This window comes from Chryseobacterium sp. (assembly GCF_008014695.1).
Taxonomy (GTDB): Bacteria; Bacteroidota; Bacteroidia; order Flavobacteriales; family Weeksellaceae; genus Kaistella.
The window spans coordinates 403,701-461,371 of the sequence record NZ_VOXE01000002.1 but is presented as its reverse complement, the minus strand read 5'-3'; the positions used below and the strand labels follow the sequence as shown (position 1 = coordinate 461,371).

Annotated in this window: 55 protein-coding genes (2 of these 55 cut by a window edge); 17 read left to right on the top strand and 38 right to left on the bottom strand. The window is 42.6% G+C overall.

Annotation, left to right across the window (positions count from 1 at the left end; all coding sequences use genetic code 11):
* The 3 genes from FUA25_RS06605 to FUA25_RS06595 form a co-directional block, all read left to right on the top strand.
* Positions 1–149, top strand: the end of a protein-coding gene (locus tag FUA25_RS06605; protein ID WP_147756111.1) for a hypothetical protein. Its footprint begins 313 nt before the window's first position; the window shows 149 of its 462 coding nt (coding positions 314–462); its start codon lies beyond the left edge, outside the window; its stop codon occupies positions 147–149.
* 78 nt (positions 150–227) lie between these two features.
* A complete protein-coding gene (gene fahA, locus FUA25_RS06600) occupies positions 228–1,475 on the top strand; it encodes a fumarylacetoacetase (protein ID WP_147756110.1) in 1,248 nt (415 codons plus the stop codon).
* A 5-nt stretch (positions 1,476–1,480) separates the two neighbouring features.
* The gene (locus tag FUA25_RS06595; RefSeq protein WP_147756109.1) at positions 1,481–2,302 is read left to right on the top strand and encodes a flavin reductase family protein; all 822 of its coding nucleotides are present in this window, start codon (positions 1,481–1,483) and stop codon (positions 2,300–2,302) included.
* A 40-nt stretch (positions 2,303–2,342) separates the two neighbouring features.
* Here the strand turns inward: FUA25_RS06595 and FUA25_RS06590 are convergent, their stop codons facing one another.
* The 7 genes from FUA25_RS06590 to FUA25_RS06560 form a co-directional block, all read right to left on the bottom strand.
* Positions 2,343–3,164, bottom strand: a complete 822-nt coding sequence (locus tag FUA25_RS06590) for a TerC family protein (RefSeq protein WP_147756108.1) — start codon at positions 3,162–3,164, stop codon at positions 2,343–2,345.
* A 24-nt stretch (positions 3,165–3,188) separates the two neighbouring features.
* Positions 3,189–4,052 (bottom strand): alpha/beta hydrolase family protein, encoded by an 864-nt coding sequence (locus tag FUA25_RS06585; protein WP_147756107.1) that lies wholly within the window; start codon positions 4,050–4,052, stop codon positions 3,189–3,191.
* A complete protein-coding gene (locus FUA25_RS06580; RefSeq protein WP_147756106.1) occupies positions 4,049–4,333 on the bottom strand; it encodes a helix-hairpin-helix domain-containing protein in 285 nt (94 codons plus the stop codon). The genes FUA25_RS06585 and FUA25_RS06580 overlap by 4 nt, the downstream gene beginning before the upstream one ends.
* A 148-nt stretch (positions 4,334–4,481) precedes the next feature.
* Entirely contained in the window at positions 4,482–6,569 is a 2,088-nt protein-coding gene (locus FUA25_RS06575; RefSeq protein WP_147756105.1) for a M13 family metallopeptidase, read from the bottom strand.
* Between the two features lie 184 nt (positions 6,570–6,753).
* Positions 6,754–8,844 (bottom strand): M13 family metallopeptidase, encoded by a 2,091-nt coding sequence (locus FUA25_RS06570; protein WP_147756104.1) that lies wholly within the window; start codon positions 8,842–8,844, stop codon positions 6,754–6,756.
* Between the two features lie 101 nt (positions 8,845–8,945).
* Entirely contained in the window at positions 8,946–10,196 is a 1,251-nt protein-coding gene (locus FUA25_RS06565) for a CinA family nicotinamide mononucleotide deamidase-related protein (protein ID WP_147756103.1), read from the bottom strand.
* Between the two features lie 29 nt (positions 10,197–10,225).
* On the bottom strand, positions 10,226–10,888 hold the full coding sequence (locus FUA25_RS06560) for an HAD family hydrolase (protein ID WP_147756102.1): 663 nt from the start codon (positions 10,886–10,888) through the stop codon (positions 10,226–10,228).
* Between the two features lie 131 nt (positions 10,889–11,019).
* On the opposite strand from FUA25_RS06560, the gene speB reads away from it, so the two are divergent.
* From speB to FUA25_RS06540, 4 genes are all read left to right on the top strand, one after another.
* Positions 11,020–11,874, top strand: a complete 855-nt coding sequence (gene speB / locus FUA25_RS06555; protein WP_147756101.1) for an agmatinase — start codon at positions 11,020–11,022, stop codon at positions 11,872–11,874.
* A 78-nt stretch (positions 11,875–11,952) separates the two neighbouring features.
* On the top strand, positions 11,953–12,564 hold the full coding sequence (locus FUA25_RS06550) for an alpha-ketoglutarate-dependent dioxygenase AlkB family protein (RefSeq protein ID WP_147756100.1): 612 nt from the start codon (positions 11,953–11,955) through the stop codon (positions 12,562–12,564).
* A 70-nt stretch (positions 12,565–12,634) separates the two neighbouring features.
* Positions 12,635–13,546: an ABC transporter ATP-binding protein gene (locus FUA25_RS06545; protein ID WP_147756099.1), complete on the top strand. Its 912-nt coding sequence runs from the start codon at positions 12,635–12,637 to the stop codon at positions 13,544–13,546.
* 7 nt (positions 13,547–13,553) lie between these two features.
* Complete coding sequence (locus tag FUA25_RS06540; RefSeq protein ID WP_147756098.1) at positions 13,554–14,870, top strand: ABC transporter permease; 1,317 nt, start codon at positions 13,554–13,556, stop codon at positions 14,868–14,870.
* A 77-nt stretch (positions 14,871–14,947) separates the two neighbouring features.
* On the opposite strand, the gene sucD is transcribed toward FUA25_RS06540, so the two are convergent.
* From sucD to FUA25_RS06505, 7 genes are all read right to left on the bottom strand, one after another.
* Positions 14,948–15,820 (bottom strand): succinate--CoA ligase subunit alpha, encoded by an 873-nt coding sequence (sucD, locus tag FUA25_RS06535; protein ID WP_147756097.1) that lies wholly within the window; start codon positions 15,818–15,820, stop codon positions 14,948–14,950.
* Positions 15,821–15,900: 80 nt separating this feature from the next.
* Entirely contained in the window at positions 15,901–16,803 is a 903-nt protein-coding gene (locus FUA25_RS06530; RefSeq protein ID WP_147756096.1) for an LpxD N-terminal domain-containing protein, read from the bottom strand.
* A 67-nt stretch (positions 16,804–16,870) separates the two neighbouring features.
* Positions 16,871–17,434 (bottom strand): elongation factor P, encoded by a 564-nt coding sequence (gene efp / locus FUA25_RS06525; protein ID WP_147756095.1) that lies wholly within the window; start codon positions 17,432–17,434, stop codon positions 16,871–16,873.
* 65 nt (positions 17,435–17,499) lie between these two features.
* Complete coding sequence (gene lpxA, locus FUA25_RS06520; protein ID WP_147756094.1) at positions 17,500–18,288, bottom strand: acyl-ACP--UDP-N-acetylglucosamine O-acyltransferase; 789 nt, start codon at positions 18,286–18,288, stop codon at positions 17,500–17,502.
* Positions 18,289–19,686 carry a bifunctional UDP-3-O-[3-hydroxymyristoyl] N-acetylglucosamine deacetylase/3-hydroxyacyl-ACP dehydratase gene (locus FUA25_RS06515; protein WP_147756093.1) on the bottom strand — a complete coding sequence of 466 codons (1,398 nt, stop codon included), beginning with the start codon at positions 19,684–19,686 and terminating at the stop codon, positions 18,289–18,291. It abuts the gene before it with no gap.
* Entirely contained in the window at positions 19,679–20,713 is a 1,035-nt protein-coding gene (lpxD, locus tag FUA25_RS06510) for a UDP-3-O-(3-hydroxymyristoyl)glucosamine N-acyltransferase (protein WP_147756092.1), read from the bottom strand. Before lpxD ends, FUA25_RS06515 begins: the two co-directional genes overlap by 8 nt.
* Before the next feature lie 57 nt (positions 20,714–20,770).
* Positions 20,771–21,982, bottom strand: coding sequence for an HD domain-containing protein (locus FUA25_RS06505; RefSeq protein WP_147756091.1), 1,212 nt, complete (start codon positions 21,980–21,982; stop codon positions 20,771–20,773).
* A gap of 204 nt (positions 21,983–22,186) precedes the next feature.
* Between FUA25_RS06505 and FUA25_RS06500 the strand changes: the two genes are divergently transcribed.
* From FUA25_RS06500 to FUA25_RS06470, 7 genes are all read left to right on the top strand, one after another.
* Positions 22,187–23,731, top strand: coding sequence for a bifunctional response regulator/alkaline phosphatase family protein (locus FUA25_RS06500; protein WP_147756090.1), 1,545 nt, complete (start codon positions 22,187–22,189; stop codon positions 23,729–23,731).
* Positions 23,732–23,870: 139 nt separating this feature from the next.
* Positions 23,871–24,632 carry an exodeoxyribonuclease III gene (locus FUA25_RS06495; protein ID WP_147756089.1) on the top strand — a complete coding sequence of 254 codons (762 nt, stop codon included), beginning with the start codon at positions 23,871–23,873 and terminating at the stop codon, positions 24,630–24,632.
* Positions 24,633–24,991: 359 nt separating this feature from the next.
* A complete protein-coding gene (locus FUA25_RS06490) occupies positions 24,992–26,083 on the top strand; it encodes a glycosyltransferase (RefSeq protein ID WP_147756088.1) in 1,092 nt (363 codons plus the stop codon).
* A complete protein-coding gene (glf, locus tag FUA25_RS06485) occupies positions 26,080–27,207 on the top strand; it encodes a UDP-galactopyranose mutase (protein ID WP_147756087.1) in 1,128 nt (375 codons plus the stop codon). Before FUA25_RS06490 ends, glf begins: the two co-directional genes overlap by 4 nt.
* A complete protein-coding gene (locus FUA25_RS06480; protein WP_147756086.1) occupies positions 27,204–28,328 on the top strand; it encodes a hypothetical protein in 1,125 nt (374 codons plus the stop codon). The genes glf and FUA25_RS06480 overlap by 4 nt, the downstream gene beginning before the upstream one ends.
* A 25-nt stretch (positions 28,329–28,353) precedes the next feature.
* Positions 28,354–28,836, top strand: a complete 483-nt coding sequence (locus FUA25_RS06475) for an adenylyltransferase/cytidyltransferase family protein (protein WP_147756085.1) — start codon at positions 28,354–28,356, stop codon at positions 28,834–28,836.
* 19 nt (positions 28,837–28,855) lie between these two features.
* On the top strand, positions 28,856–29,509 hold the full coding sequence (locus FUA25_RS06470; protein WP_147756084.1) for a DUF6766 family protein: 654 nt from the start codon (positions 28,856–28,858) through the stop codon (positions 29,507–29,509).
* A gap of 146 nt (positions 29,510–29,655) precedes the next feature.
* Here FUA25_RS06470 and FUA25_RS06465 read toward each other — a convergent pair whose 3' ends face one another.
* From FUA25_RS06465 to FUA25_RS06365, 21 genes are all read right to left on the bottom strand, one after another.
* Entirely contained in the window at positions 29,656–30,027 is a 372-nt protein-coding gene (locus FUA25_RS06465) for a septal ring lytic transglycosylase RlpA family protein (RefSeq protein ID WP_147756083.1), read from the bottom strand.
* 335 nt (positions 30,028–30,362) lie between these two features.
* A complete protein-coding gene (gene rimO / locus FUA25_RS06460; protein WP_147756082.1) occupies positions 30,363–31,667 on the bottom strand; it encodes a 30S ribosomal protein S12 methylthiotransferase RimO in 1,305 nt (434 codons plus the stop codon).
* 220 nt (positions 31,668–31,887) lie between these two features.
* Positions 31,888–32,433, bottom strand: a complete 546-nt coding sequence (gene rfbC, locus FUA25_RS06455; RefSeq protein ID WP_147756081.1) for a dTDP-4-dehydrorhamnose 3,5-epimerase — start codon at positions 32,431–32,433, stop codon at positions 31,888–31,890.
* The gene (locus FUA25_RS06450) at positions 32,408–33,415 is read right to left on the bottom strand and encodes an MraY family glycosyltransferase (protein ID WP_147756080.1); all 1,008 of its coding nucleotides are present in this window, start codon (positions 33,413–33,415) and stop codon (positions 32,408–32,410) included. Before FUA25_RS06450 ends, rfbC begins: the two co-directional genes overlap by 26 nt.
* 12 nt (positions 33,416–33,427) lie before the next feature.
* The gene (locus tag FUA25_RS06445; protein ID WP_147756079.1) at positions 33,428–33,862 is read right to left on the bottom strand and encodes a WxcM-like domain-containing protein; all 435 of its coding nucleotides are present in this window, start codon (positions 33,860–33,862) and stop codon (positions 33,428–33,430) included.
* 63 nt (positions 33,863–33,925) lie between these two features.
* The gene (locus FUA25_RS06440; protein WP_147756078.1) at positions 33,926–34,831 is read right to left on the bottom strand and encodes an NAD-dependent epimerase/dehydratase family protein; all 906 of its coding nucleotides are present in this window, start codon (positions 34,829–34,831) and stop codon (positions 33,926–33,928) included.
* Positions 34,828–35,931 (bottom strand): glycosyltransferase family 4 protein, encoded by a 1,104-nt coding sequence (locus FUA25_RS06435; RefSeq protein ID WP_147756077.1) that lies wholly within the window; start codon positions 35,929–35,931, stop codon positions 34,828–34,830. Before FUA25_RS06435 ends, FUA25_RS06440 begins: the two co-directional genes overlap by 4 nt.
* On the bottom strand, positions 35,918–36,790 hold the full coding sequence (locus tag FUA25_RS06430; RefSeq protein ID WP_147756076.1) for a glycosyltransferase family 2 protein: 873 nt from the start codon (positions 36,788–36,790) through the stop codon (positions 35,918–35,920). The genes FUA25_RS06435 and FUA25_RS06430 overlap by 14 nt, the downstream gene beginning before the upstream one ends.
* A 13-nt stretch (positions 36,791–36,803) precedes the next feature.
* Entirely contained in the window at positions 36,804–37,928 is a 1,125-nt protein-coding gene (locus tag FUA25_RS06425) for a right-handed parallel beta-helix repeat-containing protein (RefSeq protein ID WP_147756075.1), read from the bottom strand.
* Between the two features lie 58 nt (positions 37,929–37,986).
* On the bottom strand, positions 37,987–39,072 hold the full coding sequence (locus FUA25_RS06420; protein WP_147756074.1) for an EpsG family protein: 1,086 nt from the start codon (positions 39,070–39,072) through the stop codon (positions 37,987–37,989).
* 70 nt (positions 39,073–39,142) lie between these two features.
* A complete protein-coding gene (locus FUA25_RS06415; RefSeq protein WP_147756073.1) occupies positions 39,143–40,261 on the bottom strand; it encodes a glycosyltransferase in 1,119 nt (372 codons plus the stop codon).
* A 191-nt stretch (positions 40,262–40,452) separates the two neighbouring features.
* Positions 40,453–41,937, bottom strand: a complete 1,485-nt coding sequence (locus FUA25_RS06410; protein WP_147756072.1) for an O-antigen translocase — start codon at positions 41,935–41,937, stop codon at positions 40,453–40,455.
* Complete coding sequence (locus FUA25_RS06405) at positions 41,937–42,524, bottom strand: acyltransferase (protein ID WP_147756071.1); 588 nt, start codon at positions 42,522–42,524, stop codon at positions 41,937–41,939. Before FUA25_RS06405 ends, FUA25_RS06410 begins: the two co-directional genes overlap by 1 nt.
* Positions 42,517–43,620 carry a DegT/DnrJ/EryC1/StrS family aminotransferase gene (locus tag FUA25_RS06400; protein ID WP_147756070.1) on the bottom strand — a complete coding sequence of 368 codons (1,104 nt, stop codon included), beginning with the start codon at positions 43,618–43,620 and terminating at the stop codon, positions 42,517–42,519. Before FUA25_RS06400 ends, FUA25_RS06405 begins: the two co-directional genes overlap by 8 nt.
* A gap of 66 nt (positions 43,621–43,686) precedes the next feature.
* On the bottom strand, positions 43,687–44,175 hold the full coding sequence (locus FUA25_RS06395) for an acyltransferase (protein ID WP_147756069.1): 489 nt from the start codon (positions 44,173–44,175) through the stop codon (positions 43,687–43,689).
* Positions 44,168–44,590 carry a sugar 3,4-ketoisomerase gene (locus tag FUA25_RS06390; RefSeq protein ID WP_147756068.1) on the bottom strand — a complete coding sequence of 141 codons (423 nt, stop codon included), beginning with the start codon at positions 44,588–44,590 and terminating at the stop codon, positions 44,168–44,170. Before FUA25_RS06390 ends, FUA25_RS06395 begins: the two co-directional genes overlap by 8 nt.
* Entirely contained in the window at positions 44,580–44,996 is a 417-nt protein-coding gene (locus FUA25_RS06385; protein ID WP_317130269.1) for an FdtA/QdtA family cupin domain-containing protein, read from the bottom strand. Before FUA25_RS06385 ends, FUA25_RS06390 begins: the two co-directional genes overlap by 11 nt.
* Before the next feature lie 27 nt (positions 44,997–45,023).
* A complete protein-coding gene (locus FUA25_RS06380; protein WP_147756067.1) occupies positions 45,024–47,387 on the bottom strand; it encodes a GumC family protein in 2,364 nt (787 codons plus the stop codon).
* Between the two features lie 18 nt (positions 47,388–47,405).
* Entirely contained in the window at positions 47,406–48,200 is a 795-nt protein-coding gene (locus FUA25_RS06375; RefSeq protein ID WP_228411662.1) for a polysaccharide biosynthesis/export family protein, read from the bottom strand.
* Between the two features lie 43 nt (positions 48,201–48,243).
* On the bottom strand, positions 48,244–50,172 hold the full coding sequence (locus FUA25_RS06370; RefSeq protein ID WP_147756065.1) for a polysaccharide biosynthesis protein: 1,929 nt from the start codon (positions 50,170–50,172) through the stop codon (positions 48,244–48,246).
* An 88-nt stretch (positions 50,173–50,260) separates the two neighbouring features.
* Positions 50,261–51,400 carry a DegT/DnrJ/EryC1/StrS family aminotransferase gene (locus FUA25_RS06365; RefSeq protein ID WP_147756064.1) on the bottom strand — a complete coding sequence of 380 codons (1,140 nt, stop codon included), beginning with the start codon at positions 51,398–51,400 and terminating at the stop codon, positions 50,261–50,263.
* 477 nt (positions 51,401–51,877) lie between these two features.
* On the opposite strand from FUA25_RS06365, the gene FUA25_RS13240 reads away from it, so the two are divergent.
* Positions 51,878–52,048 carry a hypothetical protein gene (locus FUA25_RS13240; protein WP_185146668.1) on the top strand — a complete coding sequence of 57 codons (171 nt, stop codon included), beginning with the start codon at positions 51,878–51,880 and terminating at the stop codon, positions 52,046–52,048.
* A 197-nt stretch (positions 52,049–52,245) separates the two neighbouring features.
* Here the strand turns inward: FUA25_RS13240 and FUA25_RS06360 are convergent, their stop codons facing one another.
* Positions 52,246–53,721, bottom strand: coding sequence for a T9SS type A sorting domain-containing protein (locus FUA25_RS06360; RefSeq protein WP_228411661.1), 1,476 nt, complete (start codon positions 53,719–53,721; stop codon positions 52,246–52,248).
* 439 nt (positions 53,722–54,160) lie between these two features.
* Here FUA25_RS06360 and FUA25_RS06355 point away from each other — a divergent pair, with 439 nt between their 5' ends.
* Both FUA25_RS06355 and FUA25_RS06350 read left to right on the top strand, forming a co-directional pair.
* Positions 54,161–55,504: a cytochrome ubiquinol oxidase subunit I gene (locus FUA25_RS06355; RefSeq protein WP_147756062.1), complete on the top strand. Its 1,344-nt coding sequence runs from the start codon at positions 54,161–54,163 to the stop codon at positions 55,502–55,504.
* Complete coding sequence (locus FUA25_RS06350; protein WP_147756061.1) at positions 55,501–56,514, top strand: cytochrome d ubiquinol oxidase subunit II; 1,014 nt, start codon at positions 55,501–55,503, stop codon at positions 56,512–56,514. Before FUA25_RS06355 ends, FUA25_RS06350 begins: the two co-directional genes overlap by 4 nt.
* A 76-nt stretch (positions 56,515–56,590) precedes the next feature.
* On the opposite strand, the gene FUA25_RS06345 is transcribed toward FUA25_RS06350, so the two are convergent.
* Both FUA25_RS06345 and FUA25_RS06340 read right to left on the bottom strand, forming a co-directional pair.
* Positions 56,591–57,295 (bottom strand): DUF421 domain-containing protein, encoded by a 705-nt coding sequence (locus FUA25_RS06345; protein ID WP_147756060.1) that lies wholly within the window; start codon positions 57,293–57,295, stop codon positions 56,591–56,593.
* A 108-nt stretch (positions 57,296–57,403) separates the two neighbouring features.
* A protein-coding gene (locus tag FUA25_RS06340) for a GNAT family N-acetyltransferase (protein WP_147756059.1) crosses the window boundary here: on the bottom strand, positions 57,404–57,671 show its end. It continues 803 nt past the right edge of the window; only the last 268 of its 1,071 coding nucleotides appear in the window; its start codon lies beyond the right edge, outside the window — the gene reads right to left on this strand; the stop codon is at positions 57,404–57,406.

The window sequence follows — 57,671 nt, the reverse complement described above, 5'->3', positions numbered from 1 at the left end:
CGCTGAGAGCCGACAAACTCGAAGGTAAAAAAATTCCGCTGCCGTTAACCAAAAACCTGCTGATGACCAAACAGAAAAAAATCCTTTATCTCGTTGATCTCAACACAAAGGAAAGATGGATCGAGGAATCCGCAGTCAATAAAAAATAAAATTATAACATAAAAAGGTTCAGAGATTAAAGATAAAAAGCTTTAGACTCTGGACCTTCACTTTAAAATAAAAATTCTATGAAATCATTTGTAAACTATCCCGAAAATTCAGATTTTTCTATTCATAACATCCCGTTTGGCGTAGCCGTTTTTAACCAGGAATACATTGCGTGCTGTACAAGAATAGGTGATCTTGTCCTGGATCTGGCAACACTGTACGATTACGGATTTTTTGACGAAACAGAAGGGATTAACGAAAATGTTTTTGAAGCATATACTTTGAATGAGTTCATTGAACTCGGGAAACCGGTTACAAATGCAGTACGGCTGAAAATTCAGGAACTTTTGCTTGAGGATTCAAAGCTTGCAAATGACGAAAAGACCATTACCGAGTGTTTTTTCGATCTGGATCTAGTAAAAATGATGATGCCGGTTCACATCCCGAATTACACCGATTTCTACAGCAGTATTGAACATGCAACCAACGTGGGAAAAATGTTCCGCGATCCTGCAAATGCACTATTGCCGAACTGGAAACATCTTCCGGTAGGCTATCACGGACGCGCTTCCTCCATTGTTGTTTCGGGCACCGATATCATCCGTCCGAAAGGCCAGACCAAACCTGCAGATGCAGACTCACCGATTTTCGGACCTTCAAAACAGCTTGATTTTGAACTGGAAATGGCATTTATCGTGAATAAAAACACCGAAATGGGCGACAGTATTTCCACCGCAGAAGCAGAGGATGCAATCTTCGGAATGGTAATTTTCAACGACTGGTCGGCAAGAGATATCCAGAGCTGGGAATATGTTCCGCTCGGGCCATTTTTAGGGAAAAATTTTGGAAGTTCCGTTTCACCATGGGTCGTAACACTTGAGGCTTTGGAACCATTCCGCACTCCTTCTCCTAAACAGGAACCCGAAGTTTTGGATTATCTGAAATTTACCGGTGATAAGAACTATGACATTCAACTTGAAGTGTATCTGAAGCCGGAAAACGGTGACGAGACGTTGATTTCTGAAAGCAATTATAAATTCATGTACTGGAATATGGCCCAGCAGCTTGCACACCACACCGTAAACGGGTGTAATGTGGAAGTTGGGGATCTGTATGCATCCGGAACCATTTCCGGCGAAAATCCACACTCTTTCGGCTCCATGCTGGAACTGACATGGCGCGGCCAGAATCCTTTAAAACTGAGCAACGGCGAGGAACGTAAATTTATTGATGACAACGATACCGTTATCATGCGCGGATTTGCGGAAAAAGACGGACTCAGAGTTGGATTTGGAGAAGTTTCAGGAAAAATTCTGCCGGCAAACTAGATTTAATGAAAGCAATTTCTCCAAAAGATTTAAATAATCTTCAGTTGCAGACACTTCTGCAGACTGCTATCGCGCCGCGGCCGATTGCTCTGGCTTCGACGGTTGACAAGAATGGGATGGTTAATTTAAGCCCTTTCAGTTTTTTTAATCTATTCAGTTCAAATCCTCCTATTGTGATTTTTTCGCCCGCAAGAAGGGTTCGCGACAATACCACGAAACATACGCTCCAGAATGTTCTAGAAGTTCCTGAAGTCGTGATTGGTATTGTAAATTATAAGATCGTTCAGCAGATTTCCCTCGCATCTACGGAATATGAGAAAGGAGTGAATGAATTTGTAAAATCTGGTTTAACGATGAAGGATGCGGATCTCATACAGCCGAAACTTATCGAAGAATGCCCGGTCAACCTGGAATGCAGGGTTATGGAAGTCAAACATCTGGGTACAGAAGGCGGCGCCGGAAATCTGGTCATCTGCGAAATCATTAAAATCCACGTTAGAGAAGAATATCTGAATACTGAAGGAAATCTGGATCAAAAAAAACTGGATCTGGTTGCAAGACTCGGTGGAAACTGGTACTCCCGGAACAATGAAGACAATCTCTTTGAAGTTCCGAAACCTTTGGTAACAAAAGGAATCGGTTTCGATCTGCTGCCAGATAAAATTAAGTACAGCAAAGTTTTTACGGGCAACGATCTGGGGATGCTCGCCAATACAGAAGAATTACCAGTGGGTATTTTTTCAAGTGACGAAAAAATCCATTCTGAAGCGCAGAAATTTCTTCTGCAAAACAAAATTGAAGAGGCCTGGAAAATATTAGCCTCATAAAAGAACAAAAAAGGAGTGAAAATTTTTCACTCCTTTTTGTTTAGTTCTTATCCTCAATATCCAGATTGTTTTTTAAATCCGGATTTATTTTAAACGCTTTTTTCTGCTTATTCCTTAAACTGATGTTGAGCATCTCAACCGCCAAGCTGAAAGCCAGACATGAGTAAATGATATTTTTACTGATATGCTGATGGATTCCTTCGGCAACCAGCATTACTCCAATCACCACCAGGAAAGATAAAGCCAGCATCTGGAGACTCGGATGTTTGTTGATGATTCTGGAAATAGGTCCTGCAAATGCAAGCATCGTTCCGATGGAGATGACTACTGCAATAATCATAAGAACCACATTATCAACCAATCCAACTGCGGTTAAAATGGAATCGAGCGAAAAAACCATGTCTACCAGAATAATCTGAATGATAACAGTGGTTATCAAGCCCGATGTAACCGCTTTTGGCGTGTGGATTTCCTCATCGATCTGCATTTTTGAATGAATTTCAAAAGTGCTTTTCAGGATCAGGAATATCCCTCCCGCCAGAAGAATAATATCCTTCCAGCTTAATGCTAAAGGAATTTCGGAACCCGGCTCCGTAATAAACCCAAGAGTCAGTACTGCTTCCTTTAAACCGATAATCCAGTTGATCATGAGCAAAAGCATCACCCTGAATAACATGGCTAAAACCAATCCTAAATTGCGCGCAAATTTCTGCTGTTTTTCGGGAAGTTTGTTGGATATAATGGAAATGAAGATAATATTGTCCACCCCAAGGACAATTTCAAGGAAGGTAAGCGTCAGAAGACTGATCCAGATTTGATAATCTGCAAAATTCGGCCACTCCAGTGCTGAAAATAAATCCATTGTACTTTTTTATTTCATGCAAAATTAATCATTGGATTGAATTTCCTGCCATTTTTCCCGGATAAAATGAATAATTTTCTGCACCGCGGTTTCCAGATCCGGAGGAAGATGGTCTTCAGCCCAGGGTTCTTTTGCACCGAAGGTATGATTGGCATCATTCATCATGAAAAGTTCAGTGTTTTTGCACCAGTTCTGAAGGAGCAAGGCTTCTTTTTCCTTTACCGCATCATCATCAGTCCCGTGAATAATAAGCACCGGTTTTTCCAGATGCTGTGCACAGTACTGAATGTTAAAACGGTCTTCATTTTCTTTAAAATCCTCATAAAACTGATAAAAATGCGGCATCTGCTGTTTGGTCCTGCCGTTTTCAGAAAACATGACACCCGAATCTTTCCATTTTTCCAGTCTTTCATCCCTGGGAAATCTGCTTTTGAAGTTGCTGACGCTTGCTAAAGTGACTAGAAGTTTTACCCGCTCATCCTCAAAAGCCTTGATAATGGAAATTCCACCGCCGCGGCTGTGCCCGATGAGTGCAATCTTATCTACATCAATTCGTGGATGGGTATAAAAATGGTTCAGCACTGCATCGTAATCCAACATTTCTTTCGAATAATTATTGTTCCCGAAAGCATCCAAGTCATCAAAATCAGAAGGGTTTTCGAAAGTTGTTCCGTTGTGTGAAAAGTTGAATTTCACAAAGAAAAATCCGGCTTCCGCAAATTTTTCGGCCATTAAATTCCAGGCGCCCCAGTCCTTGTACCCTTTGTATCCGTGGGCAAAAATCACGAGCGGCAGTTTTACGGAATTTTCAGGATAAAAAGCATCGGCAAGGAAACTACGCGCTCCCACTGGTTGGATTTTAAGGTTTTTATCAATGTTGATTTTCATTTTTTAAGGTTTTTATCAGACCAATTCCACCACTTCAGTTTTTCGGCTTCCTGATTTTTTTTCGGAGTTTCCGCATAATACACAGCACCACGGAAAACATACAGCAGACAGCGGTCCTGCACCACCCCAACTTTTGCGTTTGAAACAGCAAAAAGTTCTTCCGGATCTCTTCCTTTAAGGTCATCGGTCCTCAAAATCCCGATTTGGTATAAATCGTTCGCAATGGATTTTCCGACACCGGGAATCTGCATGAGGTTTTTGATGGATTCTTCTCTGGTCATTCCCAAATATAAGCATTTCGTAAAAAGGAAAACTTTCGATGACCACAAATTATTTAATGCATTCCCACGTTTTGGGATTCAGTGGGCAAAGCTAAAAAAGAGATACACAAAAAAAATCACCCAAATAATTTTGAGTGATTTTAAAAATTTACCAGATCTTAATTCTGTCTTCCGGCGCTTTATAAAGCTTGTCACCTGGCTTGATTTCAAACGCGTCCTGGAAAGAATCCTGATTGATGAGCGGTCCGAAAGCCCGGAAATAGCCCGGAGAGTGCGAATCGGTTTTTACCTGATTAACCATATACTGATCGGTGGATTTCGTTCTCCAGACTGTCGCCCAACTCATGAAAAACCGCTGGTCCTGTGTAAAGCCGCTGATCAGACCTGGATTTCCTTTGTCTTTCAGGTACTTCTGCAATGCAGAATATGCCACGGCAACACCACCAAGATCTCCGATATTTTCTCCGCTTGTGAATTTTCCGTTAACAAAACTTCCTTTTACCGGTTCATACTTGCTGTACTGATCGGCCAATTGTCCAACTTTCTCGTCAAAATTCTTACGGTCGGCATCAGTCCACCAGTTATTGAGGTTACCATCACCGTCGAAACGAGAGCCGGAATCATCGAATCCGTGGGAAATTTCATGACCGATTACGGCACCGATTCCGCCAAAATTTACCGCCGGATCTGCTTTGAAATTGAAAAAAGGCGGCTGTAAAATCGCAGCCGGAAATACGATTTCGTTGTTAGATCCATTATAATAAGCATTAACGGTTTGTGGAGACATTCCCCACTCGGTTTTATCTACCGGTTTTCCGATTTTTTCGAGGCTTTTCTGGTACTGCCATTCTGAAACTTTCTGAAGATTCGAATATAAGCTGGCTCCCTCTGCTGGTGAAGATAAATTCAGTTTTGAATAATCTTTCCAGGTATCCGGATATGCCACTTTTACCGAAAATTTTGCGAGTTTTTCCTGTGCTTTTTGTTTGGTTGCAGGCGACATCCACTCCAGATCATTGATATGGTCTTTAAAGGCCATTTTTAGATAATCGATAAGCACCACCATTTCCTTTTTGGCTTCTGCCGGGAAATATTTTTCCACATACAGTTTTCCAAAGGCTTCTCCCAAAACACCGTTCACCATTGAAAGTCCGCGTTTGTCCATTGACCGCTGCTCCTTCTGTCCCTGAAGGTATTTGGAATAAAAGTTAAAGTTGATGTCATCCAGTTTCTGGTCCAAACTGCCTGCGTTACCCGACAGCAGTCTCGCTTTCATATATTCTTTGATGAGCGGAAGCGTTCTTTCGTTCATCCAGGAATCCATATTCTGATAGTATTTCAGTTCACCAATGATTACTTTATCGGTGTTGACTCCGGCTTTCTGGAGATAATCCGGAAGGTTAATATTTTTCACCAAAGAAGGAAGTTCGGCCATGGTTTTCGGATTGTACCGGAGATTGGCGTCGCGGTTCTCCTCATTGGTCAAAAGATAATTGGCCAGCTGTTTTTCAAAGGCCACCACTCTTTGGGCAGTTTGGTCAGCATTTTTGTCACCCAAAACGGTGAAAAGCTGCGCAACATAATTTTTATATTCTGTCAGCGTTTTGGTGTTGGCTTCGTTCTCCTTTTGGTAATAATCTCTTCCCAAACCTAGACTCGGGCCACCGAGATAAACCGCATTCATCACAGAATTCTTCATGTCGGCTCTTACCCCCCAACCGTAGAAAGGATTATCTCCGGTTTTGGTCGCTGTAACGAGATATTTCTGAAGATCAGAAATGGATTTCAGATTGTCGATTTTTGCCAGATCAGCTTTGATCGGGCTGATTCCGTCGGCATTTCTTTTGTTCCAATCCATAAATGTTCCGTATAGATCCTGAATTTTCTGACCTTCTGAACCCGCAGGAAACTTATCGGTAAGAATTTTATTCAGTATGTCAAGAGAAGCTACATCCACATCTTCGCGAAGTGCATTAAAACTGCCCCAACTCGATTTATCGGAAGGGATTACCGCGGTTTTCATCCAGTTTCCATTTACATAACTGAAGAAATCTTCCTGCGGACGGACAGAAGTATCCATATAAGAAAGGTTAAGCCCTTCTTCTTTCACAGGAGCAGGTTTTACCTGCACCTGTTCTGTTTTTGTGTCTGCTGTTTGCGCATTTTGCGAGGTTCCGCACGAATTCAGGAAAACGGTTCCCGAGAATGCAAGCAGACCTATTGTTATTTTTTTCATAAGAGAAATTTGATATTTTGTTGAATAAACCAAAGATACCAAATATTTTCCGGAATTTTATCTTTATCAGAATGCACATATTACGGTTATTTTAATGCCGAAAACGACATCAATCGCAAACTTATACCATAAAAAAAATCACTCAGTCAAAGCTGAGTGATTTAATAAATATTGATTTCAGTTTTTACCAGATTTTTATTCTTTCTTCCGGTTTTTTATACAGTTTATCACCTTCTTTTACATCGAACGCTTTATAGAAAGCATCAGTATTTACAAGCGGTCCGAACGCCCTGTATAAGCCAGGAGAATGTTCGTCGGTTTTGATTTGGTTTACCAAAGCGGCTTCTTTCTGAAGTGTTCTCCAAACCGTCGCCCAACTCAGGAAAAACCGCTGATCCTGCGTGTAACCGCTGATCGTTCCAGGATTTCCTTTGTCTTTCAGATACATCTGCAACGCATCATAAGCGATATTCACGCCGCCAAGATCGGCAATATTTTCACCGTTAGTAAAGGTACCGTTTACAAAAGTTCCTTTCACCGGTTCGTATTTGTCATACTGTGAAGCAAGTGCTTTCGTCGCTTTCTGAAAATTGGCTTTGTCTTCTGCGGTCCACCAGTCCACCAGATTCCCGTCTGCGTCAAACTGTGCACCTGAATCATCGAAACCATGAGTCATTTCGTGACCGATTACCGCTCCGATTCCGCCAAAATTTACAGCTGCATCAGCATTCGGATTGAAGAAAGGCGGCTGCAGGATCGCTGCCGGGAAAACGATTTCGTTGTTCAGCGGATTGTAATAGGCATTTACCGTCTGTGGCGACATTCCCCATTCGGTTCTGTCGACCGGTTTTCCTATTTTGTCAAGATCCTTCTGGTACTGCCACGCCGTTACATTCTGCAGATTTTTGTATAAAGTTCCACCCTCTTCCTCTGAATTAATGGTGAGTTTTGAATAGTCTTTCCATTTGTCCGGATACGCAACCTTTACCGTGAATTTATTGAGTTTGTTCAGCGCTTTTTCCTTCGTCACCGGAGACATCCATGCTAGATTACTGATGTGGGAGTTGAAACTTTTCTTCAGATAATCAATAAGCTCCACCATCTGGGCCTTGGCTTCTGCAGGGAAATACTTCTCCACATAGAGTTTACCGAAAGCTTCGCCCAAAACCCCGTTGATGAGTTCAAAACCTCTTTTGTTCTGCGCACGCTGCACATCCTGTCCTCTTAAATATTTGCCATAAAAAGCGAATTTGGTATCATCCAGATTTTTAGACAGATAACCCGCGCTGCCGGAAATCAGGTGAAACTTCATATAATCCTTGATCAACGGAAGATTTTTCGCATTGATGAACTTATCCAGATTTTTGTAGTAATTCAGTTCACCAACAATCACTTTGTCGGTATTTACGCCGACTGCAGTTAAATATTTGGGGAGATTTACATTCTTAACCAAGCCCGAAAGTTCGCCCATGGTTTTTGGATTGTACTGAAGCGTTGCATCGCGAATCTGCTCATTGGTCAGGTAAGTATTGGCAATACTTTTTTCAAAATTCACAATATTCTGAGCCGTAGCAGGGGCATTTTTATATCCCAAAACATCCAGCATCGTCGCTACGTACTTCGTATATTCCGCTAAAGTTTCTGTGTTTTTCTGGTTTACCTTTTGGTAATAATCCCGTCCTAAACCCAGATTGGCGCTGCCGAGATAAACAGCATTCATTTTTGAGTCCTTGAGGTCGGCATCAATTCCCCATGAATAGAAAGGATTTTCTCCGTTTTTTGTAGCCTCCACCAGATAATTCTGAAGATCAGAAACCGATTTTATGGCATCAATTTTTGTTAGATCAGCCTGAATTGGTGCAATCCCGTCGGCATTTCTTTTATCCATGTCCATATACGTCGCATACAGATCCTGTATTTTTTTGCCCTCACTTCCGGTGGCATACTGATCATTCAGGAGCGAATTCAAAATAGTCATCGAATTATTGTCGGTATCTTCCGCTAATTTGTTGAATGATCCCCATGTAGATTTATCGGCAGGAATTTTGGCTGTCTTCATCCAGCTCCCGCTTACAAAACTGTAAAAATCATCCTGTGGACGAACCGTTTGGTCCATTGCAGTAAGATCAAGCCCGTTTTCCGGGACAACTTTGGGAGTTTCCACCGGCTGAACCGCGGTTTCTGCATTTGCAGTAGCCGTAGAAACTTTCGAAACACAAGAGTTTAAGGCAACAACTCCTGCAAATGCAAGAATGCTGATGTTGATTTTTTTCATTGAAAAATAATTTTTAATATCTGTTTAGTCGAAACCTTCAGGCATTTTGTTACGTTTTATGAATATTAGATCAAAAAAAGACGAATGACAAAGTCTAAAAGTTAAAAATCATTCACTAAAATCTGTACGAGATCCTGCAAGACTCGCTGTGAAACGAAGTTTACAAAATCGTTTCTTTCCAGATGCGGAAGAAAAAGACGGACCGTTTTCTCGGCATCTTTCACCCTGACTGAATAAAAAACCACCCCAACTTCAGTGTTGAATTCATCCGAATTTGGCCCTGCAACACCGGTCGTGGAAAGCGAAATGTCGCTTCCAAAAAGTTTCTGACAACCCAAACTCATTTCCTGAGCTACTTCTTCAGAAACCACCGTTTTTTCACGGACTGTTTTTTCTGAAACGCCCAGAATTTCAATTTTTTTGTGATAGTCATATGGAATAACTCCGCCGAGAAAATAAGCGGAACTCCCCGAAACCGAAGTGATGAGCCTTGAAAGCTCGCCGCCAGTACAACTCTCAGCAACAGAAAGGGTCATTTTTTTATCCTTCAGAATTTCTTTCATAATTTCCTGAATGTCGCTGCCGTCCCAGGAAATCACTTTTTCCCCGATCAAAGGTCTGAGCTTTTCGGATTCAACGTTTAAAAGATTTTCAATTTCTTCCGGATCATTTCCGGATGCAGTCAGGCGAAGTTTTACCCGGTTTCCGACGGGCAGATACGAAAGGGAAACTGTTTCCGGCAAACCGAGTTCCCAGTTTTCAATGGTTTTTGCCAAAAGACTTTCCGGAAAATCAACCACCGAAATAAATCTCGAAACAATATAATTGCTGTTCAGTTTTTCTTTAAGATGCGGAATGATTTTATCTTTAATCAGTGGTTTCACTTCATACGGAACACCGGGAAGACAAATGGCTGTCTTTCCTTCTTTCTCAATCATCTGACAAGGCGCGGTACCGTTTTCGTTCTGGAAAACCGTTGCTGAGAAAAGCGTAACGGCCTGATTTTTATTGATTTCAAGCAAATGTTCCCGCTTTCTTTTGATCATCAGTTTTTTTAGATGTTCAAAAGTTTCATCATCCAGCGTCAGTTTATCATCAAAAAATTCCGCGAATGCGGTTTTGGTTCTGTCGTCTCTTGTCGGTCCCAAACCGCCGGTTGTGATGACCAGATCTGCAAGTTCAAATGCACTTGCCAAAGTTTTTTTAATGATCTCTACCTCATCCGAAATGGTAAAAATCTGAACGACCGGAATCCCGATACTTTTGAGTTGGGCTGCAATGAAATTTGAATTGGTATCTACCGTGTTGCCGGAGAGGATTTCGTCGCCTATCGTAATAAGAACACTTTTCATTTTAATTTTTTTGGAATTGCAGATAAAACTCAATTAAAAAATTCCTTCATTTTCTGAAAATAAATCTCTGAAAAATCTGAAATTTTCAGGTTGGCTTTTTCATATTGCTGCTTCTCGGAATTGCTGCTCTGATAGGCAACACAGAAAATCTCAGCAGAGACGGAGGCTTCGATTCCGTTTGTGGAATCTTCAATGACCATACAGTTTTCCTTCGGTTCGCTGGCCATTTCTGCCGCGCGGATAAAGATTTCAGGATGCGGTTTCGATTCCTGCAGGTCTGCACCGCTGATTTTTGCGGTAAAATATTTTTCAAGATCAAATTTTTCAAAAACCCAGTTGATCGTATTCATATGGGCTGATGAAGCCAACACGAGTTTAACACCGTTTTCAAAGTAGTTTTCGATGAGATCTTTCACACCGGGAAGCAGATCAAAATCGATATCATGGTCAAAATAATGTTTGAAATACCGCCGTTTGTGTTCAGAAATTTCTTCTACCGAGTGACTCATTCCGAAATGACCGATGAGCCTTTCTGCCACCTTTTTTGTTGATGAACCGGTGAACGAGGCGTAGAAGTCATCAGAAACCTCGATTCCAAAATCGGAGAACATCTGAAAATAGGCCTTCCGGTGAAGCGGTTCTGTATCCACAATTACTCCATCCATATCAAACAAAACGGCTTTTAAAGGCATTTCTTAAGTTTTTGCTAAATTAGGAAATGTTCCTGTAAAATATAGCAGATTTGGGTAAAACAAGTCCAACAAATAGCGGCATTTTATTATCTTTGAAGCTCCAATTTTCAATAAAAATCATGAATACAGAAATGAAAACATACGCAGGAATTCCGGAAGAAAACGCCACACTCGAAAATTCAAAAGTCATGCTGGTGACTGTACCTTACGACGGAACGTCAACATGGGGAAAAGGGGCGGACAAAGGCCCTGAACTTTTTCTGGACGCTTCCGAAAACATGGAACTTTACGATATCGAAACCGGAACAGAACCTTATCTTGAAGGTGTTTATCGTGCCGGAGAAATTACTGAAAAATCCTCCCCAGAAGCGATGACGGCGGCGGTATATGAGAAAACAAAGGAACTTTTGGCCAATGACGGTAAACTCTTCACGCTTTTTGGCGGCGAACATTCTGTTTCCATCGGTTCGATCCGCGCTGCGGGAGAAAAATTTGAAAACCTGACTGTTTTACAGCTGGATGCGCATACCGATTTACGTCCGGATTTCCATGGCTCCACTTCCAATCATGCGTGTGCTGTTTTTGAGGCCTCACAGAAACTGAATCTAGTTCAGGTAGGAATCCGGTCATGTGACATGGAAGAGATGCAGTATGTTCCGGAAGGACAGTGTTTCTGGGCACATGAAATCGCGAAAAACCCCGACTGGATTGATGATGTGCTGGAAAAAGTTTCAGGAAATGTCTATATCACAATTGATCTGGATGCTTTTGATCCTTCAATCGCGCCGTCGACAGGAACTCCGGAACCGGGCGGTTTGCAGTGGTACCCGACATTAGAACTCCTGAAAAAAGTTTTTGAAAAATGCAATGTCGTTGCTTTTGATATTGTGGAACTCATGGATTCGCCCATGCCGAAACCAACCGCTTTTCTGGCGGCGAAACTTTATTATAAAATGCTGGCGTACTATCATTTAAGTAAAAATTAATCCTTATACAATAAAATTCATCACCAAAACTTTCTGAAATACCGGAAAGTTTTGATGTTTAAAGTTAAAATCTGAACGATGCAAAGTCTGTTTGATCTCGAATTCGATGCTTCAAGAAATCTCCTTCCAAAAGACGGGACCGTTATTTATTACGGAAAGATTTTAGATCGTGATAAATCTGATTTCTACTATCAAATACTTCTGAAAAATATTAAATGGAAAAATGACGAAGCGACGATTTTCGGCAAAAAAATCATCACCAAAAGAAAAGTGGCGTGGTACGGCCGCGAAAAATTCAAATACACCTACTCCAATTCCACAAAAGAGGCCTTGCCCTGGACTGATGAATTGCTGGAACTGAAGAAGCTCGTGGAAGAAAAAACGGGAGAAATATTCAATTCATGCCTGCTGAACCTTTACCACAGCGGCGACGAACGCATGGCTTACCACAGCGACGGCGAAAAAGATCTGACAAAAAACGGCGCAATTGCTTCCCTGAGTTTTGGGGCAGAAAGAAAATTCAGTTTTAAGCACAAAGAAACCAAAGAAAAAGTGGAACTCATCCTCGAGCACGGCAGCCTTCTTGTGATGAAGGATGAAACTCAGTCGTTCTGGCTGCACCGTCTTCCGCCGACGAAAAAAATCTTCACCCCGCGCATCAATCTGACCTTCCGTACCATTGAGGAATAAGCGATATTAAATCGTTTAAAATGCGTAACTTTAGACAACTAATCACTACTAATCCCACTAAAATAAGCTGATGCTAAGGGCAGAACACATTACCAAAACCTACAATGCCGGAAAAAAAACGGCTCTCGAAGATTTCAGTATCGACGTACCCACCGGAAGTATTTATGGGCTTTTAGGTCCAAACGGAGCCGGAAAAACCTCATTTATCCGGATCATCAACCAGATTACGCAGCCCGATTCCGGAGAAATTTTCATCAACGGCGAAAAACTCAACCCAAACCACATCAAAGACATCGGTTATATGCCTGAAGAACGCGGACTCTACAAAAACATGACCGTTGGAGATCAGCTTCTGTATTTTGGCGAACTAAAAGGCATGACGAGGAATGAAGCACTGCAGCAGGCAAAATACTGGTTTGAACAGCTGGAAATTGACCAATGGTGGAAGAAAAAACTGTCGGAACTTTCAAAAGGAATGGCACAGAAAATTCAGTTTGTGGTAACGGTCCTTCACCGTCCGAAACTTTTGATTCTGGATGAACCTTTTTCCGGCTTTGATCCGGTAAATGCCAATTTAATCAAAGACCAGATCATCAATTTAAAGAAACAGGGAACTACGATCATTCTTTCCACCCACCGGATGGAAAGTGTGGAAGAAATGTGCGATTACGTAGCGCTCATCAACAATGCGAAAAAAATTCTGGACGGGAAAATATTCGAGGTGCGGGAAAAATTCAAAAAAAACATCTTCGGCGTGACGCTTTCTGAAGTGAATGCCGAACATTTCGAGACGTTTAAGAATCACTTTCCGGTGAACAATTATGTTACCGAAAACAATCTGGTTTCTTTCGATCTGAAAAACGACAGCGATCAGAACATGCTGCTGAATGAGCTCATGAAAGTTGGGAAGATCCGTTCTTTCGACGAAAAAATCCCAAGCATGAACGAGGTCTTTATTAATGCCGTAAGCACCAAAAACTAAAACCAAAATGAAAAACATATTTTTAATCACCCGACGCGAGTACAGCACGCAGGTCAAGAAAAAATCCTTTGTTATTTTAACCCTTCTAGCGCCTTTGCTTATGATTGGTTTTGGGGCATTGATCGCGTTTATGTTCAAGGCCAATGAAAGTTCCAACACTTTCAACGTAGTGGACAAAAGCGGAATTTTCGCGAATCAGCTGAAAAGCGACGAAAGCGTCAAGTATATCTTTGTGAACCCGAACAGCGAAAAAGCCCTTACTTCAACACTGAAAGACATAGAAGGAACGCAGGGTCTGCTGATCCTTCCTGAACTTAAAAACAAGGATTATGACCAACTGGCGAAGGAGACCAGACTCCTCATCAATACCAAAATCGGGATGGATACGAAACACCGGATTATTTCGGATATTTCGGAGGTATTAAAGAAAGAAAAAATCAAGACTTTGGGAATTACCGAAGACCAGCTCGTCAATCTCGACAAAGATTTTGAACTTCAGACAAAAAATGTGGCCGAAAACGACAAGATGGAAAGCGATATGTCTTTCGGCGTGAAGTCGGGTCTGAGCATGGTTTTAATGTATGCCACATTCATGTTTATCATTATTTACGGCGTAAGAGTCATGCGAAGTGTGTTGGAAGAAAAAAACAACCGTGTGGTCGAAATCATTATTTCTTCAGTAAAACCGTTTGAACTCATGATGGGGAAAATCCTCGGCGTAACGCTTGTGGCACTCACCCAGTTCGGCGTTTGGATTTCCATGACGGTAATCGGGGCGCTGCTGCTGAACACCGGTTTCTCGACAATACAGAAAAAAATGCCGGGCGGAGAACAGTCGGCGGAAATGATGGACAAAATGGATTTCAAGGGAATTGCCGGTGAAGTTTCCCATACACTGCTGGACATGAATTTCCCATTGATCATCGCAGTTTTTATCGTATTCTTTCTGCTCGGATATATTTTTTACAGTTCAATGTACGCCGCAATCGGTTCTGCAGTGGACAATGAAACCGAAACGCAGCAGTTCACGCTTTTTGCAATGATTCCGCTCATGCTGGGAATGTACGGAAGTTTTACGATCATGAACAATCCTGAAGGACCGCTGGGTTTCTGGCTCTCGATCATTCCTTTTACATCGCCAATTGCCATGATCGCGCGGATTCCGTTTGGCGTACCGATATGGCAGATCCTGCTCTCGCTTTCGCTACTCATTCTTTCGACTTTAGCGATGATTTATGTCGCAGCCAAGGTTTACCGCGTCGGAATCCTGATGTACGGCAACAAAGCCACCATGAAGGAACTCTGGAAGTGGATCCGGAACTAAAAAACAAAAAAATACGGGAAAAATTTCCCGTATTTTTTTTTATGTCTTCACTGCAACAGTCTGCAGTTCAAATGAAATTATTTTAAAATCGACGCAACGGTAGAACCGATATCCGCTGGAGAATCTACCACAGTGATTCCGTTTTCGCGCATAATCGCCATTTTTGCCTGAGCTGTATCTTCGTCACCGCCAACAATTGCACCTGCGTGACCCATTGTTCTTCCTTTCGGTGCCGTTTGTCCTGCAATAAATCCGATAACCGGTTTTGTAGAACCGCTTTCCTTATACCATCTTGCTGCCTCAGCTTCCAGGTTTCCACCGATTTCGCCAATCATAACAACCGCCTCAGTTTCTGGGTCGTTGATGAAAAGTTCCAAAGCTTCTTTAGTCGTAGTTCCAATAATTGGGTCACCACCGATTCCGATAGCAGTAGAAACACCGTAACCGGCTTTCACTACCTGATCAGCAGCTTCATACGTTAAAGTTCCGGATTTTGAAACGATGCCTACTTTTCCTTTTTTGAAAACAAAACCGGGCATAATTCCGATTTTCGCTTCATCGGAAGTAATGATTCCCGGACAGTTTGGTCCGATCAAACGGCAGTCTCTGTCGGCAAGATAAGATTTTACTTTTACCATGTCAGCAACCGGAATTCCTTCGGTAATACAAACAATTACTTTGATTCCCGCTTCTGCAGCTTCCATAATAGCATCGGCAGCAAATGCAGGAGGTACGAAAATAATGGAAACATTTGCTCCCGCTTTTTCCACAGCATCTGCAACGGTATTGAAAACAGGCTTGCCCAAATGCTCAGAACCACCTTTTCCCGGAGTTACCCCACCTACAACGTTGGTTCCGTATTCAATCATCTGGCCTGCGTGGAAGGTTCCTTCGTTACCTGTAAATCCCTGTACAATTACTTTAGAATCTTTGTTTACTAATACTGACATCTTTTATTTTTTAAATTTATTTTAAATTGGAATGCTGCAAAAATACTCAATAATATTTGATTTTTTGCGGATCTGAACGTCTATTTCAGATTTTTGAGCTTCACTTCTTTCCTTAAATACTGTTTGAATTCTTCCGCCAACGGCCCGAAATAGGTTCCCTTTTGAAGATCTCTGTTGACACCGCTTTTTGCGAGAAGTACGGTTCCACTTGCAACACGCACTCCGGAAGCCATACCGACCTGTCCCCAAATCGTCACTTCATCTTCGATAATACAGCATCCTGCGATTCCGGTTTGGGACGCGATGAGCACTCTTTTTCCAATCACTGTGTCGTGGCCGATCTGGATCTGATTGTCCAAAACCGAACCTTCACCAATAATCGTGGAATCAGTTACACCTCGGTCGATGGTGCAGTTGTTTCCTATTTCCACATTGTTTTCAATAATGACATTTCCAACTGAAATCATGCGGTCAAAATTCCCGTTGAGTTTCCGATAATAAAAAGCGTCGCCTCCTAAGACCGTATTGGCTTGAATAATCACGTTATCACCGATTACGGTTCTGTCGCCAATCACCACGTTCGGAAAAATAAGGCAGTTGGTGCCGATTTTTACTTCATTGCCGATTACTGCAGAAGGATGAATTCTCGTGCCCTCCCCGACTTCGATATCATGAAGTTCTTCGGTGAAATTGTAAATTCTTGTGAAATGGGTGTTGACTTTATTGAAATCCCTGAAAGGATCATCTGAAACCAACAGTGCTTTTCCCGGAGGACAGTCCACTTCTTTATCAATAAGGATGACGGTTGCAGCCGAATTCAGCGCTTTATCATAATATTTGGGATGATTGACAAAAACAATTTCGCCATTTTTCACCCGGTGGATTTCATTGGTTCCGAAAACAGGAAAATTTTCGTCGCCAACCATTCTGGCTCCGATGATTTCTGCAATCGTTTTAAGGGTCTGCGGTTGGTTGAAAGTCATAATTTTGTAGATGCGGGATGCGGTTACTCGTTACAAGACCAGCTCGAAACCCGTAACAGCAACTCAATTATTTAACTCTTTCCAGATAGGATCCGTCTTCTGTATTGACTTTAATTTTATCTCCAGCTTCGATGAAAAGTGGCACCATAACTCTTGCTCCGGTTTCAACGATGGCATTTTTCAGGGCATTCGTAGCGGTATTTCCTTTTACACCCGGATCTGCTTCAATTACATCCAGATAAACCGTTGGCGGGATTTCGGCTGAAAGCGGCGTCTCATCAGATTCTTTGAGGATGATCGTCACTTCTTCACCTGCTTTCATAAACTGAGCGTTTTCAATCATATCTTTATCAAGATATAACTGAGAAAAATCGTCGTTATTCATGAAATGGAATCCGTTCTCGTCATCATAAAGGTACTGGAATTTACGGGTCATCACCTTTACTTCATCAATTTTGTGACCTGCCGAAAAAGTATTGTCGAGCACTTTGCCGTTCGTTACCGATTTCATTTTAGTTCTTACGAATGCTGGGCCCTTACCCGGTTTCACGTGCATAAATTCAATGACTTTGAATATATCATTGCTGAATTCAATGCACATTCCTTTTTTAATATCGTTGCTAGTTGCCATTTAAATGTGTTTAATTGCGTTCCAGAATGCTTTGGAACTCTATGTTGTAAATTATTTTTTAAAAATTATTCTTTTACTGTACCGTAACCTTTAACGATTCCGCGTGGCGAATTTTTAATGAATTCCAGGATTTCGTCCCTTTCTGCGGTGGGCAGCATTTCTTTTTCAATATACATTGATGCCTGCGAAACATTCATTTTCATCTGGAAAATGGCTCGGTAAATCTTTTGGATTTCAAAAATCTTTTCGTTGGTGAAGCCTCTTCTTCTTAAGCCTACAGAATTTATTCCTGCATAAGCCATTGGCTCACGAGCTACCTTAACATAAGGTGGAATATCTTTCCGGACCAAAGTTCCGCCGGAAATCATGACATGTTTTCCGACTTTTCCGAACTGATGGACGGCCGAAAGCCCTCCCATTATGGTAAAATCACCGATTTCAACATGTCCGGCAATGCCGCAGCCATTAACGATAATCACATTGTTGCCGATTACGCAGTCGTGTGCGATATGTGAAGTGGCCATAATCAGGCATTCTTTACCGATTTTGGTATATCCTAGCGCTTTTGTGCCGCGGTTAACAGTTACGGACTCTCTGATGGTTGTTCCGTCTCCTATAATGACCTGGGTATCTTCGCCGTCAAATTTCAGATCCTGAGGGATCGCAGAAATCACCGTTCCGGGAAATATTCTGCAGTTTTTACCGATTCTTGCACCATCCATGATCGTTACATTCGGGCCGATCCAGGTGCCTTCACCGATCTCCACATCGCCTGCAATTGTTGTAAAAGGTTCAACTATTACATTTTTTTTGATTTTTGCCCTTTTATCAACGGCTGCTAATTGATGGATCATTTAATCGGTTTTAATTTTTGCTACCTGAGCCATCAGTTCGGCTTCCACAACAATACTGTCGCCTACATAACCATACCCCTGCATGTGAACAATTCCGCGCCGGATTGGAGTGATGAGTTCAATTTTAAATACCATTGTATCTCCGGGAACCACCTTTTTCTTGAATTTTACCTTATCGATCTTGATAAAATAAGTGGAATAGTTTTCCGGATCCGGAACACTGGCCAATACCAGAATTCCGCCGGTCTGTGCCAAAGCTTCTACCTGAAGAACTCCCGGCATGACGGGCTCCTTCGGGAAATGACCAACGAAAAATGGCTCGTTAAAAGTGACATTTTTGAGACCTACAACGTGGGTATCCGAAAGTTCAAGAACTTTATCGATGAGTAAAAACGGATAACGGTGCGGCATTAGGCGCATAATTCCGTTGATGTCAAACACCGGTTCTTTATGGATATCGAAATCTGGAACGTTTTTCTTTTTCTGAAGTTTCCACTGGCGGTTCAGTTTTTTTGCAAACTGGGTATTCACAAAATGTCCGGGTTTAGTCGCGATGACTTTTCCTTTAATTTTAACACCGGTCAACGCCAAATCTCCGATTACATCGAGCAGTTTATGACGTGCCGCTTCGTTGGGATAATTTAGGGTAAGGTTATCTAAAATTCCATTCGGCTGAATAGAAAGATGATCTTTTCCGAATGCTTTTTTAAGTTTTTCTGAAGTTTCTTGGGTCAATTCTTTGTCCACATAAACAATCGCATTGGAAATATCACCACCTTTGATCAGTCCTGCATCCAGCAACATTTCGAGCTCGTGAAGGAAACTGAAAGTCCGCGCAGTGGAAATTTCTTCTTTAAATTCCGAAATATCCTTCAAAGTCGCGTTCTGGGTTCCCAACACTTTGGTTCCGAAATCCACCATCGTGGTGATTTCGTAGTTTTCTGAAGGAATAATGGTGATTTCTGAACCGGTTGCAGGATCAGAATAGCTGAAAACTTCTTTAATGACGAGATATTCCCGCGCCACGTTCTGTTCAACGATTCCAGCTTTTTCGATAGCCTCTACAAAAAACTTTGAAGAACCGTCCATAATAGGAGGTTCTGCACTGTTCATTTCCAGAAAGACATTGTCTATATCACAACCGACCAAAGCCGCCAAAATATGTTCACAGGTATGAATGCGCACCCCTAGTTTTTCCAGTGTCGTACCTCTTTCGGTTGTGGTGACGTAATTTACGTCGGCCTCAACCTGCGGGTGGCCTTCCAAATCGGTTCTCACAAATACAAATCCTGTATTTTCTTTTGCCGGTTTTAGAGTAAGAGTTACTTCCTTACCTGTATGAAGCCCGATTCCTGAAAGGGAAACTTCCTCTTTTAACGTTTTTTGTTTATCACTCATTATTGGGTTCTTGTGATTTTTTCTCAAGTTGATTAATTCGCTGTACGATATTGGTAAAGTTCCTGAAATGAACATAATTTCTGCGGTAGTCACCTGCCGGAATTGCCGGTGAGCCGTATAAAATCTCTCCGTCTTTGGTACTGGAATTCACGCCACTCTGAGCCTGAATTTTCACCTGATTTCCGATGGTGATGTGTCCTACAATTCCCACCTGGCCACCAATCTGATTCCAGTCCCCAATGGTCGTCGAACCTGCGATTCCTGCCTGTGCAGCGACTACATTGTTGCGGCCTATTTTCACATTGTGGGCGATCTGAATCAAATTGTCGATTTTCGTTCCTTTCCCAATCACGGTAGAGCCGATTGTGGCCCTGTCAATAGAACAGTTGGAACCGATTTCAACATCATCTTCAATAATCACGTTACCAAGTTGAGGAATTTTTTTGAAACCGTCAGCACTGGCCTGAAAACCGAAACCGTCGCCACCTATTACTGCATTCGAGTGAATGATGCAGTTATCGCCGATGATGCAGTAATCATAGATCCTTGCACCACTGTCGATTTTACAGTTTTTTCCTATTTTCACATTCTTTCCGATATACACCTGAGGAAATATTTTGGTGTTCGCACCCACTTTTGCATTTGCAGAAATGTATGTAAATGCTCCAATGAATACCTCTTCGCCGATTTCAGCAGTTTCGCTGATCATGGATGGCTGCTCAATTCCGGAAATATGAGGGGATCTCATTTCCTGGTAAAGATTCATGAGCACCTGAAAAGAAAGGTATGCATCTTCGACAGCAATTATGGTCTGTGGATAATTTTTATCGGTCAATAGTTTTTCAGAAACAATCAGAACTGAACATTCTGAAGAGTCAATATAATCTGCAAACCGCTCCTGCGCAACGAAAGAGAGATGACCTTTCTCCCCTTTCTCTATAGGGGAAACACCTGTAATCAAAGTATTTTCATCCCCTATAATTTTACCGTTGATAAAACTTGCCAGTTGCGATGCAGTAAATTCCATATGGGCAAAGATAAGAAATTCCCAAATACGTCAAATTTTTTAGCGGAAAAATATCATTTACACTTCCTTCGGGAAAGATAAGATGTATTTCGTGCTGGCCGTGCTGATGGCCGAAGAAAGAATTTGGTTCTCAGAGTTTTCAAGCGTAATGGTACTCCCGTTTTTCTGCAGTAAAAAAATGGGTTGTTGTTTACTGTTATAAGGCAGCAGGCTCATGGAAATTTCATCAACCAGATCTGCACCGTTCGTAATTCCGAAAACCACATTTGTTTTTTCGATTTTTTCACGTATAAATCCCTTTTCAAAAGGTTTTGATGAAATGATGGTTTTCGGGAAATCCCGCCGAATGACACATCTGCACAGATAGGAAAGCAGAAAATCATCGTTTTTGGTCCAGAATTTCATGGCCTGGATCACATCATTGTCATCAAGTTCCGTAAAACGTTGGATATCTTCTTCTGTGGCGCAAGTAAACTGGTTTTTATTGAGAAAATATTTCAAATTTTCGGATGCGGGAAGATCCTTGCCTTCTGCAGCAAGAGTTTTTGCACGGCTCAGGATTTTTACAAGTAAATGTTCGGCCAGCGCCGAGGTTTTATGGTAGTACACCTGCCAGTACATGAACATTCTGGCGGTGAGGAAATTCTCAACGGAATAAATTCCTTTTGCATCTATTACCAGCTCCTCATCGGCAACATTCATCATCGAAATAATTCGCTGCGTATTCACATTGCCTTCCGAAACGCCGGTGTAAAAACTGTCGCGCTTCAGATAATCAAGCCGGTCCACATCAAGCTGCGAAGAAATCAGCTGGTTGAAGAACTTGCGGTGGTATTTTCCCTGAAACATTTCCATAGCAACGGTTAACTCCCCGTTAAATTCTTCATTCATCTTCTGCATGAGCAAAAGCGACAGTTTTTCATGATGCCAGTCATCCATGAGCATGTTTTCCAATGCGTGAGAAAACGGCCCGTGACCGATATCGTGAAGCAGAATCGCCAGCATCGCCGATTTTTCTTCTTCTTTCGAAATTTCAGTTCCTTTCAGTTTCAGGTTTTCCAGAGCGGTAAACATCAGATGCATAGCGCCCAAAGCATGGTGAAACCTCGTATGTGTGGCACCAGGAAAAATCAAGCTGAGAAGGCCGGTTTGTGAAATGCGCCGCAAACGCTGAAAATACGGATGCTCAATCACATCGAAAAGGATTTCGTAAGGGATTTTGATAAATCCGTGAACCGGATCATTAATGATTTTGAATTTATTGGTCATATTTTTCTGAATACAAATAATGTGAAACCTTCTGCAAATTTAAGTTTTATCAATTAACTAATATTTAACTTTATACAGGAATTTTTGGGCAAATTTTAAGAGCTTTTGGCCGTATTTTTGGAACCTCTAAGCGGGCTTACACAAACGCAATCTATGAAGCCCTTTTCACATCATGTGGATAAATTAAATTTTTAAAAATTAAATATGTCAGGTAAAATTATATGGATTGACGATGAAGTGGAATTACTGAAACCTCATATCGTTTTTCTGGAAAATAAAGGATATCACGTAACGCCGATCAACAATGTTAATGAAGCGTTGGAAATGATTGAAAGCGAAAAGTTCCAGCTTGTTTTGCTGGATGAAAACATGCCCGGAATATCGGGTCTGGAAGCCATTCCGATGATCAAAAACAAAGACAGTGCGCTGAAAATTGTCATGGTAACCAAAAGTGAAGAGGAACACATCATGGAACAGGCCATCGGTTCGCAAATCGCCGATTACATCCTGAAACCGGTGAATCCCAATCAAGTATTGCTTTCTCTAAAGAAAAATCTTCAGGAAGAAGATCTTGTGGAGCAGAAAACGATTCTCGAATACCAGCAGGAATTCAGAAATCTTTCGATGGAACTCTCCTATCTGAAGACTTACGCCGAATGGGCGGAATATTACAAGAAAATCGTGAACTGGGAAATCAAGTTCGATAAAGTTTTCGACAACGAGTTTGCAGATCTGCTGCAGTCCCAGAAAGAGGAAGCCAATATTCAGTTTGCAAAATTCATTGAAAACAATTACGAAGACTGGCTTAATTCGAGCGAAAAGCCCATGATGAGCCACACTCTTTTCAAGGATAAGGTAAAACCGGAAGTCGAAAAAGACAAAGTGCTCTTGCTGATGATAGATAATCTTCGTTATGACCAATGGAAAGTGATTGAGCCGCTATTCACCAAATTTTACAACAAAACTTCAGAAGATTATTATTACAGCATTTTGCCAACGGCAACGCAGTATGCGAGAAATTCATTTTTCGCCGGTCTTATGCCGTCTGAAATTGAAAAAAGATTCCCTCAGAACTGGTTTAACGATAATGAGGATGGGAATAAAAACGAATTCGAGCGTGATTTCTTGGAAGACCAGATGAAACGCCTGGGATTATCTTCGAAATCAATGAAATATCTTAAAATTCTGAATTCGGACTTTGAGAAAAAAGTTCTGGAGGATTTCAACCAGCATAAAAACAATGATCTTCTGGTCATTGTCTACAATTTCATTGATATCCTGTCGCATGCAAAAACCGACAATGTCATCGTGAACCAGCTCATCCGCGACGATAAGACTTTCCGTTCGTTGACCTATAATTGGTTCGAAAATTCATCTTTACTGAAAATCGTGAAACAGGCAGCAGAAAACGGATTCAAACTCGTGATTACGACCGACCACGGAACGATTTATGTAAAAAAACCGAGCAAGGTGGTGGGTGACCGTGAAACGTCCACGAACATCCGTTATAAAACCGGACGGAGTCTTACCTACGAAAAGAATGATGTGTGGGCGATCAACAATCCTGAAAAACTTTTTTTACCAAAAGGAAATCTAAGTTCGAAATATATTTTCGCAAAAAACAATATTTTTCTGGCTTACCCGAAAAATTACAATCATTTTGTGAATTACTATAAAGAAACGTATCAGCACGGCGGAATTTCTCTGGAAGAGTGCATTATACCGATCAGTATTTTAGAACCCAAATAGTTTTTATAGTTTTACTCCTTTGGGTTTAATGGGGCGGAAAAAATCTTCGATTTTTTCCGCCTTTTTTATTTCTTTAACAAAAATTACACTGTCCTCCACAATTGGGATTGAATTTTGCTGCTCTGAAAAAAACTAAAAAATGAAAATCATTTCCTATAATGTTAACGGAATCCGTGCTGCTTTTACAAAAGATTTCCTGGGCTGGCTGAAAGTGGCCGATCCCGATATCATCTGCATTCAGGAAAGCAAAGCCGGAAATGATCAGATTGACATTGAAAGTCTTGAAAGAGCGGGCTATCATAGTTACTGGCATTCGGCACAGCGAAAAGGATATTCCGGCGTCGGAATCGCCTCCAAAATAAAACCCAATCATATTGAATACGGCTGCGGAATTGAACATTACGATTCTGAAGGCAGAATTATGCGAGCAGATTTCGATGGATTTTCAGTCATTTCGGTTTACGTACCGTCGGCATCAAACATTGAACGCCTTGACTATAAAATGCAGTTCTGTTATGATTTTCTCGAGTATATCAAAAATTTAAGAAAAACCATTCCCAATCTCGTTATTTCAGGAGATTTCAATATCTGCCACCAACCTATCGATATTCACAATCCAACTGGACTTAAAAATGTTTCGGGATTTCTGCCCATGGAAAGGGAATGGCTCTCCAAATTCATTGATGAGTGTGAACTTATCGACAGTTTCAGGTTTTTTAATGACCAGCCCGACAATTATTCGTGGTGGAGCTACCGCCAGAATTCCCGCGAAAGAAACAAAGGCTGGCGTCTGGACTACAATTTTGTTTCCTATACTATGAAAGACAAACTTACACGGGCGGTGATTCTGAAAGAAGTTTTTCATTCGGATCATTGTCCTGTTTTAGTAGAAATTTATTAGTACATCTAAAGGGTACCTTTCCCAAATAACGGAATAAATGCAATAATGGCTTGGTAGGATCCTTACTATTTAAGACTACATTTTAGCTATGACAGACTTATTTACATAATTCAAATATCTTTGCGAAATTGGCATTTAATTTGATTTCAAAAAAAATATCAATTCTGAGCATTTGAGGTATATTTTTAAAAATACTTCAATCAAACACCCTTTAAACCTTTTAATTAACCGTTACCTCTTGTCAAGATTAAATATTTTGCAGAAATATTGTAGAAGTAAATAATAATTTTTCTATTTAATAATTGATGCTCATAAATGATTATCTTTACAAGATTAACATTATTAAATAACTAAACAATATGAACTCTGAATTACTAAAAGAGAAAAATCCTGATGTCTACGACATGATTGTTTTCTGTCATTTGCGTTGGGATTTTGTCTACCAGCGGCCTCAGCATCTCATCAGCCGCCTGGCTGAAAATCAAAAAATTCTGGTGGTTGAAGAGCCGGTTCCGGCAGATCCTGATCAGAAAGATCCTTTCAAAATCAGGGAAATAACCCCAAACCTGCACATTTGCCAGCCTGTTGTGAGCGATATGGAATCAATCGGACCTTACTTAAGGGCAAATCTTGCTGACCTGAATCTTTCAGTGGGCTGGTTTTATTCCCCAGCATTTATCTCTGTTCTGGATTATCTGGAATTTGAAACGGTTGTATACGATTGCATGGATGAACTTTCGCTTTTCCGTGGTGCTCCCAAAAAATTAGTGGAACAGGAAAATGAACTTCTTGCTGATGCAGATGTAGTGTACACTGGCGGGAAATCACTTTACGAATCCAAAAAGGAAAAACACCACAATGTTTTTTGTTTTCCAAGCTCTGTCGATGTAGCGCATTTTTCAAATAACAATGGGGAAAATCTGGAAATACCTGCTGATATGAAAAATATTCCTTCCCCGATTGTTGGCTATTACGGCGTTATCGATGAAAGGATTGACTTGGATCTGTTAAAAAAAACGGCAGAAAAAACTCCAGGTGCTTCATTTGTCATGATCGGACCGCTTTGTAAAATCAGTGATGATGACCTTCCCCAAGCTGAAAACATTCATTACCTGGGAATGAAATCATACGACGAATTACCCGCGTATCTGCAGTACTTCGACATTGCCATGATGCCTTTTGCATTAAATGACTCCACCAAATTCATCAGTCCTACAAAAACGCTCGAGTACATGTCCGCATCAAAACCGATTATTTCCACTAAAATAAGAGATGTGGTGCGCGATTACAGCAACTGCATTATGCTCGTGGAAAACGAAGAGGATTTTCATCAGGCAGTTATCAATCCCAAAGGCAACTTTGTAGAAACCTATCGGAATATTCTGGAAAAAACTTCCTGGGACGTGACCGCAGATAAAATGGCTTTTATCATCGAAAAAACACTGGCATGAAAAATATCGACATTTTAATTATCGGAGCTGGAATCTCCGGAGCAACGCTAGCCGAAAGGTATGCATCAGCCGGGAAAAAAGTGCTGATTATAGAAAAACGCAACCATATCGCGGGAAACTGTTATGACTATTACGACGAAACGGGAGTTCTGGTCTCCAAATATGGGGCTCATCTTTTTCATACGAACGATGAAAAAGTCTGGGAATACGTCAACCGTTTCGCTGACTGGTATCCGTGGGAACACCGCGTTGTCGCACGTGTTGATGACAAAACCGTTCCAATTCCTGTAAATATAACGACTGTTAATACCTTATTCAATGAAAATATTCAGACAGAGGAAGAAATGCAGAACTGGCTGGAGGCTAACCGCGTTGCATTTGAACAGCCGGAAAACGGCGAAGAAGCAGTACTTAACCGAGTAGGAACCGTACTTTACGAAAAAATGTTTAAACATTATACGAAAAAGCAGTGGGATAAATTTCCGGAGGAATTGCATGCGTCGGTTCTGGAAAGAATTCCTGTGCGTCACAACCACGACGACCGGTATTTTTCCGATGCGCATCAGGCGCTTCCTAAAGGAGGATACACCAAACTTTTTGAAAACATTCTGAATCATCCGAATATCACTGTTTTGCTGAACACGGATTATTTTGAGGTTAAAGACCAGTATCAAGGCTATGAAAAACTGTTTTACACCGGCCCGGTCGACCGCTTCTTCGCGTTTCAGGATGAATTGATGGAGAAACTGGAGTACCGTTCGATCAATTTCGTCACCGAGCATCTGGATCAGGAATATTTTCAGGAAAATTCGGTGGTCAACTATCCCGGCCGTGACGTGGATTTCACAAGAATTGTGGAATATAAGCATTTTGGGAACCAACAGTCGGCGAAAACAAGTATTGTAAAAGAATTCACGGTAGATGAGGGTGAGCCGTATTATCCGGTTCCGAACGAAAAAAACCAACTGATTTATGAAAAATATAAGAAGAAGGCTGACCAACTCGAAGATGTCTATTTTGTCGGAAGGCTAGCCAACTATAAATATTTCAATATGGATCAGGCGTTTAGAAATGCATTGGATTTATTTGAAACGGTAGAAGCCGGAAATCTTCAGCTCTCATGAATCAGTCTCCAGCATTTAAAAGCTTTTTCATTGGTGGTTTCGAATGTGCAGATCACATCAACCGTCACGGAATCCGTGTGAATCTTTTACAGGAAACACAACACGATTCCCGGGTCATGGAAGACTACCAATTGCTTCAGGATCTGGAAATTTTTACGGTTCGTGAAGGAATCTGCTGGAGTGTTGTGGAAAAAGCTCCGGGAATATATGATTTCTCGGAAGTGTTGCGTCGCATAAAAGCTGCTCAGCATTTCGGGATTCAGCAGATCTGGGACGTGATCCACTTCGGATATCCCGATGGACTTTTTCCCACGCACCCTCTTTTTGCAGAACGGTTTGAAAACCTTTGCCGCGCATTTGCAAGATTTTTTAAGGAACACAGCACTGACACCCTATATATTGTACCCGTTAATGAGATCAGTTTTCTTTCCTGGCTTTCCGGAGAAAACCGAGGAACGGTTCCATTCTCCGTAAACAACGGTTGGGATATTAAATACCACCTCTGCAAGGCAGCAATACGGGGAATCCATGCATTAAAGGAAGAAGACCCAGCCTGCAGAATTGTGCTTGTGGAACCTCTGGTAAAAATCCATAACTCTGGCGGATGTGCGGATGAAATTTTTATCCGAAATGAATATCAATTCGAAGCAATGGACATGATTGCGGGAAGAATGTGCCCTGAATTGGGCGGTGATGAAAGTTTTCTGGAACTACTGGGCTTCAATTATTACTGGAACTGCCAGTGGAAAGGAGATGCGGAAAGTTTATGCTGGCCGGATCCAGAAAATAAGAGAACAGCGCTTCACGAGTTACTGATAAGCGCTTATCAACGTTATAAAAAACCGATTTTTCTTTCTGAAACGGGACATTTCGGCGACGGCCGTGTTGATTGGCTGGAAGAAATCACAAACGAATGTTTTAAAGCACGGCAATTGGGCGTTGATTTTCACGGAATCTGCATCTATCCGGTTACCGACAGACCTGACTGGGACAATCTTTCTTCATACAGCCAGTGCGGATTATTCGATCTGGATATGTTTGGAAACCGTATTCCGGAGACTGCCTATATCCACTCTTTACAAAAATTACAAAAACGGCTCACAACTTGCTCAGCCTATTAAAAATACCATTAAAAACATTAAAACGATGGAAGATTCAAAAAAAATAATCGGAATTACCTTCAGTTCCTTTGACTTGCTGCATGCAGGACATATCAGGATGCTTGCAGAAGCCAAAACCCAGTGTGATTATCTGATTGCGGGACTTCAAACCGACCCTACCATAGACCGACCCGAAAAGAATAAACCCACCCAGACCGTAGTGGAGCGCTACATTCAGCTCCAGGGATGCAAATTTGTGGATGAGATTATTCCCTATACCACTGAAAAGGATCTGGAGGATCTTTTGAAACTGTATCCGGTAGATGTTCGTATTATTGGCAAGGAATACAAAGACAAGGATTTCACAGGACGAAAATTCTGCGAAGAAAAAAATATCACCCTTTATTTCAATGAGCGGCTACACCGGTTTTCGAGTACCAATCTGCGTAAAGAAGTATACCTTCGTGAAGATTTAAAACGTAAAGCAGAAAACCACACTCACATCGGTCTTAAAAAAGAGACGATTTAAGTTTGTTAATACAGCAGCGATGAAAAAATTTTTCTATCATAATGGTCTGTCCATCGTGTTTCTGATGTTATTTTTCTTTGGATTGGCCGGACAGATTATTTTCGGGCTGCAGGAATACAACAAATCGCTGCTGGAATGGGGCGGACAGCCAATTGAATGGCCCGCCTACTTACAGTCCGGACACTTTATTGAGGCCACGTTTGAAAACTGGGAAAGTGAATTTCTGCAGATGGCCATGTTTGTATGGCTGACCATCTTTTTAAAACAGAAAGGCTCATCGGAATCTAAAAAATTCGACGAATTCAATGAAGTGGACCGTGAACCCTCAGCATCCCGCAAAGGAGCGCCATGGCCGGTTCGGAAAGGAGGAATTTGGCTGAACCTGTACAAGAGTTCCCTTACCATCTCTTTGCTGATCCTCTTTATTTTATCATTTGTGCTGCATCTGTATGGAAGCTTCAAAGATGCCAATATCCAAAATCTTCTGGAAGGGAAACCGCCCGAAATGCTGAGTGAGTTTATCTGCGATTCCCGTCTGTGGTTTGAATCTTTCCAAAACTGGCAGAGTGAGTTTCTGTCGATATTCGCCATAATCATTTTATCGATTTTTTTACGGCAGAAAGGCTCCACGCAATCAAAACCGGTGGATGCACCAAATTCTGAAACAGATTAAGACAAAAAACACAATGGCAAATCAACCAAAAAAACGGGTCGAAAAATTCCAGACAAGTTCCTTATTAAATTTAAGGACTTCATTGATATCAACAGAAAAGCCAATTCTTTCGAATTGGCTTTCTTTTTTAGATTATAACGTAAACGTTAATCGACAATTTCATATTCAATCGGCATGGTTCCTCTATCAGGATTCCCAATTGAATCGAACGCTGCTTTGGATAAATCCAAGGCTCTGGATGAATGGAAAGGACCTCTGTCGTTCACTCTCACAATCACGCTTTTTCCTGTTCTGATGTTGGTGACTTTTAACTGGGTCCCAAAAGGAAGCGTTCTGTTTGCTGCGGTAAGTTTCGAGTTACTGAAAATTTCTCCGCTTGCAGTTTTCTTACCATTAAACTTATCGTGGTAAAACGATGCAAAACTTGTTTTGGCATCATTGGCATTATACTTGTTGAAAGAATAAATACCAAGTGTTGAAATCATCATTATGATTACGAGAATTTGTCTTTTCATCATTTTGAAGGTTTTAATTGGTTTTGACTCTGCAAATTTATCCCGAAATGATTACTTGCAACACTCAAGGTGTTAAACCTTCTTAATGAAATGTTAAAATTACGTTAACAACCCATGTCTTCAACCTATTCATGGGAACTCACAAGCTTTGTTAAAAAGTGTTAAAAACAAGCCCTAAAGGTTAATATTTTTAACTAAGTTAGCATTAAAACAGGCAGATACCACCGATAAACTCTCTGATAATCAAAGACTACCATAAAATAAAAACTTTCAGAAATCTGAAAGTTTTTTGCTAGAAAATGCTGATCTTAATTTTAGCATTATGTGTTTTAAGGTTCTTACTGAACCACTTCACCATATAAATCAAACTCTTCTGCAGACGTAATTTTAATCTCGGCAAAATCTCCGATGGACAGATAAGTGTTTTCGGCGGAAACAAGAACAGTGTTGTCGACATCTGGCGAATCAAATTCAGTTCTTCCGACAAAATAATTTCCTTCTTTGCGGTCGAAGATACACCGGTAGGTTTTGCCGATCCTTTCCTGATTCTTTTCCCATGAAATCTGCGACTGCAGTTCCATAATTTCTTCGACCCGGGCTTCTTTTACTTCCTGAGGGACATCATCTTCAAGAACAAAGGCGGTCGTATTTTCTTCATGCGAATAGGTAAAACAACCCAAACGGTCGAAACGCTGCGTTCGCACCCATTCCTTCATTTCCTGAAAGCGCTCCTCCGTTTCTCCCGGAAAACCGACAATCAGAGTGGTTCTGATGGCCATATCCGGAACCTGAGTCCTGAATTTAGCGAGTAGGGCGTTTGTTTTTTCGTGGGAAGTACCGCGTTTCATGGCTTTCAGAATATCTGAATTGATGTGCTGCAGTGGAATATCAATATAGTTACAGACTTTCGGTTCGTTTTTAATGATTTCAAGAACGTCTTCCGGAAAACCGGTCGGGAATGCATAATGAAGGCGGATCCACTCAATTCCTTCCACTTTTACAAGCCGAAGTAATAAATCACCCAAAGCGCGCTGTTTATAGATATCAAGTCCGTAATAGGTAAGATCCTGTGCGATGAGGATGAGCTCTTTTACCCCTTTTTTGGCGAGTTTTTCTGCTTCAATGACCAGATTTTCGATTGGCGTAGAAACGTTTTTCCCTCTCATGAGCGGAATTGCACAGAAGGAACACGGTCTGTCGCAACCCTCGGCAATTTTTAAATAGGCATAATGCTTAGGTGTAGTCGTCATTCGCTCACCAATCAGCTCATGCTTATAGTCTGCCCCTAACTGCTTCAATAAAATCGGAAGATCGCGCGTCCCGAAATACTGGTCCACATCCGGGATTTCACGTATCAAATCGGGTTTGTAGCGTTCCGAAAGGCAGCCGGTAACAAAAACCTTCTCCACTTCTCCCCTGTTTTTGGCTTCCACATAATCGAGAATGGTATTGATGGACTCTTCCTTTGCATTGTCGATGAATCCGCAGGTATTGATCACCACAATATCGCCGCGGCCTTCGTGCACTACGTCCTTTCCGTTCGCATGAAGCTGTCCCATAAGGACTTCGGAATCGTAGACATTTTTAGAGCACCCTAGTGTAACGATGTTAATTTTTTTCTTTCCGGTGGATTTCGTGCGCATGGACTGTGGTTAAGATTAAGGTTAAAGATAAAGGGAGATGCCCTGAATAACAGGCTGCAAATTTACTAATAAAAAAAAGAACCTGAGAAAGGTTCTTAAATCGTTGATTTTTGGCAGTTATTCTTTATTTACTAGACACGAATAACACAAAATTTTACCCAAAGAGCACAAAGAAAAACCTTCACAATATGATTTTACTTTTCTTCTTGGCTTTTGCCTTTTAATAATCCTTCTCCCATAAAGCTGGCAGCACCTGGTCTTTTTGGGAAAGAAGAATGTCACCTTCAGGAAGTTTCCAGTCAATATTGAGGTCCTGATCATTCCATAACACCCCACCTTCGGACTCCTTATTATAATAATTATCGCATTTATAGGCGAATACGGCGGTTTCGGAAAGCACTGAAAATCCGTGACCGAAACCGCGTGGAACGTAAAACTGCAATTTATTTTCCCCTGAAAGTTCGATACCGTACCATTTTCCAAACGTAAGCGAATCTTGTCGCAGGTCTACCGCCACATCAAATACCTTCCCCTCCAAACATGAAACGAGTTTGGCCTGTGCGTGTTTCCCTTTTTGAAGGTGAAGTCCGCGCAGGACCCCATACGTTGATTTAGAAATATTGTCCTGCACAAAATGCCCGTTCATGCCGGACAAAACTTCAAAGGTCTTTTCATTAAATTTTTCATAAAAATAACCGCGTTCATCCTCAAAAACGGTGGGATGAATAATATAACAGTCTTTAATCGGAGTTTCTTGAATTTTCATTGATTGACCGGGTTCTTAATTTTTTTTTCAGCGAATATTTAATGAATAAATAAGTAGAAGCAGCAGGAATAAGTACTACTGCAAATATCTGCCATTCCGGCAATTCCAGATAAATAACCAAAATATTCACAATGACCTGCGCCATCGCATAAAATACGCTTACCACCAAATGGGAAACTTTTCTCTCGTTGGCCATGAGTTGGTAAAGATGGCGGCGGTGCGCTTTCAGAATATTCTCCCTAAGTCTTAAACGCTCTGCAATGGTGGCTATGACCTCAATTCCATAAATGCTTAAAAACAGAATCCATTTCAACTGCCCCGTTTTGATCATCAGCAGCCCAATCAGCGCGGTTACCCAGAATGCAATACCTAGGCTTCCTACGTCTCCCATAAAACATTTAGCTTTGCTGCGGAAATTAAAAAAAAGAAAAACAACACAGGCTATCATGGGATAAATAATGAATTCAGGAATGGTAAACTCAGTCAGGTTGCGGTTGATATAAAAGAGTGATAAAAGCACTACAACACTGTATAGTCCGGTCATACCGTTAATCCCATCCATAAAATTATAGGCATTCAGGATCCCGATGGTTACAATATAAGCTCCGGGCAGGAGCCACATTGGAAAAAGCTGAAATACGCTCAGGAAATAGAGTAAAAAACTTACTGCTGCAAACTGAAAGAGGAGTCTGATCCTGGTGGAAAGGTCAACTAAGTCATCAGCAAAACTTACAGAACAGATAATGAACAATCCCACTCCAAAAACTACAAGCGAAAGGTTAGCCACCAGTATTTCGTTAAAAAACAGATTCGTAAATAAAAGCAGAAAAGCCACAGGGAAAACAATCCCACCCCCCCGGATTGTGATCTCCGAATGGGCACTCCGGCTGTTGGGTCGGTCAATAATATTGTACCGGTCTGCAATTCTAAAATACTGCAGCATCACGAGAAAGAGGATGAAAGCCGAAATTAAGTATTCCAATGATTGTGAGGTTTAAAGAGGCGTGGTGCGATTTATAAAATATCCCGGGTCGAAACGGTATTCGTCCTCCACTTCACCAAGTAAATGATCTGCCATAACGAGCAGTCTGGAATGATCATCCAGAGCTTGAATACTGTTTGCAAATCCAGCAGGGATATGGATGACATTTAACTGATTTGAACAGGCAATAAATTCCGTCACTTCAGTGGTTGGATCAGGATTTTCCCAGTCATTGATTCTTACCAACGAAATCAGGAATCTTCCGGAAACCGAAACCATCCATTTCTGTTCAATTTTATGCCCCTGCCATGCCCGGACAAACTCCGTACTTTCATTTTCGATGAGATAAATTCTCTTAACAGGTGTAGCGTCAAAGTGATTATTATACAGAACGCTTCCCCGGTGGTCTGTAAAAACATTTCCTTTGATGAGTTGAGGGTCAAACATCTTTTTTATTAATTCTTGTAATACACCTCAAATATATTAAAATATACCTTATAAAGTATCCTGCTATAAAGTGTTATTGAAATTTTTGAAGGTTTTCTCCAGCCCTTCAGATGCGGACACCGGTAATTGAATGATTCCGAGTGCCTTTTTGATTTTTTCATTCGAAACGGTGTAGGTCTCCGTAAGTTTTAGCAGGCGTTCGGAATTGAAAGGAAGATTGAGCGTGTCGCCAATACGGCCTAAACTTCTGACAAAACCCTGCGGAAGATTCCAAAAGACAGCTCTTTTTCCGGCGGCGTGAGCCATGAGCCGAACCACCTCGTTGGTAGAGAGCGTCTCATCATCAGCGAAATTGTAAATACCGGACGGAAGATTCGTGGTGAGCATTTGGTGGATAAGGAAATTAAGATTGTCGATGCTGAGATAAGAACGCATATTCCCAAAAGCCGCCAAAGGCCATGGAATTCCTTTCTTAACGGTTTTGTACAGCAGATTGAGATTGCCTTTATTGCCGGGACCGTGAATCATACACGGGCGGATGATAAAAAGCCGTTTACCTTCCGGCAGCTGTTTCGATAACAGGTACTGTTCAGCCAGCAGTTTTGATTTACCGTATGGAGTGGCAGGATGTGGAGGATGGTCTTCATTCAAAACTCCTTCCACCTCATCTGCAGCAGCTTTAACAGACGAAAAATAAAAAAAATCGCGAACATCAGAGTTTAAAAAGGCTTCAAAAAGTATTCTGGTAAGGTCGGTATTTACCTTATAATATTCCTCTTCCACAGCTGTACTCGCAGTATCATGGGCTTTGCCCGCAAGGTGAATGACGGCATCAGCATGTTGAGAAAAACGGTCTTCCCAGCCGGGGATTCGAAGGGACAAGCCCACAACCTCTATATTTTTTCTGATGAGGCAGTCAGAAAGATTCTGGCCCACGAAACCGGAAATACCGGTGATAATTACCTTCATGCAAATACTTTTTTTTCAATCTCATCAAACAAAAATTCCTCAGTAAAAAATTCCTTTATAAAAGAGATACCATTCATTCCGTGCTGCTTGCGCACTTCAGGATTCTGAAAATAATATTCCATACTCATTTGAATGGCCTCCGGAGTAATTTCGGTATAAATCCCCGTAAAGTCTTCTACGATCGCATCAACACAACCGGTTTTGCGCGTCGTAATCACGGGAATGCCACTCGCGGAGGCTTCCAGGATCACCATCCCGAAACCTTCACGATATGAAGGCAGGATAAAAACATCCAATTCGCTGTAATAGTGGGAAGTGTCTGCCACAAGGCCCATATTTTTTACGGAATTGAGCTGCATGATTTTATCGGTTGTCTCCTGAGGCAGCGGATCCCTTTCATCAAACGGACCTACGAGATGAAGTTCCGCATATGGATGGTCAGCCGCAAATTTCTCCCAGGCAGCAATGAGTTCAACGATTCCCTTGTCAATACTGAGGCGTCCTACAAAACCCACAATAAAATTAGGATTGGTCTTTGTACGCGGTTTAAATTTATGGAGGTCGATTCCGTTACAGGCTCCTCTGCCCAAAAGCAAGTTCTTAGATGGAGGGTTAAGCCTGAATCTATTGGATTCATCGATAACGGATGAACTCACATTTACCACTTTATGAGCAAGCAATGCGGTAAATTTTTCAATGGCCACCAGTAGTGTTCTTTTGAATCCGGTAGCAGTTTCAAAAACCAGTCCGTGCCGGAAAAAAACCCGCCTGGGAGTTCCGGCCAGAAATGAGGCGAGCATTCCCACGAGACCACCTTTCGGAGAATGGGCGATTACAGCGTAAAACCGCTCTTTTCTGATAAACCGGTAGAGTTTATAGACGGACTGCATGTCCTGCCAGAGGTTTATACTTCTTACAATAGGGACGGGAAAAGCCGTGAAACCTTTAGCTTTAGCTTCTGAAAAAAGTTTTTCGTCTTCGGTACAGGCAACATAAAACCGATATCCCTTACCGTTGAAATACGAAAATTGATTGCCAAAAAAATGATTGATGACAAACGATATGGAAATGACATGTAAAATCTTATTAGGACTGCTCATTGGTGATTTTTTTTAACACGTTCCTCCATTCCTCAAGTTGAGGAAGTTCACTGTTTTGGTTCCGGCGCGAAATCATCCAGCGGTCATTCCCGGACAGATGTGTAAAGGTCGCGACTGCAATTTTCAGAAAGTTTTCCGTCATGAGTTTGGTTTTCAGCAAAAAACGGGATTTCAGATAAGGGTGATGGCGCAGCAGTCTGTTTTTCTGGAGGAGCCGGAAACGGTATGTGCTGAGTTTGAACGCAAGTGGATCCCGGTAAAAAAGAAGCGGTTCACTGATAACACTGAAACGCGACTGTGGAAAACTCCTGAGCCAAACATCCGCATCTTCCACGCCGGTCAGATGTTCGGAGTAGGGATATTTTTTAAAAAATTCCGTTTTCCCTGTAACGGTGGGATGGTTGAACAATATTGTACTGAACAGCTCTCTGTAGTTGCTTAAAAGCTTGGCTTTTCTGAACGCCAGAATATGATTATCATCATCCAGAACAACAACGGAAGAGCCTACAGCATCCAGCTCCGGATGCTGCTCAAGAAAAGAAACCTGTCTTTCGAGGCGGTAAGGGAACATCAGATCATCCGCGTCCATTCTTACAAAATATTTTCCCTTTGCCTGCGCAACCTGTTGGTTTAGCCTGAACGAAATTCCCTTATTCAGACCGTCAGAAATCAGCTGTATTCGTTGGTCATCAAAGGTCTTCACAATTGCAACAGAATCATCAGTACTTCCATCATCTGTAATAATGAGTTCAAAATTTGTGTACGTTTGGTCCAACACAGATTTCAGCGTATCTGCTATGAATCTGCCGGCATTGTAAACCGGAATGCCTATGCTTACCAACGGGGTACTGACTTCCATATTTATTGTTCTGTTAATTGCTTACGGCAATATTTTTTTGTTTTTTCAGGAAATTAACCAATTCCTGGGTTTTGCCGTTGCTATCAGTCTTCAGTTTTTTAAAGTTAAGCTTAATGCGCTGCTCATTATCCGATTTCCAGTATAGGCCACTTCGGTTATTCTGCCAATGGCTTCCAGTGATATTGATGTAGCCCTGAGCATCATATAAACCTTTGATATCATTCAGCGAAGTAGTAAAGGCATATGCTGAACCGTCATCGGTGTGTCGGGTGATGTTTATATTCACCGTCTTGATTCGGGAACGTTCCTTAACCCCTAGTGCATTCATATTGACTGAAATACCGCCTGAACTATTGTTAAAAGTATACACGTCATTCAGATTTACATTTTGCATGATGTGATCCTCTACACTGGGTTCGATATCAACGCCACATTCAGGGAGCGTGCCGTGGGTATTTGAGATCAGTATATGATTTACGAAGACGTTTTTGGCAGATGTGATTGATATTCCATTCCTACGCACATTATCAATCCACCCATTCGAAATGTAAATATTCTCGCTGTAGCCGTTATCTTCAGAGCCTATAAAAATACCGTCGCCAAAGGTATCATAAATCCGGGGATTCTCTATGACAATATTGCGCGAATTGAGGATGGAGATCCCCGCACTCCATTCGCCTCTCTGTTCTGCTTTTTCATTTCTGCTTCCACGGATTTTTGCATTCACAATCCGTACATTTTCTGCATTATAAACTTTGATGATATCCGAATATTTCGCAGTAGCAGGACCGGAAAACAGAAGTATAGAATTTTTCTGGAAAATAAGAATCCTATCCGAAGGCACGGTAAGACCATTCATATTAATGAGAAGAGGAAAAGAGGGAAATACAGTTACTTTATTTTCATTAACTGCTCTTTGGATCAATGCGGTATAATCTGTCTTACCTGACCGGTCATATCCATTCGGCAGATCGTCCGCGATATAGCTTCTCGTTGCAGGCATAACAAGATTAGTATTGCTCAAATAACTACTGGTCAGGCTTTGCGGAGGAAGCCTGTATTCATAATTTTTACCTAAAATCCATAGCAGGAACATGGCCGGTAAACCAAGAGATAATAGTAAAACGGTTGTACGCATATGCAAAAATATTAAAATTAATATAGGAAAAATAATATAAACGCATTGCGCCTGATTTTTATTTGCTCTGATAGCTTAGGAAAAACAGGAATATGGCAGTAAGGAGCAGGACGGTAGCCGTTGCAAGCCTTCTGCCCGTGCCCACCTTAAAAAGGGGTACCAGTAAAAAAGGAATTACTACCCAAGACATTACTCCCCACCGGTCTGAATACGGCAGCTGGAACACCATAAAAAACAGCGAACTGCTCAGTAGATAATACTTGAAAAGTTGGGTAGAGCCATCTGAAACATAGACAAACTTCCTGATGTAAACAAAAAATAGCAAAAACAGGGTATTAAAGGCGACAAACTGTGGCTTAAACCCTATGCTGTATAGTTTGGAAAACTTCGCAACCTCTAAGTAGCCGCTTCTTCTCTCATCAATCAATAAAAAACCTATATAATCTTTAAAAGTTAATATACTGACGCTGAAAACCGACAGCACAAGAGTGAAAAAATAAAGGAAATAATAATAGCCCAACCGTATTTTGCGAAGAGATATCACAAGAAGAAAGAGAATGACCGGGATTAATCCTGTAAGGTGGAAACCAACCGACAGCACCGCAAATATAATGACACTTTTTTTAAAAAAAGTCACCGGCTCCTTGTAATACTGAGACAGTGCCAGTGCGAAAAAACCCAGAGACACTCCCTGCCTGATGGTGTTAATTCCCATGGCCTCGAAAAAAAACAGACTGATAAAAGAAAACAACACGAGATAAACATTGCTTCCCAAGCTTCTGGCATAGTAAAAAAATGCGAATCCAAATGTAGCCAGATAAAGAAAGGCCATCACAAAAAAGTAAAGTGTCGGATCATTCGAGAACTGATTCAGTCCTGTAAATACAAAACCCATCAAAAAATCGGTGCCTTGCTCATAGTGCCGGTAATTTTTGTACTGCCAGTAATACATCAAGGTATCGGTACCAATTTCCTTGTCACGCAGGCCGAACAGTAAAAGCAGCGCTACCAGAGTCGCAAAGGCAAATACCAGTCCGGTTTTTGTGAAATTCCGCTTTTTAATGTCGATGGCTGCCGAAAAATACAGGGCAACAAAGGCAATAAAAATTATAACTGTGTTATAAAGGGTGTTAAAGTTCTCCATGATCAGTAGTCCGATTCTTTTTATACTCCATTTGTCAATACGGAATCACCCGTAGTTTTTGTCGCAATAATTAATTTTTATCCCGTTTATTCAATCCGGAGCTTTCGCTCCAGAAGTCCAGATATTGCTGGGCAACATTAATATAATGGTGTTCCTTTTCCACAAACTGCCGGGATTTGTAACCCAAGTCCCCCAGAGCAATTTTATCGTCAAGGAGCATCTCCACCTGAGCAACAATCTGTTGCGCATCAGGCGTAATATTAATGGCTGGATTTTCGGTGCTGTAGTGAAGCGCTGTTGCAGATTCCGGCTCATTGCCACCCAATACCACTTTTCCCTGCGCCATCGAAAACAGGGCGTTCATGGCGAGAGAATAGGATCGGGTCTGGTCCACAATCACGTTGGCCGCTCCGGTCACTTCCAAGTATTCTTTTAGCGGCAGCTGACCCGCAATGGTGAGTTCCAGATCATTGGGATATTTCCTTCTGAGGATCTCAAAAGCCTTTTCCACAAACTGGGTGCCCTTCATGCCATACCGGTTCAGGCCGTGAAAAATCTTGATTTTATTTCCCACCATATTATCACGGTATTTGATTTTATCAATGTTAACAGGAATTGGAATCGTGCGCTTGGGGATCGGATACCCAGAGTATGGAACGCTGTATTCAAACATAATGGGAATATAGCCGTCGATTTTCGCGAGTAGATCTTTATTCCACTGTAAAAAATCTGCGTTCTCCTGCGGAAGTTCAGCGCTTGATTTCCGGAGGTGGTCTTCCCGCGCCCCTTCGAGCCAGCTATATTTCAGATCCCCGCTATGTTTCATCCAGTAATCCCAGATTACAGGATCCTCACCGGCGCCCGACAAAAAGGTTTTTTGGTTGTTTTTAATCAGCTGCTCAAGAATAAAACGGTTAAACCGCAGACTTTCATAGGATACAATTCCTGCATTCATGATCTGCAAAACATCAAAGCCTTTCAGTTCACGCAGCGAGGCAACATATTTGGAAACCATATGGAGGTAATTCAGATACCGGTTCTTAAACCCGGAATCAAAACTGTAATCGGAAGGGAGGTTTTTAAATCCATCCTTTCTTGAGGCGATCACCACATCCTGGTCGAGCTTCATGAGCCCATCTTTCAGATGATTGTGAAAACCGCTGTATTCTCCAAATAATAAAATTCTCATGTTTCGGCTGCTGTTTATTTAAAGTTCACTTCCAGAAAAGCCTTCAGCAGGAGGCTGTTTGGTAATAATAAAGAGGTGTCTACTCACTTTCCGCAATGCACTGGGCTCCGCAAATATATCGCAATAAGGTCCGTGCGGCAATCTGTTCCCTGAAATATTCAGCATTTTCATTTAATTTGCAGCACCCATCCTTACCTTAGTTTATTTTTAATGGAAGCCAGTATAGCCTTCAAGTCCAGTCTTTTGTCCAGTTCCCGATAGGCATGCCATCCGGAAACAAGAACAATTGCAGATCCAAAAATATACGCCTCCTTTACTCCTGCCAACTTCACTACCAGCAGACAGACCAGTGCGAGCAGAAGCTGTAAAACAAATATCTTTATAAAATCTGAGGAAAATGAAAACCCATAACGTGTTTTGGCCACCAGAAACACCTGAATCAGATGAAGGAAATAAGAGGCCAGAAACGAAACTCCGAGTCCGGTTAAACCCCAGTAATGATAGCCGAGGATGTTGAGAGCCAAGGTATAGGTATTCGTCAATAACTCATTCCAAAAGAAAAGCCGGCTGTTCCCTTTCGCAAGAAAAAGAAATCCAATCGCCCAGCTAGCGGTTTTAAAAAACATGCCCAGTGCCGCATACAGTATCATATCATTAACCTCGATAAACTGTGTTGAATACAGCAGGATAATGACCCAGTTGATGAAGACCAGAAAAATCATAATAATGGGTGCAAGAATAAGCAGTGCTACTTCCGCCTGCTGATTGATTACCGTTCGGCTTTCTGCATTGCTGTGCGCAACCGCGGCAAGTCGGGGATAATAATCGGTGCTCATGGCGGTAAAAACAATGCCTACATAAGTGCCAATAATGGCAAATCCCGCATTGTAGAGCCCTACATCGGCCACGCCGCCTGTATTGGAAATAAAAATTCTGATGATATAGGAAGCAGCTACGGTGATGAGGCTGCTCAGCGAAAGCATAAAACCGAGTTTCAACATAGGCTTTCCCCGGTGCACCGCTTCTCTGAAGGTGAGTGCAACGGTTTTTATTTTCATTTTATTGGCAAACCGGTACTGTACAGCCAGCAGGGCAAGCGCAGTAAGAACCATGGCCGGAACGATCCCCGCATTACCGAAAAAATAATAGAGCGGCAGCGACGCTAGTAAACCCAGAACCGAAGCATAAACAATGGCTTTGGCAAGCCAGTTGATCTTCCTCAGTCCCTGAAGCAGTACTACCTGTCCGGCCGCAAGCTGATTGATTAGTAAAGTTACAGCAAGGGCAACAAATGCTAACGTATAGTCATAGGTACCAAAAGTCAGTTTGCTCAACAACGGCGAAAGGGCTACTGTTACAGCCATTCCCAGAAGTCCGGTGAGCCAAACCAGTTTCCGGAATACCGCAACGGTCTGCAGGATTTTATTTTCGTCGTCTTCACGGCTGGCTTCCGAAATATCCCTGACTGCACTGGTCCCTAAGCCAAAATTCGTTGCAGAGGCTACTAGCAGAACGGTCGTCTGCAGCAGACCCATAATCCCGATACCTGACGGCCCAAGCAGTACCGCCACTACCTTGGAACGGATGAGCTGTACCAGTATATTGAATACCTGAACCCCTCCAAATACGGATGTGGCTTTCATGATCTGGCGATATGACGACTGCTCTTCGGACATCAGAGGTTTTTAATGACTTTTGCGGGTATGCCCCCGATAATGACGTTCGGAGGAAATTTTCCCGACACCACTGCACCGGTGGCAACGATGCTGTTTTTTCCAATCTCTGAATTTTTCAGTATCGTGACATTATTCCCAATCCATACATTTTCATGGATGTTCACAGTGCCTATTTCACCCATTTCATTTCTTTTTTCAGGTTCAGTACCGTGAGCCTCAAAATCCATTAAGGTGACATTCTGCCCGATAAAAGTTCCGGCTCCGATCCTGATTCGGTTCGCTGAACAAATGAAGAGATTATTGTTGGTCGCCACATTCTCGGCGATGGAAATTTCTGCAGCGCCGAGCCGGGTCTGTAATTCGATGCTCCCGCCATAATGAAATCCGCCGCCTTTTGTGCCAAAAATACAGTTCTCACCAAAGCGGATAGTTCCGGGTCCGGTAACAAAAGTTTTTTGCTGAAATGCCGGCATCTTTTCGTAGACACAATGCGCTTTCGAAAACAGGTTAGGCAGCAGAAAATACCGAAACTGATTAAAACGTTTCAACATCAATGCATAGGACGGTTTCAGCGCTTCTTTAAGCATAGCTGTTTATTTTACGGATCACAAGTCCCACGTCTTCATCAGACATTACGGGAGAGATGGGTAAACTCAGGACTTCATCGTGAATGCGCTCAGTAATTGGGAATGAAAGTACGTTCCACTCCCGGTAGGCCTCCTGCCTGTGGGGTGGCACCGGATAATGAATAAGTGTCTGTACACCGGCTGTGGTCAGGTATTCCTGAAGTTTGGCCCGGTCAGCGCTTCTGATTACAAAAAGATGCCACACATGCTCTGCGGGATTCCCCGGCATTTGCGGCAGCTGGATATCCGGATGCCGGATTTCCTCGATGTAGCGCATGGCGATTTCTCTTCTCCTTGCATTTTCCCCATCAATATATTTCAGTTTCACATCAAGTACTGCCGCCTGCATCTCATCCAGACGCGAATTCAGTCCCTGGTAAATATTAATGTATTTCTGGTTCGATCCATAATTGGCCAGGATGCGTACTGTTTCCGCTAACTCAGCGTCATTAGTAGTGATGGCACCGGCGTCACCCAGAGCTCCGAGATTTTTCCCCGGGTAAAAACTGAATCCTGCAGCATCTCCCAGATTTCCGGTTTTCAGGGCCTGCCATTCGGCACCTATGGCTTGGGCATTGTCTTCAATGATTTTTAGCTGGTGCTTATTTGCCAGCGATTTCAGTTCTTCCGAAAACACCGTTCTTCCGTACAGATGCACAATCATGATCCCTTTTGTCTTCGCCGTGATTTTTTCTTCAATGCGGGTGAGGTCTAGATTGAAATTCGCAGGATCCGGTTCAACCAAAACGGGCACCAGTCGGTTATCTGATATGGCAAGTAGCGAAGCGATATAAGTATTGGCGGGCACAATAATCTCATCTCCTTGTTCCATGATCCCCATCTCGATATAGGCACGAAGGATCAGTCGGAGGGCATCAAGCCCGTTGGCAACGCCCACGGCATGCTGAGCTCCGATGTAGGTGGCAAGGTTTTTTTCAAACGTTGCTACTTCCCTGCCCAGCAGATACCAGCCGCTTCGGAATACATTGAGTATCCGTTCTTCGGTTTCCTGCTGATGGGCAAGATTGATTTTTTGCAGGTCTAAAAATTTTATCATGGTGTCCTGTTAAGAAAGTTATCTGAAAGTTGGTGGTACGGTGATTTCCGCCACTGCCATCGGGTTTCACCGGTGGTAGGTAATATTACCCTTTTCATCAATCGTGCCACGCTGCTTCGCAGGATTCCCAAACCATACGGTATAGTCCGGAATATCTTTTGTCACCACACTCCCGGCACCAATTAATGCATAGGCACCAATACAGTTTCCGGCAACTATGGTTGCATTGGCACCAACTGAGGCTCCCCTTTTTACAAGGGTTTTCGCAAAGGAATCGGGATACTGTTTCGACCGGGGTACCAAATCGTTTGTAAAGGTTACATTAGGCCCTATAAAAACGTGGTCTTCAAGAGTAACACCGTCCCAGATCTGTACGCCGGGTTTTACCGTCACAAAGTCCCCGATCACCACATCGTTTTCAATAAAGACCTGACAATTGATGTTGCAGTGGTTACCAATGGCGGCGCCTGCTAAAATCACACAGAACTGCCATACCGAGGTTTCTTCTCCAATACGTAAAGTCTGCACATCAGCCAGCGGATGTATTTTAGCCATTATTTCTCATATTTAAATATTCCTCATAATCCCGGAGGTAATCACTTTCCGAATACAGATGCGAAGCCAGGACCAGACAGATGGCACCGGAAGAAAAATTAACTTCCGAAGCCCAGATGCCAGGCGGAATGTGCAGACCCATATCGGGACGGTTCAGAAAAACCTGTCTCCTGAACCTGCCATCGTCAAGCGAAACTTCGAAACTGCCACCTGCAGCAATCAGGAACTGGTGGCACTCGCGGTGAGCATGTGCTCCCCTGCTCTCTCCACCGGCAATATCGTAAAGGTAAAAGACCCGTTTCACTGCAAAGGGGAAATCGGAATCATTTTCCACAACGGTCAGATTTCCTTCCCTGAAGTTTATTTTATCCAGGCCAATCACCGAGCAGTCGAAAACCGAAATATTACTGGACATGACGCTCCTTTTTAAATGCTTCAAAATCACGGATATAATCAGCGTCACTGTACGGCAGATCCGAAACAATGAGCGCAAGCGCATTTGTCGAGAAATTCTCCAGAGTCCTCCAGTACATCGCAGGAACATAAAGTCCGTAATAAGAGCGGTTCAGCGAAAACACCTCCTCATTTTCTCCGTCAGTAAGCACCACATCGAAGCTGCCGGAAAGTGCCGTGATAAATTCCTGCTGCCTGCGGAAGGCATGGCTGCCCCTTCTTTCTCCACCCGGCACATCATAGATCCAGTAGGTCCGTGCAATCCCGAAAGGGAGTTGGCGCGGATGTTCAAAAAAGGAAAGATTGCCGCGTGGATCTACGATCTTAGGAAGCTGAATGATCCGCGGCCTGTTCATTGGATTTTTCATAAATGTTTTTTATCCGGAATACGGGGTTCAGAACTTGTCTTTCAGTTTCTGTAAGAAACTTCTATCCTTAGCGGTGTATCCATATCCGTATTTATTACCGTATCCAAAATAATCTTTATCCACATCATTCAGTACAAAGGCTACATTTTTAATTTTTTTGGAATCAATCTGTTTATTCGCAAAATCGATGAGGCTATTTTCGGTATAGCCCGACCGTGTTACATAAATGGTGGCATCGGCCATTGCTGAAAACAGGAAGGTATCAGTCACCAGCATTAGCGGTGCAGTATCCAGAATAATATAGTCATACAGCGGCGCCAGCATTTCAATTAGCATTTCGTACCTGCCGTTCGAGAGCAGTTCGGTGGGATTCGGCGGTATGCTTCCCGAATATATCACATCGCAGTTCGGATTGAAACTGGAAACATGAATAATATCTTTAATACCTGTACTTTCGTCATACAGGTATTCTGTTAAACCGGCCAGACCTTTGCGTTCCGTGTTATAGCGCTGGAGCTGCGGATTCCGGATATCAGAACCGATGATCAGCACTTTATTTTTAACAGAAGCCAATGTCAGTGCCAGATTTACAGAGACAAATGTTTTTCCTTCCCCTTTTACCGTTGACGAGACAAAAATGATTTTCGCACCATCTTTCTTCGGCAGCATGAATTTCATATTTGTAATCATAATTCTGAAGGCTTCCGCCATTGGGGTCAGATCGTTCAGTTCCACCAGTTCGTTCTGTCCTTTCTCTACCCTTGGCAGCTCACCCAGAATAGGAGCATGCGACAGTCTTTCCAGATCATGTTTGGAGCGGATTTTATTATTGAACATTTCGCGCAGATAAATAAAGGTGAACGGCAGCAGCAGTCCCAGGAACAGCGCTCCTCCCAAAATCAGTATTTTTTTTGGGGCTACAGGTTGTTCCGACGGATAAGCGGCATCAATAACGCGCGCCTTTGGTGCTGTAATTGCCAGTGAAATGGCTGCTTCCTCCCTTTTTTCCAGTAGGAGTAAATAGAGGTTCTCTTTGATCTGTTGCTGTCTTTCGATGCTGCGGAACATTTTTTCCTGAGCAGGAATCTTTGTGATTTTGGAATTCAGCACATTCTGCTCCCCCGCAATCTGGTTTCTGGCCGCTTGTAAGGCCACCTGATTTTTAACAAGTCCGTCCATCACCGAAGAACGAAGGACCGAAATCTGTTTGTTCAGGTCCGATACTACGGGATTCTCCGGTGTGGCATTTTCCAAAAGCCTGTTTCTTTCCAGGATCAGCTGGTTATAGGCATTGATATTGGCCGAAGCTGTAGGATTGCTGAGTCCCACACTCGATGGCAGGGTTTGGTTGCTCCCGAGTTTCGACATATAGGTGATCAGGTCACTGGTGAGTTGCAGCTGGGTTTCTGTTTCCAGAATGCGCCCGCGTGCGGCGGCTGAACTTCCCAGTGCAAGCGATGCTTCTGCAGGAATATCGGTAATTTTGTTTGCGATTTTAAATTGTTCTTTCTTACTTTCAACTTCGCCCAGTTCATTGGCAATGATGCCGATACGTTCGTCAATAAAATCTTTTGTCTTCTTCGACTCTGCATTTTTATCGTTAATCGCATCACTGTTGTAAGCATCAATCAGTTTATTGATGATGCCTGAGGCTTTCGCAATATTGGGATAATTAATGGATAAATCCAGAACGGTGGCATCTTCATTCACCAGGTCCACCTTCATCATTTTCTGAAAGCTGTTTACTGCAGCCCTGGTAGGCATATAATTGATTTCCATAACCCCGATAGATTCCTTTTTGGAAGGGATATATCCAGGATTTTTCCGAATCATAATGTTGGCATACGGAAGGCTGATCGTTTTACCGTAGGTTGTGACAATTTTTTCATGCAGGTCTTCGGACGAAATCTCAAGCCGGTCTCCGGAAATGTTCAGGATAAGGGGATTTTCAATAGGTTCATCATATTCCTTTTCATTGATGAGCTGAATCAGGACAGGTGATGATTTTCCGTAGAGCTCATGATCTCTTAATCCCTCTTTGTTGATGAGTGAGGTCTGCAGACCCAATTCAGTTACCACGCCGTACATGAGTTTTTTGGACTTCAGCACTTCTATCTCATTTTCGATACTGTTCGTCCCCATGGAGCCGAATCCTCCCAGTTCCGAAAGCATTCCCATATCCGCTGAAGGCGTTTTTTTGGTGTCTTTAATCAGGGCCGTAGCCTTGACAGTGTACACCGGCGTCGTGATTTTAATATAGAAAACGGCAAGTGCGAGCAAAGCAATTACAGAGAGTATGAACCACCACCATTTTCGGATATACGGTTTAATCAGTTCATTGATGTTGAACTCCTCTGAAGCTTCCACTCCTGCATTTAATTGTTGACTCATGGATATAGGGTATGGAAGTTAGTTTTTGAAAATCGTGATGAAAATACCGGCCAAACCAATGACTGTACCGGCTATCGCAATATAGGTTCCGGTATTTGGATCCAGACGCGATACCTTATCCTTGGTCTGGTTGGCGGATACATAAATCACATCGCCCTGCTTCAGCTGAAAAAAGGGAGAATTGATGAAATCGGCGTCCATCAGATTGATCCGCTCTTTGGTAATGCTTCCGTTTTCGCTTCTTACCATCAGAATGTCATCTCTTTTACCGTAAATGGTCAGGTCGCCGGCCAGACCAATAGCGTTCAGCAAAGTAGACTGTCCCTCAGGAATCGTGTACTGACCTGGTCTTGCGACCTCTCCGAGGACAGTTACTTTAAAATTAACGAGTTTGAGGGAAACGTTTGGTGATTTCACGTAGGCGGAAATGCGTTGGGTAAGTTCGGCCTTGAAGGCTTCTACAGTCTTTCCTTCCGTTTGAAGAACTCCCAAAACAGGAAAGTCGATGGTGCCTTCTGAACTCACCAGATACTGTCTTTCAACCGCTGCAGATGAACTTCCTGTGGGGCTTGCCGCAGACTGCGAATAGTAACTTTGGTTAAATGGGCGTACCACCTCCATATCCTTGGCTGAAACAAAGGCCTGCAGAATATCGCCTTTCTGTATCGTAGAGGCCGCAGTCTTCATGGCGGCTTCGGCAGCCAGTGCTTCCACATTCTGCATGTAGTTGATTTCACTGGTTTTATGCCGGGTTTTGCACGAGGTAACCAATAGAAAGCAAAAGGCAGAAAAGAGTAATATTGTTCTGTTCATTCGGGACATTAAAATAGAATTTTTACAAATATACAATTCTAAATTACTTGTCCAATACTTCATAAATCGAATTGTTGCTTTTGTACTCGGGAACAATTTTTTTAAGCAGCTGCACCACTTCCACTTTCTCCCTTCTCAGGGCACATTTAATAATCAGGCTCGTGTACCTTTCAATATCGGGATATTCCATATTGGTATCCTTCGAGACCATAATTTTTTCGTGATGGGTGGGCATAGTGGTGGCGTCGTCGCTCAGGAGTTCTTCATAGAGCTTTTCGCCTGGCCTAAGTCCGGTATAGATGATTTTGATATCAGTATCGGGTTCAAATCCCGAAAGTTTAATCATGCGCCGGGCAAGATCCAGGATTTTCACCGGTTCTCCCATATCAAACACGAAGATCTCTCCCCCTTTCCCCATGGTTCCGGCCTGCAGTACAAGTTCACAGGCTTCGGGGATCGTCATGAAATAACGTACGATGTCGGGATGCGTAATGGTCAGGGGACCGCCGCTTTCAATCTGTCTTTTGAAGTGGGGAATCACCGATCCGTTTGAGCCGAGCACATTGCCGAAACGGGTCGTAATAAATTTCGTCCGGTTACCTTCCACATTCTGCAGGGCCTGAACATAGAGTTCGGCGGCTCTTTTCGATGCGCCCATTACATTTGTAGGCTTTACCGCTTTATCCGTTGATACCATGACAAACCGGTTCACGTCGTATTTGCTCGAAAGGGAAGCCACAATTTTCGTACCGAGTACATTCACCAGTATTGCCTCATGTGGGTTGGCCTCAATCAGCGGCACATGTTTGTAAGCGGCGGCGTGGTACACAAACGAAAAGCGGTAACGTTCGAAAAGCGGCTCAACACGATGGCGGTTTGATATATCGGCCAGTACGAATTTAAAATGGATCTGCGGAAATTTCTCGCGCATCTCCAATTCCATATCATGCAGCGGCGTTTCAGCCTGGTCCAGAATTACGATAAGCTCAGGCTCAAAAAGAGCAACCTGGCGTACAATCTCACTACCGATGGAACCTGCCCCGCCGGTGATCAGGATGTTCTTGCCGGCATGACGGATAATCACTTCCTCGTTTTCAATTTTAATCGGTTTCCGGTTCAGCAGGTCCTCAATCTGCAGCGTGCGGATGCTTGACCCGAGGTCGCTGTCACGGAGTTTCTGTACCGATGGGGCCTTAAATATCTGAAGATCTTTTTCAAGAAAGAGGTTCACCCAAGCATTCATCTCTTCCTTTGTCATCATTTCCTTGATGATGAGGACGCCGTCCAGCGCAAGATCTATTTTATTCGAAAGCTCGATCTTGTCTTTGGAAAAAATAGGTTTACCGAGGAGTTTGGCACTTCGTGAGTCATTTCTTTGGGTGAGGAAGCCCACAATTTGGTAGGGCAGGTTGGGCGTGTCCAGAATGGCCCGGGCGATCGCAATAGCCTGCTCATCAATTCCCAGAACCAGAATCCTTTTCTTCAGGCCGCTTTTTCTGAATTCCCTCAGCAGATAAAAAAATTCCTTTACTGAAAACCTAAACAGGAAAAGTATCATGAAGGATACCGTGAAATAAATAACCAGGATAGGAATGCGGAAAACATTGTAGCCCGTGATGCTGGAGACTGTTATATTTACAACGCCCAATGTAATCAGGGTACAGAAACTTGCGAGCAGGAGTTTGGCGAGATCAATGAAGGAAGAATGCCGGATAATTCCTGCATAGGTCTTAAACAGAAACATAAACACCATGTTCACCGAAATAATAATGGCATATTTCTGAGACTGAGGAAGAATGTTATATGGTTTTACATTCAGTTTGGCCAGAATCATATAGGCGAGATGTACCGCAGCGAGCAGCAGCAGCATATCAATGAGTAAAATAATCCACCGGGGGAGATATCTTACATCCGACAGATTCACGATATTATCACCTCCGTAAATCCTGTTCTGTAGACTTTTAAGATTCATAGATTCTGATCGGTGATGTTAGGGCAATATAGCTGTTGTTCATGTATCTCAAAAAGGTTTAACGTTTAAAAAGTTCAGAGCAGACATTTCAACTTATGCTCATGAGCTGATTCACGACACTGCCGATTCGGTCAAAATGCAACGGTTCGAGGTTCGATCCGGATGGAAGGCAAAGGCCGTTTTCAAAGAGATTTTCCGAGACCGAACCGCCGATGTATCCGGCTTCTTTAAATACCGGCTGCAAGTGCATTGGCTTCCAAAGAGGTCTGGATTCAATATTATCTCCGAGCAGTTTCATCCTCAGATCTTCCCGTGTAAAACCAGCTTTTCCCGGATCAACCATAATTGCTGACAACCAGTGATTGGAGAAATAATTACCGTCGGGCTCAGTAAAAACTTCCACCCCATCCAGGTCTTTAAATAAATCCACATAAAAATCATGGTTCTTCCTTCTTGCCGCGACGCGGTCTTTCAACACTTCCATTTGGCCACGGCCTATGCCGGCACATATATTACTGAGGCGGTAATTGTATCCGATTTCAGAATGCTGGTAATGAGGGGCTTCATCCCGCGCCTGTGTCGAAAGGAAGAGCGCTTTTTCTTTATATTTTTTATTTTTTGAGACAAGGGCACCTCCACCTGAAGTGGTAATGATCTTATTGCCGTTAAAACTGAGGATAGACATTTCGCCGAAGGTTCCACACGCTCTGCCTTTGTAGTTACTGCCGAGGGCCTCAGCCGCATCTTCAATAAGTGGCACCTCAAATTCATTACAAAGTGCGGTGATCTCATCCATCTTGGCGGGCATGCCGTAGAGATGCACAACAATCACCGCTTTCGGCAGCTTTCCGGCTGCTGCACTGGCAACCAGGCCTTCGCGCAACGCCTCCGGACACATATTCCATGTATCGGGTTCACTGTCGATAAAAACCGGTCGGGCGCAGACATAAGCAATGGGGTTCGCGGAAGCCGAAAAAGTCATGCTCTGGCAGAATACTTCGTCATCCGATTTGACGCCGAGGCTAATAAGCGCAAGATGCAGTGCTGCCGTACCCGAACTCAGGGCTGTAACATGGCAGTCATTCCCAAGGAAACTTTCAAGATCCGCTTCAAAGGCGTTCACATTCGGTCCTAAAGGGGCCACCCAGTTTTCTGCAAAAGCTTCATGGATATACTTGAGTTCGTTCCCTCCCATATGCGGGGTTGAGAGCCATATTTTAGAATTCATTGTCTTGTATATTTATACCTGTTTAATTATTTCAGGCTATCTGCATTTTCGATCTGCCTAAACCCAAGATGAGATTAATCTGCTATCGGGTTGAACCTTCGAAATACGTGTTATTCTCCTATCAAAACAGGCGGCAAAGCCTGCTGTATTACATATCGTTACCGCTATTTTTTTTAAAGTTAAAAAAATAATGTGGATATCGCATTGCAAACTCGTATGGTATGCATACCAAACACCTTATTCAAACTACGCTTCCAAGCCCGTGCCAAAGGCTATTTCCGGACCTGTCGCATGTTTCAATTCCAATATCTGACAAAAATAAGAAAATCCCCTGTTTTTTTTGTATTTTTTTTAACAAATGGTAAATTTTAACATGTACGCTTCGACTTCTCTCAACCACCGGGCTGGTGCATGATGTGGGATGTGAATATTGAATGTGGGTGCGGAAACAAAAAATAGAGCGTATACTTCGGTTTGATGAATAGGGGGAGTGGCGTGAGGCTGCTTCAACGGCATTCCCCCCTGACCGCAATTACCCTTGCCTACGCTGAGCAGGCAGAGCGCAGATTTGATCATGGGGTTGTTTCGGCGTTCCGCCTCTTCGCAATGACCGCTTCGGTTTCCGCTATTCCATCTGCAAAGAAATAGCAACTATTAACCAGATACTGAGTGCTACGGTGAGGTTTTCGGCTCTAAGAAAAAAATTTCCTATTCGTTAGACCATCGCTCTGGTTACCTTTAAAAAGCTCGCAAAAAATATGGTATAGGAGCAACCTCATACAGCACCAAATATTAAATTATTGCCGCTGGTGGTTAAAAAAACTTTTTTGCTCTACCTCAGCTACTCACTTTTTTATAAACTGTACCGCTTTTGAGTTTTCCAGTTTCAGCCAATAGCTTCCATTACTGATATCCTGAACCTGGATGCCTTTTCCATTATAGAATCCCGTTTTAATTTTTTGACCAATCGCATTATACATAAAAAACTTCTGATTTTTCACACCTACAATATAAAGAACATCAGCCACAGGATTTGGATATACTTTTATTTGAGGAGCCAAGATTGCAGAAGCAGTATGTAAAAAATTCATTTCGTAGTTCACCTTTATATTATAGAGTTGACTAGAAGCATTGTACTGAGCAGAAATTATAAAACCATCGTCCCCATTTACAGCTACATCTGTAACAGAACTGATAGCACCAGGAATTTTAAATAAGCCATTCGTTCCGAACGTGGGATCAGGTGTACCATTTGTGTTATATTTCAGAATATTTGCAGCATATTCATAGGGTAAACTGCTTTTATAATAGGAGGAAAAAACATAAATATTATGATCTAATTCCATTATTTTATGCGAAACGTGCATGGTCCATTGCCCAAATGAAGAATCAACGTTCCCACCATTTCCAAATGACGTATCTATTGCTCCTGAACGTAGGAATCTGGAAGCTCTTACATAGCAAAATGCAGGACTAATATCCACGTATTTTGCAATCAGAATTTTGCCGTCTTCCTGTATATTGTAATCGTAAATAGTAATATCTTTTGGTATATAGAAGTAGCCATTGTCTCCGAAACCTGCATCGGGAGTTCCATCTAAAAAATGACAGGTCCAGACATCTGTTTGGGTGTAGTTACTGTTATTATCATAATAGAACAAAGTTCCGAAGTTGTATATTTTACCATTCTTAATTCTGGTTTTCTTTAATGACAGAAACCTATAATCCCGGTTTATCAACATTGAACTGAATCCATTATTTCCAAAACCTGTATCAATGGTACCGTCAGGAAAAATTTTACAAAGGTTTGTGTACGTTTTTGCCGGAGTACTTGCATAGCTTGTTGAATTATAGACCAGAAAAATGTTATTGTTCTGATCCTTCATCAGATCTCCATAGGAAACTGTATTCGGTGTAAAAAGAAAATCTGCAAGCCTAAATCCATTCACTCCAAATGAAGTATCAACGGTTCCATTGGCTGTAATCTTAACAAGGTAAGCCTTCATATTTGCAGAACAGGAAAGGATGATCGCGTTATCAGCCAACATCACTGATCCATTTACAGTAATTGCACCGGTATTGTTTGGATAACCTGGAATATCTAAAAGTCCATTTGATCCAAAATTTCCGTCCGGTGTACCATTGGAATTGTATTTTGTAATAAAATAAGTTTTTGTAGTGTAGGAGCCAGTATCATAGTAGCCAATGTTTACTGTTTTTTGATCAGAAGTAAAGAAGGTTTTATTGTTATATTCTCTGTTTTCAATTGGCGGAATATTTACAAATATCTTTCCATTTGTTCCGTAATTGGTATCAACCACTTGAGCATGGAAAGAAACAAAACTTAAAAAGAAAAAGAATAGAAGTTTTTTCATAATCAGACTGTTATTTATTATGTTACAAAAATAGTTTTTCTTAATTAAAGTTTGTGTCCACTTAAACGGGCCTCTCTAAATGTTTAAAAATGTTTGGTTTTATGCCTTATTCAGCATCTATTGGAAGACCTAGACTTTTCTTAGCAACATTAGTTTTCGTTGAGAGCGAGGTGCCTTATTTTTCATTAAAGCTTATTAATTCATTAATACCACAAAATATATCTTTTTATCAGGTACATAACTGCTACACTTAAGTGTAGTTTTTAAACAGACAATAATGTTGTTACCTGTGAAATCAGATATCAAAAACTGCTGAAAGTCATCTAAAAATAAGGATAATGGCGCAGGAATTATGTGTAATTTTATACGATAAAAACCGCATCAAATGGATGACTTTATTGCAGCACGCTCGCAGATGGCCCTCTCGATGGCCTTCCATATTGTCTTTGCGTGCGTCGGAATGGTGATGCCTTTCCTTATGGCGTTCGCCCACTGGAAATACCTGCGCACCGGGAACGAACTCTACAAGGGCCTGACGAAAGCCTGGAGCAAAGGCGTGGCCATCCTCTTTGCAACGGGTGCTGTGTCGGGAACGATGCTCTCCTTCGAACTGGGCCTGCTGTGGCCGGAATTCATGAAGCACGCCGGCGCCATCTTCGGGATGCCCTTTTCCCTGGAAGGGACCGCTTTTTTCGTTGAAGCCATTGCGCTTGGGTTCTTCCTCTACGGATGGGAAAAATTCAACAGATGGTTCCACTGGTTCTGCGGGCTGCTCGTCGGCATCAGCGGACTGTCCTCAGGAATCCTCGTGGTTGCTGCGAACGGTTGGATGAACTCTCCCACCGGGTTCGATTATATCAACGGACAGTACCTCAACATCGATCCGGTAAAAGCCATGTTTAACGAGGCCTGGTTCCCGCAGGCTTTCCACATGACCGTTGCGGCGTTCTGTGCCACCGGATTTGCCGTGGCCGGCGTGCATGCCTACCTCATCATGAAAAAGAAGAATGTGGAATTTCACACGAAAGCGTTCCGAATCGCGGCCGTATTTGCCGTTGTGGGTGCTTTCGGGGCGCCGCTGAGCGGAGATATTGCGGCGAAATCGGTCGCCAAAAGACAGCCCATCAAACTGGCTGCCATGGAGGCCCATTTCGAAACGGAGAAAGGCGCGCCTTTTGTCATTGGCGGCATTCCGAATGAGGAAAAAGGAGAACTGAAATATGCGCTAAAGATCCCGAAGGTGCTGAGTTTTCTCGTGAGCAATGATTTCAACGCGGAAGTTAAAGGTCTGAATGATTTTCCGAGGGATGAATGGCCGCCGGTCGCAGTCGTGCATTACGCTTTTCAGATCATGATCTTCTTTGGGGTCATTATGGTACTGATTGGACTTATGTATGTTGGTTCCGTGTTTTTTAAGAAAGATTGGATGGCTAAAAAGTGGTTTCTCAAGCTGTTTGTGTGTGCGATTCCGTTCGGGTATATCGCCCTTGAAGCCGGGTGGACGGTCACCGAAGTGGGAAGGCAGCCGTGGATTATCTACGGGATTATGCGGACGAAAGATGCTGTAACTCCAATGCCGGGAATCCAGTATTCGTTCTATTTTTTCACCGCGGTATTCGTGTCGCTGTCGCTCATTATCCTCTTCCTGTTAAAAAGGCAGATCATGATGGTGCCGAAATTATATGATCCCACCGACCTCAATTTTCAAACCCAAAAATTAAAGAAATGATCTACGTCGTTATAGGATTTCTGTGGGTGTCCATTGTGCTGTACTTTATTCTGGGCGGTGCCGATTTCGGTGCCGGAATCGTGGAGCTCTTTACGCTGCGCAGAAAAGACAAGCGCATCACGAAGAAACTCATGTATGAATCCATCGCGCCCATCTGGGAAGCCAACCACATGTGGCTCATCATTGCAATCGTGATCCTGTTCGTCGGTTTCCCGGAGATCTACAGTTTTGCGTCGGTCTATCTCCATATTCCGCTGGCGCTGATGCTCGTGGGCATTATCGCGAGAGGGACGGCCTTTACATTCCGCCATTACGATGCAGTGCAGGACCGGTGGCAGACCGTTTACACCCAGATCTTCTATTACTCCAGTTTGCTGACGCCCTTTTTCTTCGGGATGATCGCGGCCTCCTCCATTTCCGGGACCCTGAATCCGGACGCCATCACCTTCCCCGACCGGTACATTTTCAACTGGTTCAACGCCTTCGGGATTTCGGTGGGACTCTTTACGGTTTCGATCTGCGCCTATCTGGCTTCTATTTACACTTTGCGGGAAACCTCGGAATATTTCGATCTGCATCTCATGATCCGCAAGGCCAAACAGTCGATGCTTTATGTCGTGATCTTCGGGCTTTTGGTTTTTGCAGCCGCTTATTTTTCCAATATTCCCCTGGCAGAACGGATATTCGGTCACTGGGTGGGGATCACCGCCATCAGTGTGGCTACTGTACTCCTCGTTTTTATCTTCTACTTTATCAGGACCGAAAAACTGGCCCTTGTACGGGTCTTTGCGGCTGCGCAGGTGGTGCTGATCCTGGTTGCGGCTACCTATCAGCTCTATCCCAACATCATTCTGCTCGAAAACGGCGATCATTTGTCGTTGCTGCAGAATAAAGCGCCGGAGAAAACCATTGCGTTTCTGGGCTGGGCACTGCTCACGGGAAGCGTGTTTATCCTGCCTTTCCTTTTTTACCTGATGTTCTCGTTCAGCAGGAGGAATGTGAGGGAGTGAGGGGTGTTGGATTTGTTTAAATTTAGGATTTTGGATCGAATTCGGCGTTGTGTCTCCGTCAGCAACCGGGTGCATTTTACGTGATTCTCACCTTATTACTGGCTTTTACCCAGTGTTTCCTGCCGCAATTCTTGCAGGTTCCGGCAGGGCCGTTTGTTTTCTCTTCGGTAAACCCACAGAACACACAGGAGTAATAATCCCGCTCATCAACATGCTTCAGCGGATGGTCCAAAGTATGGGGCATGACCGGCAGTCCGTATCTAACTTCCTCATCTTTAAAGAAAAACACAGAAATGTCTCCTGAGGTTTCTTCAATAGCCGTTTCAATCTGCCCGAGGTGAGAAACGCCTTTCAGTCTCAGTTCAGAGAAAAACTCATCACTCCCCAAATTTTCTTTCCTGAAATTGTCAACTGCGAAAATGCCGTCCTGGATCAGGCACACCGGTTTTCCTTCCAGATAATTTTCAAACTTCTTGGATTTCCCGAGTATATAGGTGAGAACCGCATACAGGGCGATAATGATGATAAATACGAGCAGGGAAGAAAGAATGCCCACGTCCTTATAGAACATCGGGTCGCCAGCGGCGGAACCAAGACCGATGATGACGACCAATTCAAATACTGAAAGCTGTTTCACACCGCGTTTGCCGAGAAATCTCAGCCCGACGATAATGATGAGGAACATGATGACGGTCCGTACCAAAACTTCGGCAAGAAAGGTGGCGTCTTCGGCACCCATGAACACATTGGTCCAGAAACTGACTAAAAATATATCGTTCATTATGGAATTTTAAGGAAAAAATTTTTACTTCATTTCACATGCAAAAAAATCTTTGCTTTGCTATATAGTGCCCAGGATCGGACTAACCAATTGTCCGCACGAAGACTCTTATTCTTTATAATATAATGGGAAAAATGAAGTATCATCTAGATGCAGCGGTTCAAAACCGCGCTTTTCCTTCAAAGCTGAAACTTTTTCGACCAATTCTGCATATACCTCTTCATTTAAGATCTTCCTGCCGGTATAGTAGGACACAACATCGTTAGGGAAAAAAGATTTTTTATATTTAAATATACCGTCTTCATAACCGTAACCGCCTCCAAGCACATAATATTTTTTACCTTGGAGCCTTGCCCAGTTCAGCGCCTCCACTTTC

Coding starts and splice junctions, on each gene's coding strand:
- FUA25_RS06365 (WP_147756064.1), bottom strand. CDS start 51,400: ATGAATTCTAAAATATGGCTCTCAACCCCGCATATGGGAGGGAACGAA.
- FUA25_RS06430 (WP_147756076.1), bottom strand. CDS start 36,790: ATGGAAGTCAGTACCCCGTTGGTAAGCATAGGCATTCCGGTTTACAAT.
- FUA25_RS06350 (WP_147756061.1), top strand. CDS start 55,501: ATGATCTACGTCGTTATAGGATTTCTGTGGGTGTCCATTGTGCTGTAC.
- FUA25_RS06530 (WP_147756096.1), bottom strand. CDS start 16,803: ATGACTTTCAACCAACCGCAGACCCTTAAAACGATTGCAGAAATCATC.
- FUA25_RS06480 (WP_147756086.1), top strand. CDS start 27,204: ATGAATCAGTCTCCAGCATTTAAAAGCTTTTTCATTGGTGGTTTCGAA.
- FUA25_RS06355 (WP_147756062.1), top strand. CDS start 54,161: ATGGATGACTTTATTGCAGCACGCTCGCAGATGGCCCTCTCGATGGCC.
- FUA25_RS06375 (WP_228411662.1), bottom strand. CDS start 48,200: ATGAACAGAACAATATTACTCTTTTCTGCCTTTTGCTTTCTATTGGTT.
- FUA25_RS06560 (WP_147756102.1), bottom strand. CDS start 10,888: ATGCCTTTAAAAGCCGTTTTGTTTGATATGGATGGAGTAATTGTGGAT.
- FUA25_RS06425 (WP_147756075.1), bottom strand. CDS start 37,928: ATGCGTACAACCGTTTTACTATTATCTCTTGGTTTACCGGCCATGTTC.
- FUA25_RS06545 (WP_147756099.1), top strand. CDS start 12,635: ATGCTAAGGGCAGAACACATTACCAAAACCTACAATGCCGGAAAAAAA.
- FUA25_RS06415 (WP_147756073.1), bottom strand. CDS start 40,261: ATGAGAATTTTATTATTTGGAGAATACAGCGGTTTTCACAATCATCTG.
- FUA25_RS06580 (WP_147756106.1), bottom strand. CDS start 4,333: ATGACCAGAGAAGAATCCATCAAAAACCTCATGCAGATTCCCGGTGTC.
- FUA25_RS06380 (WP_147756067.1), bottom strand. CDS start 47,387: ATGAGTCAACAATTAAATGCAGGAGTGGAAGCTTCAGAGGAGTTCAAC.
- lpxA (WP_147756094.1), bottom strand. CDS start 18,288: ATGATCCATCAATTAGCAGCCGTTGATAAAAGGGCAAAAATCAAAAAA.
- FUA25_RS06345 (WP_147756060.1), bottom strand. CDS start 57,295: ATGAACGATATATTTTTAGTCAGTTTCTGGACCAATGTGTTCATGGGT.
- FUA25_RS06445 (WP_147756079.1), bottom strand. CDS start 33,862: ATGTTTGACCCTCAACTCATCAAAGGAAATGTTTTTACAGACCACCGG.
- FUA25_RS06395 (WP_147756069.1), bottom strand. CDS start 44,175: ATGGCTAAAATACATCCGCTGGCTGATGTGCAGACTTTACGTATTGGA.
- lpxD (WP_147756092.1), bottom strand. CDS start 20,713: ATGGAATTTACTGCATCGCAACTGGCAAGTTTTATCAACGGTAAAATT.
- FUA25_RS06550 (WP_147756100.1), top strand. CDS start 11,953: ATGCAAAGTCTGTTTGATCTCGAATTCGATGCTTCAAGAAATCTCCTT.
- FUA25_RS06475 (WP_147756085.1), top strand. CDS start 28,354: ATGGAAGATTCAAAAAAAATAATCGGAATTACCTTCAGTTCCTTTGAC.
- FUA25_RS06490 (WP_147756088.1), top strand. CDS start 24,992: ATGAACTCTGAATTACTAAAAGAGAAAAATCCTGATGTCTACGACATG.
- rfbC (WP_147756081.1), bottom strand. CDS start 32,433: ATGAAAATTCAAGAAACTCCGATTAAAGACTGTTATATTATTCATCCC.
- FUA25_RS13240 (WP_185146668.1), top strand. CDS start 51,878: ATGAATAGGGGGAGTGGCGTGAGGCTGCTTCAACGGCATTCCCCCCTG.
- FUA25_RS06440 (WP_147756078.1), bottom strand. CDS start 34,831: ATGAAGGTAATTATCACCGGTATTTCCGGTTTCGTGGGCCAGAATCTT.
- speB (WP_147756101.1), top strand. CDS start 11,020: ATGAAAACATACGCAGGAATTCCGGAAGAAAACGCCACACTCGAAAAT.
- FUA25_RS06575 (WP_147756105.1), bottom strand. CDS start 6,569: ATGAAAAAAATAACAATAGGTCTGCTTGCATTCTCGGGAACCGTTTTC.
- FUA25_RS06405 (WP_147756071.1), bottom strand. CDS start 42,524: ATGCTTAAAGAAGCGCTGAAACCGTCCTATGCATTGATGTTGAAACGT.
- FUA25_RS06385 (WP_317130269.1), bottom strand. CDS start 44,996: ATGAAAAATCCAATGAACAGGCCGCGGATCATTCAGCTTCCTAAGATC.
- glf (WP_147756087.1), top strand. CDS start 26,080: ATGAAAAATATCGACATTTTAATTATCGGAGCTGGAATCTCCGGAGCA.
- FUA25_RS06565 (WP_147756103.1), bottom strand. CDS start 10,196: ATGAAAAGTGTTCTTATTACGATAGGCGACGAAATCCTCTCCGGCAAC.
- FUA25_RS06420 (WP_147756074.1), bottom strand. CDS start 39,072: ATGGAGAACTTTAACACCCTTTATAACACAGTTATAATTTTTATTGCC.
- FUA25_RS06505 (WP_147756091.1), bottom strand. CDS start 21,982: ATGACCAATAAATTCAAAATCATTAATGATCCGGTTCACGGATTTATC.
- FUA25_RS06570 (WP_147756104.1), bottom strand. CDS start 8,844: ATGAAAAAAATCAACATCAGCATTCTTGCATTTGCAGGAGTTGTTGCC.
- fahA (WP_147756110.1), top strand. CDS start 228: ATGAAATCATTTGTAAACTATCCCGAAAATTCAGATTTTTCTATTCAT.
- rimO (WP_147756082.1), bottom strand. CDS start 31,667: ATGCGCACGAAATCCACCGGAAAGAAAAAAATTAACATCGTTACACTA.
- FUA25_RS06495 (WP_147756089.1), top strand. CDS start 23,871: ATGAAAATCATTTCCTATAATGTTAACGGAATCCGTGCTGCTTTTACA.
- FUA25_RS06390 (WP_147756068.1), bottom strand. CDS start 44,590: ATGTCCAGTAATATTTCGGTTTTCGACTGCTCGGTGATTGGCCTGGAT.
- FUA25_RS06585 (WP_147756107.1), bottom strand. CDS start 4,052: ATGAAAATCAACATTGATAAAAACCTTAAAATCCAACCAGTGGGAGCG.
- FUA25_RS06500 (WP_147756090.1), top strand. CDS start 22,187: ATGTCAGGTAAAATTATATGGATTGACGATGAAGTGGAATTACTGAAA.
- FUA25_RS06470 (WP_147756084.1), top strand. CDS start 28,856: ATGAAAAAATTTTTCTATCATAATGGTCTGTCCATCGTGTTTCTGATG.
- FUA25_RS06400 (WP_147756070.1), bottom strand. CDS start 43,620: ATGATAAAATTTTTAGACCTGCAAAAAATCAATCTTGCCCATCAGCAG.
- FUA25_RS06410 (WP_147756072.1), bottom strand. CDS start 41,937: ATGTCCGAAGAGCAGTCGTCATATCGCCAGATCATGAAAGCCACATCC.
- FUA25_RS06435 (WP_147756077.1), bottom strand. CDS start 35,931: ATGAGCAGTCCTAATAAGATTTTACATGTCATTTCCATATCGTTTGTC.
- FUA25_RS06465 (WP_147756083.1), bottom strand. CDS start 30,027: ATGATGAAAAGACAAATTCTCGTAATCATAATGATGATTTCAACACTT.
- efp (WP_147756095.1), bottom strand. CDS start 17,434: ATGGCAACTAGCAACGATATTAAAAAAGGAATGTGCATTGAATTCAGC.
- sucD (WP_147756097.1), bottom strand. CDS start 15,820: ATGTCAGTATTAGTAAACAAAGATTCTAAAGTAATTGTACAGGGATTT.
- FUA25_RS06370 (WP_147756065.1), bottom strand. CDS start 50,172: ATGAATCTTAAAAGTCTACAGAACAGGATTTACGGAGGTGATAATATC.
- FUA25_RS06515 (WP_147756093.1), bottom strand. CDS start 19,686: ATGAGTGATAAACAAAAAACGTTAAAAGAGGAAGTTTCCCTTTCAGGA.
- FUA25_RS06595 (WP_147756109.1), top strand. CDS start 1,481: ATGAAAGCAATTTCTCCAAAAGATTTAAATAATCTTCAGTTGCAGACA.
- FUA25_RS06540 (WP_147756098.1), top strand. CDS start 13,554: ATGAAAAACATATTTTTAATCACCCGACGCGAGTACAGCACGCAGGTC.
- FUA25_RS06590 (WP_147756108.1), bottom strand. CDS start 3,164: ATGGATTTATTTTCAGCACTGGAGTGGCCGAATTTTGCAGATTATCAA.